This window comes from Streptomyces sp. NPDC006602, from assembly GCF_042870385.1.
In the GTDB taxonomy this organism is placed as follows: domain Bacteria; phylum Actinomycetota; class Actinomycetes; order Streptomycetales; family Streptomycetaceae; genus Streptomyces.
Map to the genome: position 1 here is coordinate 309,482 of NZ_JBIAHG010000001.1, position 55,483 is coordinate 364,964.

Genomic DNA, 55,483 nt, shown 5'->3' on the forward strand with positions numbered 1-55,483 from the left:
CCCCCTCCTCGGCGCCGCCCTGCTCTACCTGCTGCCCGAGAAGCTCGTCTTCCTCCAGGACAAGTCGCTGCTCGCCTTCGGCGTCGCACTCATCCTGCTGATGCGCTTCCGCCCCGAAGGCATCATCGCCAACCGTCGCCGCCAGCTGGAGTTCCACGAAACCGGCCAACTCGACGTACCAGAACAAGTAACGCTGACCGACGAACCGGCCACCGTGACCAAGGCGGGGGCGTGACCACCATGACGACACCAGTACTCGAAGCCCGCGACGTCACCATGCGCTTCGGCGGCCTCACCGCCGTCCGCTCCGTCGACTTCACCGTCAACTCCGGCGAGATCGTCGGCCTCATCGGCCCCAACGGCGCCGGCAAGACCACCTTCTTCAACTGCCTGACGGGCCTGTACATCCCGACGGAAGGCACCGTCTCCTACAAAGGCACGGTCCTCCCGCCCAAGCCCCACCTCGTCACCCAGGCCGGCATCGCCCGCACCTTCCAGAACATCCGCCTGTTCGCCAACATGACGGTCCTGGAAAACGTCCTCGTAGGCCGCCACACCCGCACAAAAGAAGGCCTCTGGTCCGCCCTCCTGCGCGGCCCCGGCTTCAAGAAGGCGGAAAAGGCCAGCGAGGAACGGGCCATGGAACTCCTCGAGTTCATCGGCCTCGCCCACAAGCGCGACCACCTCGCGAGGAACCTCCCCTACGGCGAACAGCGCAAGCTCGAAATCGCGCGCGCCCTCGCCTCCGAGCCGGGCCTCCTCCTGCTCGACGAGCCGACCGCCGGCATGAACCCCCAGGAAACGCGGGCCACCGAAGAGCTCGTCTTCGCCATCCGCGACAAGGGCGTCGCCGTCCTCCTCATCGAGCACGACATGCGCTTCGTCTTCAACCTCTGCGACCGCGTCGCCGTCCTCGTCCAAGGCGAAAAACTCGTCGAAGGCACCTCCGAAGTCGTCCAGGCCGACGAACGCGTCATCGCCGCCTACCTCGGCGAACCCTTCGAAGGCGACCCCGGAGCAGCGGAGGCGGCCGAAGTAGCCGCGGCTGAGGCAGGAGCCGACGCGCAGAGCACCACCAGCACCAAGGGAGAAGCCCAGTGACCGCACTGCTAGAGGTCGAAGACCTCCGGGTCTCCTACGGCAAGATCGAAGCCGTCAAGGGCATCTCCTTCAGCGTCGAAGCAGGCCAGGTCGTCACCCTCATCGGCACCAACGGCGCCGGCAAGACCACCACCCTGCGCACCCTCTCCGGCCTCCTCAAGCCGACCAGCGGGAAGATCCTCTTCGACGGCAAGCCCCTCACCGGCGTCCCCGCCCACAAGATCGTCGCCCTCGGACTGGCCCACTCCCCCGAAGGCCGCCACATCTTCCCCCGCCTCACCATCGCCGAAAACCTCCAACTCGGCGCCTTCCTCAGGAAGGACAAGGAAGGCATCGACAAGGACATCCAGCGCGCCTACGACCTCTTCCCGATCCTGGGAGAGCGCCGCAGGCAGGCCGCCGGAACCCTCTCGGGCGGCGAACAGCAGATGCTGGCCATGGGCCGCGCCCTGATGTCCCGACCGAAGCTCCTGATGCTGGACGAGCCCTCCATGGGCCTGTCGCCGATCATGATGCAGAAGATCATGGCGACCATCGCCGAGCTCAAGTCCACGGGCACGACGATCCTCCTCGTCGAACAGAACGCCCAGGCCGCACTCTCCCTGGCCGACCAGGGACACGTCATGGAGGTCGGCAGCATCGTCGTCTCCGGGACAGGCCAGGACCTGCTGGTCGACGAGTCCGTACGCAAGGCATACCTCGGCGAGGACTAGAACACCCCCTCGGCTGCACGACGAGGCCCGCGCCCCTGAATCAGGGACGCGGGCCTCACTCGTGCGCTCGGAGGGGCCAGGTGTCAGCCCTTGCTGTTCTTCTTCTCGTCCGCGTCCTGAATGACCGCCTCGGCGACCTGCTGCATCGACATCCGACGGTCCATCGACGTCTTCTGGATCCACCGGAACGCGGCCGGCTCGGTCAGCCCGTACTCCGTCTGAAGGACGGACTTCGCACGGTCCACCAGCTTCCGGGTCTCCAGACGCAGAGTGAGGTCCGCGACCTCGTTCTCCAGCTCCCTCAGCTCCGTGAAGCGCGACACGGCCATCTCGATCGCCGGCACGACATCGCTCTTGCTGAACGGCTTCACGAGATACGCCATCGCACCGGCGTCCCGCGCACGCTCGACGAGGTCACGCTGCGAGAAGGCGGTGAGCATCAGCACCGGGGCGATCCGCTCCTCGGCGATCTTCTCCGCGGCGGAGATACCGTCGAGCTTCGGCATCTTCACATCAAGGATCACGAGGTCCGGCTTGTGCTCGCGGGCAAGCTCGACGGCCTGCTCGCCGTCACCGGCCTCGCCTACGACGCTGTAGCCCTCTTCCTCCAGCATCTCTTTGAGATCGAGGCGGATCAGGGCCTCGTCCTCGGCGATGACGACACGGGTCGTCAGCGGAGGCACGTGCGACTTGTCGTCGTCGGGCGCGTCTACGGGCTGGGGCGACTCGGGGGCGGTCACGGGGGCTCCTTGTTACGGGCCGGGCGTAGTGCTGCGTATGCAGCCTACCTAGAGGCGGGGACCTGCGGTGACCCGGTACACTCTCGACAGTGCCCAGCCGGGTTGGCGGAATCGGCTTACGCGGATGTCTCAAACACATCTGTCCGAAAGGACATACGGGTTCGAATCCCGTACCCGGCACCGTTGAAGCGGAGGCTCACGTTCGCGTGAACCTCCGCTTTTTGCTACATACGGCGACGATCAGTAACCCAAAGTGGCCATATGTACGACATCAGCACACGTAAGCGAGCCCTCGCGCTGGTGAGCCAGGGACGCAGCCTGAATTCCGTCAGCAAGGAGACGGGGATATCTCGGGCAGCAATCCGCTCCTGGCAAGTGCGCATCGAACCGCTGCCACGCATGCAAGTGCAGGCCAGTCCGTGCATCCGCTGTCAGTGCGCCCCGGAACCGCCCGAGAACGCAGCGGCGTACTCCTATCTCCTCGGTCTGTATCTCGGCGACGGCTGCATCAGCGCTCACCCGCGCACCGGGCACTACCTCCGCATCGCCTGTGCAGATACATGGCCCGGTCTGATGGATGCCTGTGAGGCCGCCATGCGCGCGGTCAACCCGACGGGCAACGCCTACCGCGTCCAAGCACAGGGCTACGTGTCTGTAGTCAGCTACAGCCAACACTGGCCCTGCCTCTTCCCCCAGCATGGGCCCGGCAAGAAGCATGAGCGCGCCATCAACCTCGCACCCTGGCAACAGCACATCGTTGACGCCTACCCCTGGGAGTTCATCCGCGGCCTCATCCATTCCGACGGCTGCCGCATCACCAATTGGACAACCCGGCTCGTAGCCGGTGAGCGCAAGCGTTACGAGTACCCGCGCTACTTCTTCACCAACGTCTCCGCTGACATCCGGCAACTGTGTACCGACACCCTCGACAAGCTCGGCGTCGAGTGGACTCGGTGCACACGTAACGGCATCCCGTTCAACATCTCCATCGCCCGCAAAGCCTCCGTAGCCCAAATGGACGCCCACGTAGGTCCCAAACACTGACCCCCCTACTTGTCGTCCTCCCCGATGTGATGCACCCGGACCAGGTTCGTCGACCCGGAAACCCCGGGCGGGGAGCCGGCCGTGATGACGACGATGTCGCCCTGCTCGCAGCGGCCGTACTTCAGCAGCAGCTCGTCGACCTGGTTGACCATCGCGTCCGTGGAGTCCGCGTGCGGGCCCAGGAAGGTCTCCACACCCCACGTGAGACTGAGCTGGGACCGGGTCGCCTGTTCCGGCGTGAAGGCCAGCAGTGGGATCGGTGAGCGGTAGCGCGACAGGCGGCGGACCGTGTCGCCGGACTGGGTGAAGGCGACGAGGAACTTGGCGCCCAGGAAGTCGCCCATCTCTGCCGCCGCTCGGGCTACCGCTCCGCCCTGGGTTCGTGGTTTGTTGCGTTCGGTCAGCGGCGGGAGGCCCTTGGCGAGGATGTCTTCCTCCGCCGCCTCGACGATCTTCGCCATGGTCGTGACCGTCTCGATCGGATACTTGCCGACGCTGGTCTCGCCGGACAGCATCACCGCGTCCGTGCCGTCGATGACCGCGTTGGCCACATCGCTCGCCTCCGCCCTCGTCGGGCGCGAGTTGTCGATCATCGAGTCGAGCATCTGGGTCGCGACGATGACCGGCTTGGCGTTGCGCTTCGCGAGCTTGATAGCGCGCTTCTGGACGATGGGGACCTGCTCGAGCGGCATTTCGACGCCCAGGTCGCCTCGCGCGACCATGATGCCGTCGAAGGCGGCGACGATGTCGTCGATGGCGTCGACTGCCTGGGGCTTTTCGACCTTGGCGATGACGGGGAGGCGGCGGCCTTCTTCGTCCATGATGCGGTGGACGTCGTCGATGTCGCGGCCGGTGCGGACGAAGGACAGGGCGATGACGTCGAAGCCGGTGCGCAGGGCCCAGCGGAGGTCGGCTTCGTCCTTGTCGGAGAGGGCGGGGACGGAAACCGCGACGCCCGGGAGGTTCAGCCCTTTGTGGTCGGAGATCATGCCCCCTTCGACCACGGTGGTGTGGACGCGGGGGCCGTCGATGCCGGTGACGTCGAGGCAGACTTTGCCGTCGTCGATGAGGATGCGTTCGCCGGGGGTGACGTCGGTGGCGAGGCCGCCATATGTGGTTCCGCAGGTGTTGCGGTCGCCTTCGACGCCTTCCTCCACGGTGATGGTGAAGGTGTCGCCGCGTTCGAGGAGTACGGGTCCTTCGGTGAAGTGGCCGAGGCGGATCTTCGGGCCTTGAAGGTCGGCGAGGGTGCCGACGCTGCGGCCGGTTTCGTCGGAGGCCTTTCGTACGCGGTGGTAGCGCTCCTCGTGTTCGGCGTAGGTGCCGTGGCTGAGGTTGAATCGGGCGACGTCCATTCCGGCGTCGACCAGTCCTTTGATCTGGTCGTACGTGTCCGTGGCGGGGCCCAGGGTGCAGACGATTTTTGCTCGGCGCATGTTTCGAGCCTAGAGCTTACTGGTGGGTAGGGAATTGGTGGGGCGTGACGACTGAAGGGCCTTTGGGTGAAGCCTCATTGACAAGTGTTGAATTGCGCACCGGGGTGCTCCGATGAGCATTTCGGAGTACCCCGGCGTGCTCTTATGACAATGGCTGGTTACAACTGTGGTGGGGCCATGGTGAAGCGTGCGTTGACCTGGGCCTGGACGCGTTGGCGTTGGGGTTCGAGGTCGAGGGGGGCGGCGGTGGTGTCCTCGGCTGCGTAGGCGGCGGAGCGCATGCGGCTGCCGCTCGGGGCGGCGGGGTAGGCCGGCGGGGCGCTCTCGGCGCCGATGTCGGCGAGCTCGACGAGGGCGGCCAGCGAGGTCCCGAGTGCCTCGGCGTACTCCCTGGCGCGCTGGACGGCTTCTCGTACGGCTTGTTGTCGGGCCTGGCGGTGGGCGGGTGAGTCGGGGCGGAGGGCCCACCAGGGGCCGGTGACTCGTGTGAGGTCCAGGTCGGCGAGGCGGGTGGTGAGTTCGCCGAGGGCTGTGAAGTCGGTGAGTTCGGCGGTGATGTGGACGCGGCCGTGGTAGGCGTGGATGCGTTCGCCGCGGCCTTCCTTGAGTTGTGGGGTGATGGAGAAGGCGCCGGTCTCCAGTCGTTCCACTGCGTCGCCGTAGGTTTTGATGAGGTTGAGGGCGGTGGTGTTGCGGCGGGTGAGGTCGTCGAGGGCGGCTCGGCGGTCCTTGCCGCGGGAGGCGACGGTGACGCTGATGCGGGCGATTTCGGGGTCGACTTCGAGGCGTGCTTCGCCGCGGACGGCGATGCGGGGTGCGTCGGGGGTGCCGTAGGGGACGGCGGGGCGGGGCTCCTCGGATGGTGGGGTGGTCATACGTCCCACTCTGTCAGTTCTCATCTGCTTGACGCGCCTTGCTGGTCACCAGATCGAAACCTGCGGGGTCTGTTGTCGTGCGGCATGTCCGGGTCAGAATCTACGCGCGTTGTTGACCGTTCCTCGAGGAGTAGCAGACATGCCGTTGAACCGTCGGAAGTTCCTGAAGAAGTCCGCTGTGACCGGTGCGGGTGTCGCGCTGGCCGGTTCGGTGGCGGCTCCGGCGGCGGAGGCTGCGGAGGCGAAGGAGGGCTCCAGGCCTGTGAAGCGGTATGCGCTGACGGTGATGGGTACGACCGATCTGCACGGTCACGTCTTCAACTGGGACTACTTCAAGGACGCGGAGTACGCCGACGCGAAGGGCAACGCGCAGGGTCTGGCCCGGGTGTCGACGCTGGTGAACCAGGTCCGTGAGGAGAGGGGCCGCGGGAACACGCTGTTGCTGGATGCGGGTGACACGATCCAGGGCACTCCGCTGACGTACTACTACGCGAAGGTTGATCCGATCACTGCTGTGGGTGGTCCGGTGCATCCGATGGCGGCGGCGATGAACGCGATCGGGTATGACGCGGTGGCGCTCGGCAATCACGAGTTCAACTACGGCATCGAGACGTTGCGCAAGTTCGAGGAGCAGTGTGATTTTCCGCTGCTGGGTGCGAACGCGTTGGATGCGAAGACGTTGAAGCCGGCGTTTCCGCCGTACTTCATCAAGGAGTTCCGCGTGAAGGGTGCGCCGCCGGTGAAGGTGGCGGTGCTGGGTTTGACGAATCCGGGTATCGCTATCTGGGACAAGGCGTATGTGCAGGGCAGGTTGACGTTCCCGGGGCTTGAGGAGCAGGCGGCGAAGTGGGTGCCGAAGCTTCGGTCGATGGGTGCGGATGTGGTGGTCGTGTCGGCGCATTCGGGTTCGTCGGGGACTTCTTCTTACGGTGACCAGTTGCCGTATGTCGAGAATTCGGCGGCGTTGGTGGCGCAGCAGGTGCCGGGTATCGATGCGATTCTGGTCGGGCATGCGCATGTGGAGATCCCGGAGTTGCTGGTCACGAATGAGAAGACGGGTAGGTCGGTGGTGTTGTCGGAGCCGTTGGCCTATGCGGAGCGGGTGTCTTTGTTCGACTTCGAGTTGGTTTTCGAGAAGGGTCGTTGGGCGGTCGAGTCGGTTTCGGCGTCGGTGTTGAACTCGAATGCGGTCGCGGACGATCCGAAGATCACGAAGTTGTTGAAGGCCGACCATGATGTCGTGGTGGAGTACGTCAACCAGGTGGTCGGTACGGCGACCGAGGCGCTGACGACGGTGGAGGCGCGGTACAAGGACGCGCCGATCATCGACCTGATCACGAAGGTGCAGGAGGACGTGGTCAGGGCGGCGCTGGCGGGTACGGAGTATGCGTCGGTGCCGGTGATCGCGCAGGCGTCGCCGTTCTCGCGGACGTCGGAGATTCCGGCGGGTGATGTGACGATCCGGGATCTGTCGAGTCTGTATGTGTACGACAACACGCTGGTGGCGAAGTTGATGACGGGTGCGCAGATCAGGACGTATCTGGAGTATTCGGCGGAGTACTTCGTGCAGACGGCGGCGGATGCGGTGGTCGACGTGGAGAAGTTGACGAACGCGGGTGGTCGTCCGGACTACAACTACGACTATGTGTCGGGTGTGTCGTATGAGATCGACATCGCGCAGGGGGCGGGTTCGCGGATCAGGAATCTTTCGTACAACGGTGTCGCGTTGGATGACGCGCAGCGGTTCGTGTTGGCGGTGAACAACTACCGGGCCAATGGTGGTGGTGCGTTCCCGTTTGTGGCGTCGGCGACGGAGGTGTGGGCGGAGTCGACGGAGATCCGGACGCGGATCTCGGAGTGGGTGACGGCGAAGGGTGTGCTGGATCCGAAGGACTTCGCGTCGGTGGACTGGAAGTTGACGCGGGGCGGTACGCCGGTTTTCTAGGGCTCCGGGACGCTGTGCGTTCCTGGGTCTGTTCTGGGCCTCGTGTGGTGCGGGGTCTGTGTGTGAGGGGCGGTGGGAGGTTCTCCCACCGTCCTTCGGTGTTTCTAGCGGCTTTCGGTCAGGGGGGTGAGGTCCTGCGACTGTCGGGCCGGGGGGATGTGGGGCTTGGTTTCCAGGCCGAAGGTGGTGAAGGCGGTGCGGGTCGGCTGTGGGTAGGGGTCTTTTCCGGTCAGGGAGTTGAGGATGGTGGCGCTGCGCCAGGCGGCGAGGCCGAGGTCGGGGGTGCCGACGCCGTGGGTGTGGCGTTCGGCGTTCTGTACGTAGGCCGTGCCGGTGACGGAGGGGTCGAGGGCGAGGCGGAAGTGTTCGTCGACGCGGGGGCGTTCGCGGCTGTCGTGGCGGAGGTAGGGGTCGAGGCCGGCGAGGATGCGGTCGAGGGGGCGTTCGCGGTAGCCGGTGGCGAGGACGACGGCGTCGGTGGTGAGGCGGGTGCGGGTGTTCTGCTGGGTGTGTTCGAGGTGGAGTTCGATCTTGGTGGTGCCGATGCGGCCTGCGGTGCGGACGCGGACGCCGGGGGTGAGGACGGCGTCGGGCCAGCCGCCGTGCAGGGTGCGGCGGTAGAGCTCGTCGTGGATGGCGGCGATGGTGTCGGCGTCGATGGCTTTGTGGAGTTGCCATTGGGTGGTGGCGAGGTGGTCGCGGACGTTTTCGGTGAGGGCGTGGAAGTAGCGGGTGTAGTCGGGGGTGAAGTGTTCGAGGCCGAGTTTGGAGTACTCCATGGGTGCGAAGGCCTGGGTGCGGCCGAGCCAGTGGAGTTTTTCGTGGCCTTCGGGGCGGTGGCGGAGCAGGTCGAGGAAGATTTCGGCGCCGGACTGTCCTGAGCCGATGACGGTGACGTGGTCGGCGGTGAGGAAGGTGTCGCGGTGGGCGAGGTAGTCGGCGGCGTGTACGACGGGGACGGTGGGGGCGTCGACGAGGGGCTTGAGGGGTTCCGGTACGTACGGTTCGGAGCCGATGCCGAGGACGATGTTCCTGGTGTAGGTCCGTCCGAGGGCTTCGGCTTCTCCTTCTGTGTCGAGTTGGGTGAAGTCGACTTCGAAGAGGTCGCGTTCGGGGTTCCAGCGGACGGCGTCGACCTGGTGTCCGAAGTGGAGTGCGGGGAGGTTTTCGGACACCCAGCGGCAGTAGGCGTCGTATTCGGCGCGCTGGATGTGGAAGCGCTCGGCGAAGTAGAAGGGGAAGAGTCTCTCGCGGGTCTTGAGGTAGTTGAGGAAGGTCCAGGGGCTGGTGGGGTCGGCGAGGGTCACGAGGTCGGCGAGGAAGGGGACTTGGATGGTGGCGCCTTCGATGAGGAGGCCGGGGTGCCAGTCGAAGGTGGGGCGTTGGTCGTAGAAGACGGTGTCGAGTGGGGTGAGGGGGTGGGCGAGGGCGGCGAGGGAGAGGTTGAAGGGGCCGATGCCGATGCCGACGAGGTCGCGGGGTGCGTCGGGCTCGTGGCGTGGGGGGTGCGTCATCGGGGTGTGGTTCCTTCCACGAGTGTGAGCAGCCCGGTCAGGTCGTCGGGCCGGGTGTGGGGGTTGAGGAGGGTGGCCTTGAGCCAGAGGCGGCCGTCGAGGCGGGCGCGGCCGAGGACGGCTCGGCCGTGGGTGAGGAGGTGTCGGCGTACGGCGGCGACGGCGTCGTCGGTGGCGCCCGTGGGCCGGAACAGGACGGTGCTGATGGTGGGCCGGGCGTGGAGTTCGAAGGCGGGGTGGTGGTGGACGAGGTCGGCGAAGGTGTGGGCGTGTTCGCAGACCTGGTCGACGAGGGTGGCGAGGCCGGTGCGGCCGAGGGTTTTGAGGGTGACGGCGATTTTGAGGACGTCGGGGCGGCGGGTGGTGCGCAGTGAGCGGCCGAGGAGGTCGGGCAGGCCGGCGTCGGTGTCGTCGTCGGCGTTGAGGTAGTCGGCGCGTTGGTCGAGGGTGGTGAGGTCGCGGGGGTCTTTGACGGTGAGGAGGCCGGCGGCGATGGGTTGCCAGCCGAGTTTGTGCAGGTCGAGGGTGATGGTGTCGGCGGCGTCGAGGCCGGTGAGTTTGGGGCGGTGGCGGTCGCTGAAGAGGAGGCCTCCGCCGTAGGCGGCGTCGATGTGCAGGCGGGCGTGGTGGGCGCGGCACAGGGCGGCGATCTCGGGGAGGGGGTCGATGAGTCCGGCGTCGGTGGTGCCTGCGGTGGCGGCTACGAGGACGGGACCGTGCGGGCCGGGGCCGGAGAGGGTGGTGAGGGTTTCGGCCAGGGCGGCGGGGTCGAGGGTGCCGGTGGGGGCGGGGATGACCAGGGGGGCGGGGAGGCCGAGGAGCCAGGCGGCGCGGGGCAGGGAGTGGTGGGCGTTGGCGCCGTGGACGAGGCGGATGCGGGCGCCGTGGGTTTCGCGGGCGAGGAGGAGGGCGAGTTGGTTGGATTCGGTGCCGCCGGTGGTGATGAGTGCGTCGGCGGCACCGGCTTGCTGGGCGAGTGCCCGTGTCACCAGTGCTTCCAGTTCCGATGCCGCCGGGGCCTGGTCCCAGGAGTCGAGGGACGGGTTGAGGGTGGAGACGGCGAGGTCGGCGGCGGTGGCGACGGCGAGGGGTGGGCAGTGGAGGTGGGCGGCGCAGTGGGGGTGCGCGGGGTCGGCGGAGCCTTCGGCGAGGGTGTGGACGAGGTGTCGTAGGGCGTTGGGGTCGCCGTGGTCCGGGAGTACGTCGCCGACGGCGTCGCGTACGCGGGCGGCGACCGCGGTGGGGCCGCCGGCCGGGAGTGGGCCGCGGCGGGCCCGGGTGCCGTCGCGCAGGGCGTCGAGCACGGTGTCGAGCAGGGGCCGTAGGGTGTGGGGGCCGTCGGGGCCCGAGGCGAGGCTCGGTGTGCTCATGGTGGGTCCTCCGGGCGCTGGGCAGAGGGAGTTCCAGCTTGTCCGCGAATGCGTGGTGGCGCCCGGAGAGCCCAACGATCGGAACCCGGAAGGGGGTACTGGGCGCTCCGCGGGCAGTGCCGTCGGAGCGCCGTGGCGGGGGACGTGTGGGCTCGAACTGCGGGCCGTGGGTGGCTGGTCGCGCCCACGGGGCCGAGCCGCTGATCGATCCGGTCCCGCGCCCCTGTCGGGGCGCTACACCTCCCTGACCTTCAAAGCCCGCGCCAAGTCGTCCAGCTGGTCGGCCAGCTTGCGGCGCAGTGCCGGGATCGGGTCGCCGTTGTTCAGACATTCCTCGCCGAGTCGGAGTGTCTCGGTGTCGACGGCGTGGGCCGGGAAGGCCCAGCGGCCGGCGGCCTCGGCGATGGCGGGGCCGCGGCGGGCGGCGAGGGTGACGACGTCGTGGAAGTAGCGCGGGACGTACTGCTGTAGGAGGTCGTTCTGTTCGGGTTGCCAGAAGCCCTGGGCGGTGGCGGTGAAGAGGTAGTTGGAGAGGGTGTCGTCGCTGAACATGGCCTCCCATGCCCGCTGTTTGGCGTCCTCGTCGGGCAGGGCGGCGCGGCAGCGGGTGGCGCCTTCCTGGCCGGTGGCGCTGGGGTCGCGCTGTAGTTCGGCGGTGATGGCGGCCTCGTCGGTGGCGCCGAGGACGGCGAGGCGGGCGAGGACGCGCCAGCGCAGTTCGGGGTCGAGTTCGGGGCCGCCGGGGACGGTGCCGTCGGCGAGCCAGGCGGCGATGGTGTCGGGGTGGGCGGCGACGTCGATGAAGTGGCGTACGGCGATGAGGCGCAGGCCGGGGTTGTCGCCGTCCTCGGTGCGGCGGATGAGGTCGCGGCTGAGGGCGGTGAGGGTGGCGAGGGCGGTGGGCCGCTGTTCGGGGGTGAGGTAGCGGTCGGTGACGTGTGCGGTGGCGAAGGCGAGGACGCCTTGCACGATGGCGAGGTCGGTCTCTTGTGGGAGGTGGGTGCGGGCGGCGTCGAGGTAGGCGGTGGGGGCCAGTTCGCCGTCGCGTACGGAGTCGCGCAGGGCGTTCCATACGACGGCGCGGGTGAGGGGGTCGGGCAGGCCGGAGAGGCCGGCGTTGACGCTTCGGAAGGACTGTGGGTCGAAGCGGACCTTGGCGTAGGTGAGGTCGCCGTCGTTGAGGAGGAGCAGTGCGGGGCGTTTGCCGATGGGGTGGGGGGTGGTGTGGGGGATGTCGAGGTCGAGGCGTTCGCGCAGGACGAGGTGGCGGTCCTCGTCGGTGACGTCCTGGTCGTAGAGGCCGACGGCGATGCGGTGGGGGCGGCTGCCGGTGCGGTCGATGGTGAGGGTGCAGGTGCCGTCGTCGCCGGGGGTGATGCGGGGGGTGAGGGTGTCGACTCCGGTGGTGCGCAGCCAGGTGTCGGCCCAGGCGTGGACGTCGCGGTCGGTGACGGAGGCGAGGGAGTCGACGAAGTCGGCGAGGGTGGCGTTGGCGAACTTGTGGCGGGCGAAGTGGGTGTTGATGCCGTCGAGGAAGTTTTTCTCGCCGAGCCAGAAGACGAGTTGGCGTAGTGCGGAGGCGCCCTTGGCGTAGGAGATGCCGTCGATGTTGGTGAGGGCGGAGGCGGTGTCCTCGACGGTTTCGGGGGCGACGGGGTGGGTGGAGGGGCGCTGGTCGGCGTCGTATCCCCAGGGTTTGCGGGCGATGCCGAAGTCGGTCCAGGTGTCGGTGAAGCGGGTGGCTTCGGTGAGGGTCTGGTAGCCCATGTACTCGGCGAACGATTCGTTCAGCCAGAGGTCGTCCCACCATTGGAGGGTGACGAGGTCGCCGAACCACATGTGGGCCATTTCGTGGGCGATGACCATGGCGCGGGTCTGGCGTTCGGTGTCGGTGACGGCGGAGCGGTAGACGAACTCGTCGCGGAAGGTGACCAGTCCGGGGTTTTCCATGGCGCCGTAGTTGAATTCGGGGACGAATGCCTGGTCGTAGGAGTCGAAGGGGTAGGGCTCCTCGAATTTCTCGTGGTAGCGGTCGTAGCACTGCTTGGTGATCTCGAAGAGTTCGTCGGTGTCGGCGTCGAGGTGGGGGGCGAGGGAGCGGCGGCAGTGGAGGCCGAAGGGCAGGCCGCGGTGTTCGGTGCGTACGGAGTGCCAGGGGCCGGCGGTGACGGCGAGGAGGTAGGTGGGGATGCGTGGGGTGGGGGCGGCTTTCCAGAGGCCGTCGCCGGTGTGTTCGGTGATGCTGTTGGCGAGGACGGTCCAGTCTTCGGGGGCTTTGACGGTGAGGTCGAAGACGGCTTTGAGGTCGGGTTGGTCGAAGGCGGGGAAGACGCGTTTGCAGTCGTCCATGGCGAGTTGGGTGTAGAGGTAGGTTTCGCCGTCGCTGGGGTCGGTGAAGCGGTGCATGCCTTCGCCGGTGCGGGAGTAGCGCATGGCCGCGTCGACGCGCAGTTCGTGCTCGCCGGGGGTGAGGTTTTTCAGGGGGAGGCGGTTTTCGTCGAGGGTTTCGGGGTCGAGGGGTTGTCCGTCGAGGGTGACGGAGCGCAGTTCGGCCGGCTGGACCTCGAGGAAGGTGTCCGTGGCGTCCTGGTCCGCGCGGACGGTGAACGTGATGACGGTGCGGGAGTCGAAGGTCTCGTCGCCGGTGGTCAGATCGAGGTCGATCGTGTAGCGGTGGACGTCGAGGAGCTTGGCTCGGGTCTGCGCTTCGTCGCGCGTCAGTACGGACATGCAGGACATGCTGCCTGATGCCGCTGACCTGGCACAGGGGCGGATCGGTACGCGGCCTATGTCCGGTCCTGTTCGAGCTCCTCGGTGTGCGCCCCTTGTCCGCGCTGGGTGGGGACGCGGGTGTCCGGGTGAGGCAGGGCGGGGCGTGGGGGGTGTTCTTCGGCTTCGGCGTGGTCCTTGACGAGGGCGCGTAGTTCGCGGACCTCGTGTTCGAGGGCGAGGTGGCGTTGGTGGGCGTCGAAGAGGTAGCGGACCTTGGTGCGCAGGGCCCAGGGGTCGATGGGTTTGAGGACGAGGTCGGCGACGCCGAGGCCGAAGGCGGTGGAGGTCAGTGCGTGGTCGGCGCCGAAGCCGGTGAGGAGGATGACGGGTATGTGCTGGGTCTGTTCGACGCGGCGCATGTAGCGCACCACTTCGAGGCCGCTGACGCCGGGCATGCGCACGTCGAGCAGGAGGAGGCCGACCTGGCCGCGCAGCACCTGTTTGAGGGCCTCGTCGCCGCTGGTGGCGCGGCCCAGCCGGTAGCCCAGCGGGGCCAGGGCGCTCTCCAGGGCGTACAGCGTGTCTTCGTGGTCGTCGACGATGAGGATCCTGGCATCCGACGGCATGGCCCGACGTCCCTCCCTCGTGGACAGACCAGCGTATGTCCGAGGAGCTGACGGGGTGTGCTCGTCAGCTGACAAGGAGTGCACAGCGCAGCATGCCCCTCGCGGGGCCGTGTGTCACGTCCTCGGAGGCGTCGGGCGAGGTCAATTCGCCGGTTGCGTGGATCCGTTGACGGTGTCCTCGGCGATGCGCTCGTGGTGTCTGATCACTTCGGCGATGATGAAGTTCAGGAACTTCTCGGCGAAGGCCGGGTCGAGTTTGGCGTTCTCGGCGAGGGTGCGCAGGCGTTCGATCTGCCGGGCTTCGCGGGCCGCGTCGGCGGGCGGCAGTTGGTGTCTGGCCTTGAGGTGGCCGACCTGCTGGGTGCATTTGAAGCGTTCGGCGAGCATGTGGACGACGGCCGCGTCGATGTTGTCGATGCTGTCGCGGAGCCGGGCGAGTTCCTCGCGGACGGCGGGGTCGACGTCGCCGGTTCCGTTGTTGCTGGTGGTCATGGGGGTCCACATTACGGGGCGGTCGGGCTCTCGATCATGGGTGGATCGTCCGGATCCGGTACCTGGTTGCTCCAGCCGCCGGGAACCACTCGGCTCTCCTGGGCGCGGAAGCGGACGGGGGCCATGCCGACGCGGCGGGTGAACAGGCGGGAGAAGTAGGCGGGGTCGTCGTAGCCGACGCGGCGGGCGACGGCGGCGACGGTCAGTTCGGTGGCGGCGAGGAGTTCCTTGGCGCGGCCGAGGCGGATGCCGAGGAGGTAGTCCTTGGGGCTGCAGCCGGCGCCGCGGCGGACGGCGGTGCGCAGTTCGGCGGTGGTCATGCCGTGCCGGGCGGCGTGGTCTGCGACGGACAGCGGTTTGAAGGCGTCGCGGGCGAGGGCCTTGAGGACGGGGTCGCCGTCGGGGGCGAGGTCGGCGCGGGCGCGGCGCAGGGCGACGAGGAGTTCGTGGACGGCGGCGCCGGTCTCCACTTCGAGGAGGGGGTTGTCGCGGCGGGCGGCGCGGGCGATGCGTGCGATGACGGCGCGCGGGCCGGTGGCGTCGGAGAGAGGGACGACGGGGCGGTCGGGTTCGATGTAGCCGAGTTCGGTGTACGTGGCGGTGGCGGGTCCGGTGAAGCCGACGAAGCCCTCGTCCCAGCCGGGGCCGGGGTCGGGCGCGTAGTGGTGGGGGATGCCGGGGGTGAGCCACAGCAGGGCGGGGGCGGTGACGGTGGTGCGGCTGCCGTCGGGGGCCAGGTACCAGCCGCTGCCGGTGCTGATGACGACGGCGACGTGGCTGTCGAGGGTGCGCGGGCCGACGGTGGGCAGGGCGCCGTGCTGGAGGCCGACGCCGAGGCAGACGAGGCCGAGCCGGTGGTGGGCGGGGGCGGGCGTGAAGAACCGCATACAGGTGTGGTACATCCGCGGCCCTCCGGCGGTCGTACGTGTGTCCGAGCAGCACCGATCTTTGTCCATGGACGTGATCGACGCCAGGGGGCTGGTTGTTCACCTCGGACGGCCCGGAGGACCACACGCTCTCCGGCGGTTCGATCCCCGGGGTGCTCGCCACGGTGAACTTTCGGCTTCGACCTGGGGCGTTACTGTCGGCGGGGCCGCAGCGGTCGCTGTACGTGCCGGGACCGGTACTGCGGGAGGGCACCAACGACGTATGGCTGCTGGAGTTCGAACAGGTGGCGCGGACGCGGCGCGCGCTCCGGCCCGTAGCGGCCGATCCGACCAGCGAAAATCCACCCGCGTCGCCGTAGAGTGGAAGCGGGTTCACGGCCTCTTGGGGGTACGGGCGTGGCGAACGACGGACCGGTCGAGCACGGGTATCCGCATCTGGAGACGGTGCGGGCCGCCGTCACCACGCTGTACAGGCGACTGTCGTACGACACCATCCAGACGTTCTCGACCAGCGTGGCCCCTGTCGACGTGGCGTTCTGCGACACCGACGACCTGTATCTCGGGGCACAGCGGGTGGCGCGCGAGCTGGTGCGGCACTACCGGCTGCCGGACGCCCGGATGGTGGTGAGCTTCCGGGAGATGAAGCATGCGGCGAACGTCGAACTCACCGCCGGGCCCGAGTACTTCGTCGAGCTGAACGACCGTTTCCGCACCCATCGCCGGGACATCGGCGCGGCCCTCGCGCATGAGGTGATGCACGTCTATCTGCACCGCCTGGACCTGACCTTCCCCGGCACCCGGGAGAACGAGATCCTCACCGACACCGCGGCGACCTACCTCGGTGCGGGCTGGCTGCTCCTCGACGCGTACCGGGAGGACGGGGCGTCCTCCCAGAAGCTCGGCTATCTCACCCCGGAGGAGTTCGGTTACGTCCTCGCCAAACGCGCCCTGGTCTTCGGCGAGGACCCGTCGGTGTGGTTCACCAGCCCGCAGGCCTACACGGCGTACGTCAAGGGCATGGCCCGGGCCCGCCAGGACGAACAGCAGCCCCCGCTGACGGCGGCCGGCTGGGCGGGGCGACGCCGATACGCCCGCGACCGGCGGCACGCGCCCGCGCCCGCGCCCGCGCCCGGTCCCCAGCCGGGTGTGCACTACGCCTTCTCTCCCGACAGCGGCGGCCGCCTGCGCGTCTCCTTCCCCTGCCCGACCTGCCACCAGCGGATCAGAGTTCCGGTACGGGGGAGGATGCGGGCGCGGTGTTCGTTGTGCAGGACGGTGCTGGAGTGCGACACCTAGCTGACCGAGCGCGTAGCCGGCAGAGCGTCTACTCCGTCCGCAGGGCCGTCGCCGTACGCGTCCTCGCCGCCCAGCCCGCCGGAAGCAGCGCGCCCAGCAGGGCGATGGTCAGGCCGGCCAGCCCCAGCAGCACCAGCCGCGGAGTGTCGTACACGTCGAGGACCGACGGCGGCAGGTCGGTGCCCGCCGCGTGCCCCATCACCGGCAGCACGTAGGCGTGCAGCGCGAATCCCGCCGGTACGCCGACCAGTCCGCCCAGTACGCCGATCCCGGCCACCGAGGCGAGGACGAGGCCCACGGTCTGGCGTGGCGACATGCCGAGCGCCTTGCACACGCCGAGGTCGTGGACGCGCTCGCGGGTGTCGAGGACGACGGAGTTGAGCACGCCGAGGCCGGCCACACAGACCAGCATGAGGGTGAGCAGCGCGGCCATCGCGTCCAGGATGAGGATGAAGTTGTCCTGCTGCGAGGCGGAGTTCGCACTGGCGTCGCCGCCCAGGGGCTGAACGGTCGCGGCGAGTTCGCGGGCGTACTCGGTGGCGGAGACGCCCGGCTTCACCTCGACGAGGAACACACCGGGTTCGGCCGCCGGGAAGTCGGCGAGGTTCGCGTGGATCTCCAGTTCGTCGTCCGAGGTGTCGAAGGCCTCGCCGACGATGCGCAGGGTCCGCGTCCGCTCCTGGTGGGTCACCCGTATCGTGTCGCCGATCTCGGTGCCGGTCTTCTCCAGAAAGCCCGAGGGCACGACGACCTGCCCCGCACCGGTGATCCAGTGGCCGGAGATCATCTCGTAGGCGCCGGAGCGGGAGTCTCCCTCGTAGAGGACGGCCCGGACGGTGCCGGAGACCCCGCCGACGATGGCGTCCGTCTGGGTCTTGCCGTAGTACGAGGCCGTGCCGTCCTGTGCCTCGATGGCGGCACGCACGCGTGCCGGGTCGGCGGCCGAGGGCTCGGGCGTACCCGGCGCGGGGGCGGGTCCGCCGCGGCTGACCGTCGGTCCGGTGCCGGTGCCGGTGAAGACACTGACCGCCGCCCGGTTCTCGGGGTCCTGTGCCTCGCCGACCGCGTGCAGGGACGAGGTCAGGCCCACCGCGAAGGTCGCCGCGACCGTACCGAAGGCCACCGCGAGCAGCATCGCCGCCGTGCGGACCGGGTGAGCGAAGGGCGCGGCGAGACCGTAGGTCACCGCGCGCGGCAGCGGCAGCCGGCCCGCCGCCCGGTGCGCCCACTGGCCGCGTCCGGTGCGCGGCGCGCGGCCCACCGCGATGGCCTCGACGGTGCGCAGGCGCCCGGCGCGCAGTGCGGGAACCAGCGCCGCGATCCCCACGACGAGCAGCGCGGCGGCCGGTACGACGACGTCCACCCACCAGGCGACGGTCAGTGAGGCGGTGCCGTACACCTGCTCGGTGTCGTCCAGGAGCGGTACGGCGAGCAGGTTGCCGAGGACGACGCCCAGGGCGATGCCGGCGCCTGCCGGGATGAGTGCCTGGGCGACGTAGGCGCGCACGACCTGGCGCGGGGTGAAGCCGATGGCCTTGAGGATGCCGATCCTTCGCAGGCTGGTGCCGACCGCGCCGCTGACCACACTGCCGACGATGATCAGCGACATCGCGATGCCGAGCACACCGAACGCGATGAGGAACGGGATGGTGGGTGCCGCGCCCGCGTCGGCGGCACGCTTGGTGTCCAGGTAGGACTGGGTGCCCAGGAGTGCACCGGCGGGCACGGCGGCGGTGAGCTTCTTGCGGGCGGCGGCGATCTGACCGCCCGTGTCCGCGGAGTCGAAGCGGTAGAGCATCTGGCTGGTGACCGGGGTGTCCTTCGAGGCAAGTGCCGTGACTTGTGCGGGGGTTGCCCAGGCGTCCGCGGTCCTGGCCGCCGACGTCGCGATGCCGACGACGGTCAGGGTCGGGGCGTCGGCGGCGTCCGAAGTCCTCAGGGTGGTGCCGAGCTTGAAGGCGGGGCCGGCGACCTGCGGGGTGAGCACGATCTCGCCCGGCTTCGTCGGCCAGTGGCCCAAGGACAGGTCGAGATCGTCCACGTCGGCGTGCGGGGTGGAGCGCCCGGCCAGGGTGAGGGGCGGCTGCAGGTGGCCGCCGCCCTCGTCCACCGCGCGGATCGTCGTGACGGGGTACGGTCCCGCGGTGGCCGTGACGCCGTCGAGCCGGCCGGTGGACTCCAGCTGTGCCGTGCTCGCCTTCGCCGGGTCGTAGTCCGCGGTGAGGTGGGCGCCGTCCTGCCGGGCGAAGGCCTTGTCGAAGGGGGCGTCCGCGGCGACCATCAGCGATCCGGCGACCACGGCCGAGGCCACGGCCATCATCACGGCCACCGCGATCACCACGGTCTGCACCCGTCGCCGGCCCACCCCCGAGCGGACGACCCGGCCGAGCGCGCCGGTACCGAAGCCGCTCATCGAACCGCCTCCGCGTGTGTGTCGAGGGCGAGATGACCGTCCACGAGGTGGATCGTGCGGCTCGCGCAGGCCGCCGCCAACGGCAGGTCGTGGGTGACCAGCACGATGGTCTGGCCGCCGCGGTGCAGATCGACCAGCAGGTCCCGTACGTCCTGGCCGGACGCGGTGTCGAGCGCGCCGGTCGGCTCGTCCGCGAGCAGCAGTGCGGGCCGGTTGACCAGGGCGCGGGCGACCGCGACCCGTTGGCGTTCGCCGCCGGAGAGCCGGCCGGGGTAGGCGCGGGCGTGCTGCTGGATGCCGAGCAGCTCCATGAGCTCGCCGGCGCGGGCCGCGGCCTGGCGTCGCGCGGTGCCGGTCAGCTGGGCGGGGAGCTGGATGTTGTCGGTGACGGTCAGGTCGTCGAGCAGGTTGAAGAACTGGAAGACCATGCCGATCCGTTCCCGGCGGAACCGGGCCAGCGCGTGCTCGCTCAACCGGTCGATCCGCCGCCCGGCGACGGTCACCGTGCCCTCCGTCGGCCGGTCCAGGCCGGCGACGAGGTTCAGCAGCGTGGATTTGCCGCTGCCGGAGGGCCCCGTGACGGCGAGGGCCTCGCCCTGCGCGACGGCGAGGTCGAGCGGTCCGAGGGCGGGCGCGCCGGCGCTGTCGTAGCGCTTGGCCACGCCCGCAAGTTCGATCACGTGAGTCGTTGGGGCCAGGGGAGACGTTGGGGCCAGGGAGGTCATGGGAGTCGTCCGTCCTTACGGTCGCTCGTGCCCGGTCGGGTCCCGGCGAAGGTGTCGGGTCCCGGCGAACCTAGGGGCGGGGCCTCGTCGGGCGCGTCGGCCGCGGCACCGACATGCGGACCTCCCCGCGGAGGACCCGCCGCGGGGTCATCCCTGCGAAGTACGCCTGCGGGACGGTGTCCCGGTCGTCCTGGTCGTCCAGGCGGACGCGGCCGCGGCGGACGGGCCACACAATGAGCCGATGGAGACGGAGGAGCGGCCCGGATGGCGCCGGCAACTGCGGGACGCGCTGCGGCCGGAGGCGAAGGGAGCCCCGCTGTCACGGCGGGCGGTGCGCGCCGACGTGGTGCTGGCGGTCGCCTTGACCGTGGTCGCGTTGATCGTGGCCGCGCGGTATCCCGGTGACGGGCCGGCGTTCGTCGTGCCGAGGGACGAGTACGGGGTGCCCATCCCTCCCTACCCCCCGGCACCGGGTGTGCGGGTGGCGGAGGACCAGATCTCCGCGCCGCCCTGGCCCCTCGTGCTGCTGTCGGCGCTGCCGCTCGCGGCCCGGCGCCGGTATCCGCTGGCCGCGTTCGCGGTCGTGCTGGCCGCGGCACTGGGCATCGGGGACCGTGCCACCTGGATCACTGTGCTGACCTGTGTCATCGGCGCCTACAGCGCGGTGAAGCACAGTCGCCACCGGACACTGGCGCCGGCCTGTCTGGTCGTCGCCGCGGTGCCGGCCGGCCTGGCGTTCCGGCAGACGGATCCGATCCTGCCGGGGTGGTCGAGTCCCGTGGTCGTGCTGCTGGCCGCCGGGGTGCTGGCGGGGACGGTCCGCTTCTGGCAGCGACGCCTCGCGGCCGGCCGGGACCGGTTCGCCGAGTTGCAGCAGGCGCAGGAGGAGAGCATGCGCCGGGCCGTGGAGGAGGAACGGGCGCGGATCGCCGCCGAGTTGCACGACGTCGTGACCCACAATGTGAGCGTGATGGTCATCCAGGCGGGGGCGGCCCGCAAAGTGATGGACGCGGCACCGGAGCGGTCGAAGCAGGCACTGCTGGCGGTGGAGGCCGGAGGCAGGGCCGCGATGGCGGAACTACGCCATGTGATGGGCCTGTTGGCGGCCCCGAACACCGGTCGCGCCGACAGCCCCGCCGACGGCCTGGAACCACAGCCCGGCCTCGGACAGCTCGACGCGCTGATCGAACGGGTGCGCACCGCCGGCACCCCGGTCGGCGTCGCCGTGTCGCTGCCGCCGGAGCCGCTGTCGCCCGGGGTGGATCTGGCCGCGTACCGCGTGGTGCAAGAGGCGCTGACCAACACGATCAAACACGCGCCCGGCGCAGACGCCTGCGTGACGATCGGCTACGCCGACCACTGGCTGGAGATCGAGGTCAGCGACACCGGCGCCGTCCGGGACTCCTCGGCCGAGGACGGCAACGGCCGCGGACTGATCGGGCTGCGCGAACGCCTCGCGGTCTACGGCGGTGAGCTGACGGCCGGTCCCACCCTCGCCGGCGGCTATCGGATCAGGGCCCGAGTCCCCTGGCGGGCGGCGTGAACCGGCCGCCGGCGCTGCGCGCGGTCATCGCCGACGACCAGGCCCTGGTACGGACCGGTTTCGGGATGATCCTGGCCGCGGACGGCATCGAGGTGACGGCCGAGGCGGCCGACGGGGCGGAGGCGGTCGCCGCGGTCCGGCGCACCCGGCCCGACGTGGTCCTCATGGACATCCGGATGCCACGCATGGACGGCATCGAGGCCACCCGGCGGATCCTCGCCGACAGCGATCCGGCCGGCCTGCGCGTCATCATCCTGACCACGTACGACCTCGACCACTACGTGTACGCCGCGCTCACCGCCGGAGCCAGCGGCTTCCTGCTCAAGGACGTCACGCCCGAGCATCTGGTGGCCGCCGTACGCCTCGTGCGGTCCGGCGACGCCCTGCTCGCGCCCGCCATCACCCGCCGCCTCATCGAGCGCTTCGCCCACCGCGAGGAGCCCCGTCCGGCCGCCCTCCACCGCGACCTGTCCGGCCTCACCCCGCGCGAACTGGAGGTACTGCGGCTCCTCGCGACCGGCCTGAGCAACGCCGAACTCGCGGACCGCCTGTTCCTCAGCCCCACCACGGTCAAGACCCACATCGGCCGCATCCTCTCCAAGCTGGAGCTCCGCGACCGCGTCCAGGCCGTGGTCCTCGCGTACGAGACGGGGCTGGTGGCGCCGGGGGATCCGACGGGGGACGGCTGACGCGACCGCCCCGTCCCGAGCCCCGGCCGCCCTGCTCCGAACCCCGGGGCCCTACCCCGCCCCGTACACCGCCCCCGGAACCTCGGCCTCCGCCAGCAGCTTCAGCGTGACGTCCCCCGCCTCGGCCGGTGTCCACCGGGCACCCTTGTCGGCGCTCGGTCCCGGTCGCCAGCCCTCCATGACGGTGATCCGGCCGCCCTCGGCCTCGAAGACCCGTCCGGTGACGCCCGCGCTCACGGCCGAGCCGAGCCACACCACCAGGGGCGACACGTTCTCCGGCGCCATCGCGTCGAAGCCCCCGGCGGGCGCGGCCATCGTCCGGGCGAAGGTCTCCTGTGTCATCCGGGTCCGGGCGGCCGGCGCGATCGCGTTGACCTGGACCCCGTACCGCCCCATCTCGGCCGCCGCGACCAGCGTCAACGCGACGATCCCGGCCTTGGCGGCGCTGTAGTTCCCCTGCCCGACCGACCCCAACAGGCCCGCGCCGCTACTGGTGTTGACGACCCGCGCCACCGGCGTCCGCCCCGCCTTCGCCTCCGCCCGCCAGTACGCCGCCGCATGCCTGAGCGGCAGGAAGTGCCCCTTGAGGTGGACGCGTACGACCGCGTCCCAGTCGTCCTCGTCGAGGTTGACGAGCATCCGGTCGCGCAGGAACCCGGCGTTGTTGACGAGGGTGTCGAGACGGCCGTACGTCTCCAGGGCGTTGCGTACGAGGGAGGCGGCGCCCCCGGTCGTGGCGATGTCGCCGCCGTGGGCCACGGCCTCGCCGCCCGCGGCGCGGATCTCGTCGGCGACTCGGCGGGCCGGGCCGTCGGCGCCCGGCGTGCCGTCGAGGCCGACGCCGAGGTCGTTGACGACGAGCCGGGCGCCCTCGGCGGCGAAGGCGAGCGCGTGCGCGCGACCGAGCCCGCGGCCGGCGCCCGTGACGATCACGACGCGTCCCTCGCACAGCGGCCGTGCACTCATCTCAGCTCTCCTTGTCTCCGTGTCGACGGTTGTCGGCGGTTGCGGCGTCGAGGAAGGCGGGCCGCTCCCCGCCCCCGTGGACGAGCAGCGAGGCCCCACTGATGTACGCGGCGGCGTCGGACGCGAGGAAGACCGCGGCCGCGCCGACGTCGGACGGCTCGGCCAGTCGCCCCGCGGGGACGGTGCGGGCGACGGCGGCGATGCCGTCGGGGCCGCCGTAGTGGAGGTGGGACAGCTCGGTGCGGACCATGCCGACGACCACGGTGTTCACGCGTACCTCCGGCGCCCACTCGACGGCCATCGAGCGGGCCAGATGTTCCAGCCCGGCCTTGGCCGCCCCGTAGGCGGCGGTACCGGGCGAGGGGCGGCTGCCGCTGACGCTGCCGATCATCACGATGGAGCCCTCGGCACGCCTCAGGTGGTCGTACGCGGCGAGGGACACGGTGAGCGGTGCGAGGAGATTCAACTCGACGACTTTGACGTGCCGTTCGGCCTCGGCCTCGGCGAGCGGCCGGTAGGGGGCGCCGCCCGCGTTGTTGACCAGGACGTCGAGGCGGGGCAGCTCGGCGAAGAACCGCCGCAGGGACTCGGCGTCCCGTACGTCCAGCGGCACGAACTCGGTCTTGGGCACCGGGACTTCCGGCGGCCGGCGCGCACCGACCACGACCTCGGCGCCCGCCTCCGCCAAGGCCCGCGCGATGCCTGCGCCGACGCCGCGGGTACCGCCGGTGACGACCGCGACCTTCCCGTTCAGCTCCATTCGCCGCTACCCTTCACCTAACAAACGTTTGGTGGAAAGGTAGCTGATGCGCCCATGGGTGTCTCCACCTCGTCCCCGGAAAAGGGGCCCGAAAAAACTGGCATAGCCGTCGTCACGGTCGACTTCCCGCCGGTGAACGCCCTGCCGGTGCGGGGCTGGTTCGCGCTGGCCGACGCCGTGCGCGCGGCCGGCCGGGACGCCGGGGTCCGGTGCGTGGTGCTGGCCGCCGAGGGGCACGGTTTCAACGCGGGCGTGGACATCAAGGAGATACAGGCCCAGGGGCAGCAGGCGCTGATCGGCGCCAACCGCGGCTGCTTCGAGGCCTTCGCCGCGGTGTACGAGTGCGAGGTGCCGGTCGTCGCGGCCGTGCAGGGCTTCTGTTTGGGCGGCGGGATCGGCCTGGTGGGGAACGCGGACGCGATCGTGGCGAGCGAGGACGCGACCTTCGGCCTGCCCGAGCTGGACCGCGGCGCGCTCGGCGCGGCCACCCACCTGGCCCGGCTGGTCCCGCAGCACCTGATGCGCGCCCTGTACTACACCTCGCGCACCGCGACCGCGGCCGAGCTGCACGCGCACGGCTCGGTGTGGCGGGTCGTGCCGCGCGCCGAACTGCGCGCGGCCGCACTGGAGTTGGCCCGCGAGATCGCCGCCAAGGACGGGCAGCTCATCCGGCTGGCCAAGGCCGCCATCAACGGCATCGACCCCGTCGACGTCCGCCGCAGCTACCGCTTCGAGCAGGGCTTCACCTTCGAGGCCGACCTCGGCGGGGTCGCGGGCCGCGTTCGCGACACCTTCGGCAAGGAGGCCGCCCGGTGAGCGACAAGACCATGTCGGCCGAGGAAGCCGTCGGTCGCCTGGAGAGCGGGATGACGCTCGGCATCGGCGGCTGGGGCTCGCGCCGCAAACCGATGGCGCTGGTGCGAGCGCTGCTGCGGACCCAGATCACCGATCTCACCGTCGTCGCGTACGGCGGCCCGGACATCGGCCTGCTGGCCGCCGCCGGACGGATCCGCAGGCTCGTCACCGCCTTCGTGACCCTCGACTCGATCCCCCTCGAACCGAACTACCGCGCGGCACGCGAGCGTGGCGCCTTCGAACTGATGGAGGTCGACGAGGCGATGTTCATGTGGGGGTTGCACGCGGCCGCCAACCGCCTGCCGTTCCTGCCGGTGCGGGCCGGTCTCGGCTCGGACGTGATGCGGGTCAACCCGGGCCTCAGGACGGTCACTTCGCCGTACGAGGACGCGGAGACGTTCGTGGCCATGCCCGCGCTGCGCCTGGACGCGGCCCTCGTCCACCTGAACCGCGCGGACCGGCTGGGCAACGGCCGGTACCTGGGCCCGGACCCCTACTTCGACGACCTGTTCTGCGAGGCGGCGGACGCGGCGTACGTGTCGTGCGAGCAGCTCGTCGACAACATCGGCACCGCCGAGCCGACCAAGGAGGCAGCACCGCAGACGCTGCTGCTCAAGCGGTCCAGCGTGACGGGCGTGATCGAGGCGCCGAACGGCGCCCACTTCACCTCGTGCGCCCCCGATTACGGCCGGGACGAGGCCTTCCAGAAGCTGTACGCCACCACGCCGTACGCCGAGTTCGCCGGGCGGTTCCTCGGCGGGGACGAGCAGCACTACCAACGCGCCGTGGGGGACTGGCGGAAGGAGCGGGACCAGTGACCGTCACCCGTGCCGAGTACTGCGTGATCGCCTGCGCCGAGGCCTGGCGGGACAACGGCGAGATACTCGCGAGCCCCATGGGCCTGATCCCGGCCGTGGGCGCCCGCCTCGCCAAGCGCACCTTCTCCCCCGACCTGCTGCTCACCGACGGCGAGGCGATGCTCGTCGGTGTCGACGGCACGGTGGAGGGCTGGCTGCCCTACCGGCAGCATCTGACCATGGTCACCGGTGGGCGCCGGCACGTGATGATGGGCGCGAGCCAGATCGACCGCTTCGGCAACCAGAACATCTCGTGCATCGGCGACTGGGCCGAACCGAAGCGACAACTGCTGGGCGTGCGCGGCGCCCCGGTCAATACCCTGAACAACCCGACCAGTTACTGGGTCCCCAAGCACTCGTCGCGGGTCTTCGTCGAGAAGGTCGACATGGTGTGCGGGGTGGGCTACGACCGTGCCGCCGCCGCGGGCCCGAGCGCCGCCCGCTTCCACCGCATCCCCCGCGTGGTCACCGACCTCGGCGTCTTCGACTTCGCCACGCCGGACCACGCGATGCGTCTCGCCGCCCTCCATCCGCAGGTCACCGTCGAGCAGGTGCGGGAGGCGACGGGCTTCGAGCTGTACGTCCCGGACGAGGTGCCATACACCCGCGAGCCGGCCCCGCGGGAACTGGAGTTGATCCGTGAGGTCATCGACCCGCAAGGGGCCAGGTATCGCGAGGTCGGGGACTGATGGAGACCGCGCTGACGAGGCTCGTCGGGGTCCGCCACCCCATCGTGCAGACCGGCATGGGCTGGGTGGCCGGCCCGCGCCTGGTCTCCGCGGCGGCCGACGCGGGCGCGCTGGGCATCCTGGCCTCCGCGACCATGACGCTCGACCGGCTGCGGGACGCCGTACGGGAGGTCAAGTCCCGTACTCACGAGCCGTTCGGGGTGAATCTGCGCGCGGACGCCGGAGATGCGGGCGAGCGGGTGCGGATCATCGTCGACGAGGGCGTACGGGTCGCGTCCTTCGCCCTCGCACCCTCCCCCGGGCTGATCGCCGAGCTCAAGGAGGCCGGCGTCGTGGTCATCCCCTCCGTGGGTGCCCGGCGGCACGCCGAGAAGGTCGCGGCGTGGGGCGCGGACGCGGTGATCGTGCAGGGCGGCGAGGGCGGCGGGCACACCGGCGAGGTGGCGACGACGGTGCTGCTGCCGCAGGTGGTGGACGCGGTGCGGATACCGGTCGTGGCGGCGGGCGGCTTCTTCGACGGGCGGGGTCTGGTCGCGGCGCTGGCGTACGGGGCGGCGGGCGTCGCCATGGGCACGCGCTTCCTGCTCACCTCGGACTCGACCGTGCCCGACGCGGTGAAGGCGCGGTATCTGGCGGCGACGGTGCGGGACGTGACGGTGACACGGGCGGTCGACGGCCTGCCGCACCGCATGCTCCGTACGGAACTGGTCGAGGCCCTGGAGCACGCCGGCCGCACCAGGACCCTGCTCCAGGCCGTGAGAAGAGCGGCGGGCTTCCGCAAGCTGTCCGGGCTGACCTGGCGCCGACTGGTCCGCGACGGCCTCGCCATGAAGCACGGCAAGGACCTGACCTGGAGCCAGGTCCTGCTCGCCGCGAACACCCCGATGCTGCTGAAGTCGGCGATGGTGGACGGCCGTACGGACCTCGGTGTGATGGCCTCCGGGCAGGTCGCCGGGGTGATCGACGACCTGCCGTCGTGCGCGGAGCTGGTGGAGCGGATCATGAAGGAGGCGGAGGAGGTACGCGAACGGCTCACAGCCTCTTGGTGATCACGAGCGGCTCACAGCCTCGCGATGTCGTCGAGCGGCCTACAGCCTCTCGATGACCGTGACATTCGCCTGCCCGCCGCCCTCGCACATCGTCTGGAGTCCGAACCGGCCGCCGGTGCGTTCCAGTTCGTGCAGCAGGGTCGTCATCAGCTTGACGCCCGTCGCGCCCAGCGGATGCCCGAGGGCGATCGCACCGCCGTTGACGTTCACCTTGTCGGGGTCCGCGCCGGTCTCCTTCAGCCAGGCCAGGACGACCGGGGCGAAGGCCTCGTTGATCTCGACGAGGTCGATGTCGTCGAGGGTGAGGCCGGTCTTCTTCAGGGCGTGGGCGGTGGCCGGTATGGGCGCGGTCAGCATACGGATGGGGTCCTCGCCGCGTACGGAGAGATGGTGCACGCGCGCGCGTGGGCGCAGCCCGTGCTCGTGCACCGCCCGCTCCGAGGCCAGCAGCATGGCCGCCGCCCCGTCGGAGACCTGCGAGGAGCAGGCCGCGGTGACGGTGCCGCCGTCGATGACGGGCTTCAGCGCGGCCATCTTCTCCAGGGAGGTGTCCCGGCGCGGGCCCTCGTCGACGGCGGCCTGGCCGTACGCCACGATCTCCCGCTCGAAGCGGCCCTCGTCGATGGCCCGCAGTGCCCGCCGGTGCGACCGCAGCGCGAACTCCTCCTGGTCCTGCCTGCTGATGCCCCACTTGGCGGCGATCATCTCGGCGCCGACGAACTGGTTCACCGCCCGGTCCCCGTACCGCGCCCGCCAGCCCTCGCTGCCCGCGAAGGGCCCCTGCGTGAACCCGAGGGGCTCGGCGGCCTGCCGGGTCGCGAAGGCGATCGGGATCTGCGACATGTTCTGCACGCCACCGGCGACGACCAGGTCCTGCGTCCCGGACAGCACGGCCTGCGCGGCGAAGTGCACGGCCTGCTGCGAGGAGCCGCACTGCCGGTCCACCGTCACGCCCGGCACCTCCTCGGGCAGCCCGGCCGCCAGCCAGCAGGTCCGCGCGATGTCCCCGGCCTGCGGCCCCACGGTGTCGAGGCAGCCGAAGACGACGTCCTCGACGGCCGCCGGGTCGACACCGGCTCGGGCGACCAGCTCCTTCAGCACATGCGCGCCCAGGTCGGCCGGATGGACCCCGCTCAGTCCTCCCCCGCGCCGCCCCACGGGCGTACGGACCGCTTCGACGATGTAGGCCTCGGCCATGGCGACTCCCCAGACTCCCCATTGAGTTACGTGCGTACGGCGATCCCGTCCAGCACCATCGACAGGTACTGCCGGGCGATCTCCTCCGGGCTGTGCTGTCCACCGGGCCGGTACCAGGACGCGGCGACCCACACGGTGTCGCGCACGAACCGGTAGGTGAGCCGGACGTCGAGGTCGGCCCGGAACACCTCGGCGGCGACCCCGCGCTCCAGCGTGGACAGCCATGCCTTCTCGAACCTGCGCTGCGACTCGGCGAGGAACGCGAACCGCTCCTGTGCGACGAGTTGCTTGCTCTCCTTCTGGTAGATGGCGACGGCCGCGCGGTGCCGGTCGATCTCCCGGAACGACTCGGTGACCAGGGCTTCGAGGGTCTCGCGCGGCCCGAGTTCGCCGCCGAGGACGGTGTCGTAGCCGCCCCAGAGCTCGTCGAGGAAGGTCCGCAGGATCTCCTCCAGCATCGATTCCTTGGAGTCGAAGTGGTAGTAGAGGCTGCCCGCGAGCATGCCCGCGTGGTCCGCGATCTTGCGGACGGTGGTGGCGTTGTAGCCCTGCTCGGCGAAGACCTCGGCTGCGGTGTCGAGGAGTTCGCGGCGGCGGTCGCGAGCGGCGGCGGTCGCGGGGGGCTCTGTGGCGGTCACCTGGGGGCTCTTCTTCGTAGGCACGGATCCATTGTCGGCTGCTCAGGTCTCAGGGGTGTCGGCTGCTCACGGAGACGACCTCTCCGGTCATGTACGAGGAGTAGTCCGACGCCAGGAACACGATCACGTTGGCCACCTCCCACGGTTCGGCGTACCGCCCGAAGGCCTCACGCGCGGTCAGCTCCTCCAGCAGCTGAGCCGAGGTCACCTTCGCCAGGTGCGGGTGCATGGCGAGGCTCGGTGACACGGCGTTGACCCGCACCCCGTACTCGGCCGCCTCCATCGCCGCGCACCGGGTCAGCGCCATCACGCCCGCCTTCGCGGCGGCGTAGTGCGCCTGTCCGGCCTGGGCACGCCAGCCGACGACGGAGGCGTTGTTGACGATCACACCGGCTCCGGTCGGCTTCATCGACCGGAGGGCGGCCCGGGTGCACCGGAAGGTGCCGTTCAAGGTCACGTCGAGCACCCGCGACCACTGCTCGTCCGTCATCTCGACGAGGGGCGAAGTCCCACCGAGCCCCGCGTTGTTGACCACGACGTCCAGCCGTCCGTGCTCCTGTACGGCGGCGTCGAACAGTGCCCGCACCTGTGCCTCGTCGGTGACATCACAAGGGACGGCTGCCACCGCCCCCGGAAACTCCCGGCTCAGCTCGGCCTCGTGCTCCTTCAGCCGGCGCGCGTGGGCGTCGCTGATCAGCACGCGCGCGCCCTCCTCCAGGAAGCGGCGCGCGGTCGCCCCGCCGATCCCCGCGCCCGCCGCCGCCGTGATGACGGCCGTGCGCCCGCCGAGCAGGCCGTGACCGGGAACGTAAGCCGGAGCCTCGACGTTCTTCATGACAGCACGCTAACCTACCAAACACTTGTTAGGGAAGGAGAGTGATGGTGGACCTGGCCCACTCTGCCGCCGACGAGGCGCTCCGCACCGAGGCCCGGACCTGGCTGCACGCGAATGTGCCGACCTCCCCCCTCCCCTCCCTGGAGACGGAGGAGGGCTTCGCGGCGCACCGCGCGTGGGAGGCCGAACTCGCCGCGGACCGCTGGTCGGTGGTGAACTGGCCGACGGCCTACGGCGGCCGGGACGCGGGCCTGATCGGGTGGCTGCTCTTCGAGGAGGAGTACTACGCGGCGGGCGCTCCGGGAAGGGTCGGCCAGAACGGCATCAGCCTCCTCGCCCCGACCCTCTTCGACCACGGCACCGAGCAGCAACGCGCGCGCGTGCTCCCGCCCATGGCCCGCGGCGAGGTGATCTGGGCGCAGGCCTGGTCGGAGCCGGAGGCGGGTTCGGACCTGGCGTCCCTGAGATCGAGGGCGGTCCGTACGGACGGCGGCTGGCTGTTGAGCGGCCAGAAGACCTGGTCGTCACGGGCGGCCTTCGCGGACCGCGCGTTCGGCCTGTTCCGCAGCGACCCGGACACCCCGAAGCCGCACCAGGGCCTCACCTGCCTGATGTTCGACCTGCGCGCCCCGGGCGTCACGGTCCGCCCGATCGGCCGCCTCGACGGAAAGCCGGCCTTCGCGGAGCTCTTCCTGGACGAGGTGTTCGTGCCCGACGAGGACGTGATCGGCGAGCCCGGGCAGGGCTGGCGGGTCGCCATGTCGACAGCGGGCAACGAACGCGGCCTGACCCTGCGCTCCCCCGGCCGCTTCCTCGCGAGCGCCGCCCGGCTGTCCGAGCTCTGGCAGGCACAGGGCCGCCCGGCCGGCACGAGCGACCGCGTGGCCGACGCCCTCATCGGCGCCCGCGCCTACCAGCTCTTCACCTACGCCGCCGCCTCCCGCTTCCTCGACGGCGAGTCGATCGGCCCCGAGTCCAGTCTCAACAAGGTCTTCTGGTCCGAGTACGACATCGCGCTGCACGAGACGGCGCTCGATCTCCTCGGCCTGGAGGGCGAGTCGGCCGACACGGACTGGTGTGAGGGCTACGTCTTCTCCCTCGCCGGCCCGATCTACGCCGGCACCAACGAGATCCAGCGCGACATCATCGCCGAGCGCCTGCTGGGCCTGCCGAAGGGACGCCGCTGATGCGCTTCCTCCTGGACACCGAACAGCGCGCGTTCGCCGACGCGCTGGAAGCGATGCTGACGGCCGCGGACACGCCTTCGGTGATACGGGACCGAAGCCGGGGCGAACACACGAGCGGCCGTGCGCTGTGGCGCCGGATCGCGGAGGCGGGCGTGTTCGCGCTGGCGGTACCGGAGGCGTACGAGGGGGTGGGCCCCCGGCCCGTGGAACTCGCCGTCGCCTTCGTGGAGTTGGGGCGGCACGCGGTGCCGGGGCCCTTGGTGGAGACGGTCGCGGCGGCCGCGCTGCTCGCCGGGCTGGACGACGCGGGGCCGGCCAAGCGCCTGCTGCCCGCGCTGGCTTCGGGCGAGTCGACGGCGACGCTGGCGGTGGGGCCGTACGCGCTGGACGCGGACATCGCCGACCTACGGCTGGCGGTGTCCGGTGCGACCGAGCTGCGCCTGACGCCCCCTGTGCCCGGCGCCCCGCGGCCCTGCCTCGACCCCGCCCGTCGGCTCTTCCCTCCACCGGCCGGAGGGGAACTCCTCGCCACCGGCCCACAGGTCACCACTGCCACCGCCCTGGCTCTCACCTGGGCCCGCCTCGCCACCGCCGCCCAGGCCCTCGGCGTCGGACTCACTCTCCTCGACAAAACCGTCGCCTACGTCAGGCAGCGCATCCAATTCGGTGTCCCCACAGGCTCGTTCCAGGCCGTCAAACACCAGCTGGCCGACGCGAAGATCGCGCTGGAGTTCGCACGCCCCCTGCTCTTCGGCGCCGCCCTGACGATGACGGACCAAGACGTCGCCGCCGCGAAGGTCATGGCCTGCGAGGCGGCGTACACCACCGCTCGTACGGCCCTCCAACTGCACGGCGCGATCGGCTACACGGCGGAGTACGACCTGTCCCTCTGGCTCACCAAGGCGCGCGCCCTGCGCACCGCCTGGGGCAGCCCCGACGAGTGCCGGGCAACCGTCCTCCTCAGTGAGGGTGATCGCCGCTCGTGAGTTTCAGTGGTGGTGATCGCCGCTCGTGAGCTCCCGGTACTCCTCGACCGTCGGCTTCGGGATCCGCGTGTCGGGCCCGAACATCGCCTTGGCCAGTCGCGCCCGCACCCGCTGGGAGACCTTCACCGGCCGCCGTACACCGCCCGCGTCGACGAGCCGCCCGATCTCGTACGGCGGCTCCTGCTCGTGCTGGGTGAGCGTGTGCAGGTGTGCCTGCGAGAGGGGTTCGTGGACCTCGACGAACTCGCCGTGCGGGAGCCGTTTGATGGTGCCGGACTCCCTGCCGTGCAGCACCTTGTCCCGGTCGCGGCGCTGCAGCCCGAGACAGATCCGCTTCGTCACCATGTAGGCGAGGACCGGCATCACGAAGACGGCGATGCGCACGAACCAGGTGATCACGTTGATGGACAGGTGCAGATGCGTGGCCACGATGTCGTTGCCGCCGCCGATCAGCAGCACCGCGTACAGGCTCAGCCAGGCGGCCCCGAGGCCGGTGCGCACGGGTGCGTTCCGCGGCCGGTCCAGGATGTGGTGCTCGCGTCTGTCGCCGGTGATCCATGCCTCGATGAACGGGTACAGCCCGATGGCGAGCAGGATCAGCGGGAAGAGCGAGAAGGGGATGAAGACGCCCGGCTCCAGGGTGTGGCCCCAGAAGTTGATCTCCCATCCCGGCATCACCCGGATCAGCCCCTCGGAGAAGCCCAGGTACCAGTCGGGTTGGGCGCCGGTGGTCACCAGGTCCGGGCGGTACGGCCCGAAGGCCCACACCGGGTTGATGCTGGCGATGCCGCCCATGATGGCGAGGGCGCCGAAGACGAGGAAGAAGAAGCCGCCCGCCTTCGCCATGTAGACCGGCAGGAAGGGCATGCCGACAATGGATTTGTTGTCGCGGCCGGGCCCCGGGTACTGCGTGTGCTTGTGGTAAAAGATCAGGATCAGATGGGCGACCACCAGGCCGAGCATGATCCCGGGCAGCAGCAGGATGTGGACCGGGTACAGCCGCGCGATGAAGTCCTCCCCGGGGAACTGCCCGCCGAAGAGGAAGAACGCCAGGTACGTTCCCACGATCGGTACGGACAGGATCGCGCCGTGTGCGAAGCGCAGACCGGTGCCGGACAGCAGGTCGTCGGGGAGCGAGTAGCCGGTCAGGCCGGTGACGATGCCGAGGAACAGCAGGGTCCAGCCGAACACCCAGTTGACCTCGCGCGGCTTGCGGAAGGCGCCGGTGAAGAACACCCGCATCATGTGCACCAGCATGCCGGTGACGAAGACCAGCGCGGCCCAGTGGTGGATCTGCCGGATGAGCAGCCCGCCGCGCACGTCGAAGCTGATGTCGAGCGTGGACTCGTAGGCCCTGGTCATCAGGACGCCGTTGAGCGGTTCGTAGGAGCCGTTGTAGACGACCTCGGTGGTGCTCGGATCGAAGAACAGGGTGAGGTAGACACCGGTGAGGATCAGGACGAGGAAGCTGTAGAGGCAGACCTCGCCCAGCATGAACGACCAGTGGTCCGGGAACACCTTGCGCATGTTGGCCTTGGCCAGCGCGAAGAGTCCGAGCCGCCCGTCCGCCCAGGTGGCGAGCTTCTCGCCCTTGGCGGGGGGCTCCCTGCGGGAGCGGACGGAACGCGTCGTCTCGTCCGCCGGTCGTACGCCGTCCATACGTCGTCGCCTCCCCGTCGGATCCAATCCAGATTGACACGACGGTCACCCCTGGGCCAACGGTGCGAGCGGACGAGTGAGCAGGAAATGTCACCGCACATGCGGCGGCGCCTGCCCATGTCCGGTCGGGGACTGGGGCAGGCGCCGTCTCGTGTTCCGTACGCCTTTGTACGGGACGCTTTTTTATGTGGCCGTCAGACCATCAGCGAGCGGTCGGTCGGCCGGATCGGGGCGTGCAGCTCGCTGTCACCGGTCAGGAAGCGGTCGACGCCGCGCGCGGCCGAGCGGCCCTCGGCGATCGCCCACACGATGAGCGACTGGCCGCGGCCGGCGTCACCGGCGACGTAGACGCCCGGCACGTTGGTCTGGAAGTCGGCGTCGCGGGCGATGTTGCCGCGCTCGTCGAGCTCCAGGCCGAACTGGTCGACCAGGCCGTTCTCGCGGTCGGTGCCGGTGAAGCCCATGGCGAGGGTGACCAGCTGGGCGGGGATCGTGCGCTCCGTGCCCGGCTTCTGGGTCAGCTTGCCCTCGACGAACTCGACCTCGGTGAGGTGCAGCCACTGGACGTTGCCGTCCTCGTCGCCCTCGAAGTGGGTGGTGGAGACGGAGTAGACCCGCTCGCCGCCCTCCTCGTGCGCGGAGGTGACCTTGTAGAGCATCGGGAAGGTCGGCCACGGCTGGGAGACCGGGTTCCGGTCCTCATTCGGGCGGGGCATGATCTCCAGCTGCGTGACGGAGGCCGCGCCCTGGCGGTGGGCGGTGCCCACGCAGTCGGCGCCGGTGTCACCGCCGCCGATCACGACCACGTGCTTGCCCTCGGCCGAGATCGGGGGCGCCACGAAGTCGCCCTCCTGCACCTTGTTGGCCAGGGGCAGGTACTCCATGGCCTGGTAGATGCCCTTGAGCTCGCGGCCCGGGACCGGCAGGTCACGCGCGGTCGTCGCACCGGCGGCGATCACGATCGCGTCGTACCGCTTCTTCAGGTCGGTCGCCTTGAGGTCGCGGCCGATCTCGATGCCCGTACGGAAGCGGGTGCCCTCCGCGCGCATCTGCTCGATACGGCGGTTGATGTGCCGCTTCTCCATCTTGAACTCGGGGATGCCGTACCGCAGGAGCCCTCCGATGCGGTCCGCGCGCTCGTAGACGGCGACGGTGTGGCCGGCCCGGGTGAGCTGCTGGGCGGCGGCCAGGCCCGCGGGGCCCGAGCCGATGACCGCGACCGTCTTGCCGGACAGGCGGTCAGGGGCCTGCGGGGCGACGTCACCGGTCTCCCACGCCTTGTCGATGATCGAGACCTCGACGTTCTTGATGGTCACCGGCGGCTGGTTGATGCCCAGCACACACGCCGACTCGCAGGGAGCGGGGCACAGGCGGCCCGTGAACTCCGGGAAGTTGTTCGTGGCGTGCAGCCGCTCGGAGGCGTTCGCCCAGTCCTCGCGGTAGGCGTAGTCGTTCCACTCGGGGATCAGGTTCCCCAGCGGACAGCCGTTGTGACAGAACGGGATGCCGCAGTCCATGCACCGGCTGGCCTGCTTGCTGATGATCGGCAGCAGGGAGCCGGGAACGTAGACCTCGTTCCAGTCCTTCAGACGTTCCTCGACGGGGCGGGACCTGGCGACCTCGCGCCCGTGGTTCAAAAAGCCCTTCGGGTCAGCCATTGATCGCCGCCTCCATCATCTTCTCGGTGATCTCGGTCTCGGTGAGACCCGCTCGCTCGGCGGCGTCCTTGGCGGCGAGCACTGCCTTGTACGTGCTGGGGATGATCTTGCTGAAGCGCTCCAAGGAGGCGTCCCAGTCGGCGAGCAGCTTCTCGGCGACCGTCGAGCCGGTCTCCTCGGCGTGGCGGCGCACCACGTCGTGCAGCCATTGCTTGTCGTCATCGGAGAGGGCCTCGATGGCGCCCACGTTGCCGATGTTGACGTTGTCGCGGTTCAGGTCGATGACGTACGCGACACCGCCGGACATGCCGGCCGCGAAGTTGCGTCCCGTCTCGCCGAGGACCACCGCGTGACCGCCGGTCATGTACTCGCAGCCGTGGTCGCCCACGCCCTCGGAGACGACCGTCGCGCCGGAGTTGCGGACGCAGAACCGCTCGCCCGTCCGGCCGCGCAGGAACAGCTCGCCGCTGGTCGCGCCGTACGCGATGGTGTTGCCCGCGATCGTCGAGAACTCGGCGAGGTGGTCGGCGCCCCGGTCGGGACGGACGATCACCCGGCCGCCGGAGAGGCCCTTGCCGACGTAGTCGTTGGCGTCGCCTTCGAGGCGCAGTGTGACACCGCGCGGCAGGAAGGCGCCGAAGGACTGGCCGGCGCTGCCGGTGAAGGTGATGTCGATGGTGTCGTCGGGCAGGCCCGCGCCACCGAACTTCTTCGTCACCTCGTGGCCGAGCATGGTGCCGACCGTGCGGTTGATGTTGCGGATGGCGACCTGGGCGCGCACCGGCTGGGCGTCGGTCGCGGAGTCCGCGGCCAGGGCGTCGCCGGCGAGCTTGATCAGCTCGTTGTCGAGCGCCTTCTCCAGGCCGTGGTCCTGCGCGATGACCTGGTGGAGCGGGGTGCCCTCGGGCAGCTGGGGCACGTAGAAGAGCGGAGTCAGGTCCAGGCCCTGCGCCTTCCAGTGGTTGACGGCCCGCTCGACGTCGAGGGTCTCGGCGTGGCCGACGGCCTCCTCGATGGTGCGGAAGCCCAGCTCGGCGAGGATCTCGCGAACCTCCTCGGCGATGAACCGGAAGAAGTTCACGATGTACTCGGCCTTGCCGGTGAACCGGTCGCGCAGGACCGGGTTCTGGGTGGCGATGCCGACCGGGCAGGTGTCCAGGTGGCAGACGCGCATCATGACGCAGCCGGAGACGACGAGCGGCGCGGTCGCGAAACCGAACTCCTCGGCGCCGAGCAGCGCGGCGATGACGACGTCACGGCCGGTCTTCAGCTGACCGTCGGTCTGCACGACGATGCGGTCGCGCAGGCCGTTGAGCAGCAGCGTCTGCTGGGTCTCGGCGAGACCGAGCTCCCAGGGGCCGCCCGCGTGCTTGAGCGAGGTGAGCGGGGAGGCACCCGTACCGCCGTCGTGGCCGGAGATGAGCACCACGTCCGCGTGCGCCTTCGACACACCGGCGGCGACCGTGCCGACGCCGACCTCCGAGACCAGCTTCACGTGAATCCGCGCCTGCGGGTTCGCGTTCTTCAGGTCGTGGATCAGCTGGGCCAGGTCCTCGATGGAGTAGATGTCGTGGTGCGGCGGCGGGGAGATCAGACCGACACCCGGAGTCGAGTGCCGGGTCTTGGCGACCCACGGGTAGACCTTGTGGCCGGGCAGCTGACCGCCCTCGCCGGGCTTGGCACCCTGGGCCATCTTGATCTGGATGTCGTCGGCGTTGACCAGGTACTCCGACGTCACGCCGAAGCGGCCGGAGGCGACCTGCTTGATCGACGAGCGGCGGGCCGGGTCGTACAGGCGGTCCGCGTCCTCGCCGCCCTCACCGGTGTTGGACTTGCCGCCCAGCTGGTTCATGGCGATGGCGAGCGTCTCGTGGGCTTCCTTGGAGATGGAGCCGTACGACATGGCGCCCGTCGAGAAGCGCTTGACGATCTCGCCGACCGGCTCGACCTCGTCGATGGAGATCGGCTGCCGGTCGGACTTGAAGCCGAACAGGCCGCGCAGCGTCATCAGGCGCTCGGACTGCTCGTTCACGCGCTCGGTGTACTTCTTGAAGATGTCGTAGCGGCCGCTGCGCGTGGAGTGCTGGAGGCGGAAGACCGTCTCCGGGTCGAACAGGTGCGGCTCACCCTCGCGGCGCCACTGGTACTCACCGCCTATGTCGAGGGCGCGGTGCGCGGGCGCGATGCCGCTCGCCGGGTACGCCTTCGCGTGGCGGGCGGCGACCTCCTTGGCGATGACGTCGAGGCCGACGCCGCCGATCTTGGTGGCCGTACCGCGGAAGTACTTCTTGACGAACTCCTCGTCCAGGCCGACCGCTTCGAAGACCTGGGCGCCGCGGTAGGAGGCGACGGTCGAGATACCCATCTTCGACATGACCTTCAGGACGCCCTTGCCGAGGGCGTAGATCAGGTTGCGGATGGCCTGCTCGGGCTCGATGGCCTGCAGGAAGGTGCCCGCGCGGACCAGGTCCTCGACGGACTCCATGGCCAGGTACGGGTTCACGGCCGCGGCGCCGAAGCCGATGAGCAGGGCGGCGTGGTGGACCTCGCGGACGTCGCCGGCCTCGACCAGCAGGCCCACCTGGGTGCGCTGCTTGGTGCCGATGAGGTGGTGGTGGACGGCTGCGGTGAGCAGCAGCGACGGGATCGGCGCGTGCTCGGCGTCGGAGTGGCGGTCCGACAGGACGATCAGCCGGGCGCCGTTCTCTATGGCGGCGTCGGCCTCGGCGCAGATCTCCTCGAGGCGCGCGGCGAGGGCCTCACCGCCGCCGGAGACCCGGTACAGACCGGACAGGGTCGCGGCCTTCATGCCCGGCATGTCGCCGTCGGCGTTGATGTGGATGAGCTTGGCCAGCTCGTCGTTGTCGATGACCGGGAAGGGCAGGACGACGCTGCGGCAGGAGGCGGCGTTCGGGTCGAGCAGGTTGCCGGCCGGGCCCAGCGACGAGCGCAGGGAGGTGACGAGTTCCTCGCGGATCGCGTCCAGCGGCGGGTTGGTGACCTGGGCGAACAGCTGGGTGAAGTAGTCGAAGAGCAGGCGCGGACGCTCGCTCAGCGCGGCGATCGGCGAGTCCGTGCCCATCGAACCGATCGGCTCGGCACCTGCCTTGGCCATCGGCGCGAGGAGGACGCGCAGCTCCTCCTCGGTGTAGCCGAAGGTCTGCTGACGGCGGGTGACAGAGGCGTGCGTGTGCACGATGTGCTCGCGCTCGGGCAGGTCGGACAGCTCGATCTCGCCGGCTTCGAGCCACTCGGCGTAGGGCGCCTCGGTGGCGAGCTGCGCCTTGATCTCGTCGTCCTCGATGATGCGGTGCTCGACGGTGTCGACGAGGAACATCTTGCCGGGCTGCAGGCGGCCCTTGCGGACGACCCTGGAGGGCTCGATGTCGAGGACGCCGACCTCGGAGCCGAGGACGACGAGGCCGTCGTCGGTGACCCAGTAGCGGCCGGGGCGCAGTCCGTTGCGGTCCAGGACCGCGCCGACCTGCTTGCCGTCGGTGAAGGTGACACAGGCCGGGCCGTCCCAGGGCTCCATCATGTTGGAGTGGAACTGGTAGAAGGCGCGCCGGGCCGGGTCCATGGAGTCGTGGTTCTCCCACGCCTCCGGGATCATCATCAGCACGGAGTGCGGCAGTGAACGGCCGCCCAGGTGCAGGAGTTCGAGCACCTCGTCGAAGGAGGCCGAGTCGGAGGCGTCGGGCGTACAGATCGGGAAGACCCGGTCCAGGCCCTTGTCGCCGAACAGGTCGGAGACCAGCTGCGATTCGCGGGCGACCATCCAGTTGCGGTTGCCCTTGACGGTGTTGATCTCACCGTTGTGCGCGACGAAGCGGTACGGGTGCGCGAGCGGCCAGCTCGGGAAGGTGTTCGTCGAGAAGCGGGAGTGGACGAGCGCGATGGCCGAGGCGAAGCGGCGGTCGGACAGGTCCGGGAAGAAGGGCTCCAGCTGGCCGGTGGTCAGCATGCCCTTGTAGACGATGGTCCGCGCGGACAGCGACGGGAAGTACACGTCGACCTCGCGCTCGGCGCGCTTGCGCAGCACGAACGCCTTGCGGTCGAGGGTGATGTCCTCCGAGACGCCGTCGGCGACGAAGATCTGCCGGAAGACGGGCATCGTCGACCGGGCGGTGGCGCCGAGCAGTTCGGGGGCGACCGGCACCTCGCGCCAGCCGAGGACCGTCAGGCCCTCCTCGGCGGCGATCGTCTCGATCCGCGAGACGGCGTCCTCGAGCCCGTCCTCGGGCAGGAAGGCGGTGCCGACCGCGTACGCACCGGCCGCGGGCAGCTCGAAGGCGGCCACCTCACGGAAGAAGGCGTCCGGCACCTGGGACAGGATGCCCGCGCCGTCGCCCGAGTCGGGCTCGGAGCCGGTGGCACCGCGGTGCTCCAGGTTGCGCAGAACCGTGAGCGCCTGCTCGACCAGCGCGTGGCTCGCCTCGCCGGTGAGGGTGGCCACGAAGCCGACGCCACAGGCGTCGTGCTCGTTGCGGGGGTCGTACATACCCTGCGCAGCAGGGCGAGCATCCATGAAGGACCAGTTCTGGCCATTCGTGGAGTGCTGGGACGGCTGGCGCGGCGTACGCATCGGCTCTCCCGTCGTCGTCAAGTGGCATATGCAGATTGCCGAGGGACGACGTTGGCCCTCTGCGTGAGTGCAAAATTTCGTGCAGGTTACATGATGGAGCGGTTCTCGGGAACCGGATACTCCGTTCCAACATGCGGACGCCACGGGGGCGGCGGGGGTACCGCGCACGTGGCTGGAAGTATGTGGGACCGAACAGGACAGATCGGTGTCCGTCGGCCCAGTGGCGGAGCAGGCGTCGTCGCCCACCCCGCGAGTGCGCCGCAGGCTCCCTTGCCCGCAGCGCTTACGGCTCATGCCCGGTGGTTAAGCATTCGAAACCAGCGAGTAACGGCTACTTATGCGGCCCAACGCATAACCTGCAGCCGATCTATCCTACGGCCGTTCCGAACAAACCGCCCAGGGCGTACGTCACACCCGCCGCCGCGCCCCCCAGAGCGAGCTGTCGCAGCCCGCTGAACCACCAGCTCCGAGCCGTCACCTTGGCCACAATCGCGCCGCACGCGAAGAGCCCGAAGAACGCGAGCAGCACGGCAGGCCACAGATCGGCGGCACCGAGCAGATAGGGCAGCACGGGGAGCAGGGCGCCCAGCGCGAACGACCCGAACGACGACACGGCGGCGACCAGCGGCGACGGCAGGTCACCGGGGTCGATGCCGAGTTCCTCACGGGCGTGTATCTCCAGCGCCTGCTCGGGGTCGCGGGACAGCTGCCGGGCCACTTCACGGGCCAGCTCCGGTTCGACCCCCCGCCCTTCGTACAGGGCCGCGAGCTCCGCCTCCTCGTCCTTCGGGTGCTTTCTCAGCTCCCGGCGCTCCACGTCCAGCTCGGCCTCGACGAGTTCGCGCTGCGAGGCGACGGAGGTGTACTCGCCGGCCGCCATGGAGAAGGCGCCGGCGGCGAGTCCCGCAAGCCCGGTGATGACGATGGTCTGATGGCCGACCGATCCGCCCGCGACACCGGTCATCAGGGCGAGATTGGAGACCAGGCCGTCCATCGCACCGAAGACGGCAGGCCGCAGCCAGCCGCCGTTCACATCGCGGTGCGTGTGGTTGTCGCGGTGCGCCTCGTGCAGTGACGCCTCGGTCTCGATGATGGCCATCCGGTCCCCCAGGGAGCTTCATTGGACTGCTTCCAATTCTCGACAACATGGACACTACGCGCTCGAATTCCCGCCCGCCAGCAAGGAAAGGCTGGGCTAACCTGCGGCTTTACCCTCGGACGCTCATTCGATCGGGGTGCCGCACAACTGTCGACCGGGTGACGCCGAGCTCCCCGATGCTCTGGCGGACCGCTCCGGTGGGACACATCCGCAAAGGGCTCCGCCCCCTGCGCGCAGCCCCCGGAGGAGAGGCCGCGTATGGCATCGATCGCCTGCATTCCCTCGGTCCCGGCGCCCCAGAACGCCGCCGAACTCCGTGAGCGGGCCCGCGGCGCCCTGCTCGGCCTGGCCGTGGGAGACGCTCTCGGGGCCCCGGCGGAGAACATGAAGCCCTCCGAGATCCGCGCCCGCTGGGGCCGTATCACCGGCTATGTCGCGGACCACCCGTCGGGCACGGACGACACCGAGTACGCGATCTTCTCGGGCCTCCTGCTGGCCCGGCACGGCTCGGCCCTCACCCCGGCCCACGTCGAGGCGGCCTGGCACCAGTGGATCGCGGACCGCCACGAGGGCCCCTTCCGGGGCGCCGGCTTCAGCGAACGCGGCACGCTGGAGAACCTGCGCCGCGGCCTCGCGGCCCCCATCTCCGCCCAGCACCGCCACGCCTGGAGCGACGGCCTGGCCATGCGGGCGGCCCCCTTCGGCGTCTTCGCGTCCGGCCGCCCCGCCGAAGCCGCCCGCCTGGTGGCCATCGACGGCTCGGTGAGCCACGACGGCGAGGGCATCTACGGCGGCCAGGCGGTGGCGGCGGGCGTGGCGGCGGCGATGGCAGGGGCCCCCGCCATCGCCGTGGTCGCCTCCGCCCTGGCGGTCGTCCCCGACGACTCCTGGACGGCCCGCTCGCTGCGCCGTGCGGTGGCGGTGGCCCACCGCGGCGAACGCGCGGTCCGCTCGGCGGTCGTCATCGGCGGCTACCCCTGGACCGACCTCGCCCCCGAGGCGGTCGCCCTCGCCTTCGGCGCCTACGCGGCCGCCGACGGCGACTTCGTCCAGGCGGTCCTGACAGCCGTCAACATGGGCCGCGACGCCGACACCACGGCGGCGGTGGCCGGGGCCCTGGCCGGCGCGACGCAGGGCGCCTCGTCGATCCCGGCCGACTGGGCATCGGCGATCGGCCCGGCACGCGGCAGCTGCCTGCCGTCCATGGCGGGCCACCACATCCTGGACGTGGCGGAGCTGCTGACGCCGGGCGAGGACGGGCGATGGGGAGCGGGGGGCTTCGTACCGGATGCGATCCCGGCACCGGACGAGTCCCCCGCCGAGGCGGAGGTGGCCTCATGACGCCCCCCGCCCCATGGGACGAGACAACGTCCCTCACAACAGAGCTGATCCCACCCACGCCCACCGACGACGAGGACCCCCCACAGACTCCACCCGGGACCACCGACGACGAGGACCCCCCACACGAGCCACCCACACCCGCCAACGGCGAGCCCACCCCACACGGACCACCCGAGGCCGCCAACGGCGAGGACGCCCCACAGGGGCCACCGGCACCCGACAACGAAAGCCGCACGGGTGGTGCGGGTGGGAACACAAAGGCCGAAGGCGAAGCCGAGGCCGTACACAAGCTCCGCCGAACCGAGGGCCTCCTCCTCGGCCTCGCCGCAGGCGACGCCGCCGGCTGGCCCGCCGCCCGCCACCGAGCCGCCCGCATGCCCGACTGGACCCGCCGCCTCACCCGCGAACTCGACACCTTCGCCGAACAGAACGCGACGACAACCCTCCCCGTCCCCATCGCTCTGAACCAACCCCCCGAACCCCTCCGCCTGGGCCCCTCCGACGACGCCGAGTGGGCGGTGTTCGCGGCGGAGGCCGTCCTCCGCGCAGGCGACGACACCGTCCTCGGCGACCTGAGCCGAGAACGCCGCACCCGCGCCGCCATCGACCTCACCTGGAACGCCCTGGCCAGCGAGGTCGCCGCCGCGGCGGACCGCGCCCCCGAGATCGAGTCCGCGGTGCTCCCCCTCCGCGCCCGCATCTCCGTCCGCGCCGGCCTCGGCAACCTAGCCACCGGCCTCCGACCGCCCGCCACCGGCCACGACAACCCGCACTACTTCGACGACGCCGCCTGCGTACGGGCCTGCGTCCTCGCCGTGGCCCACCCCGGCGACCCCCGACGCGCCGCGGAACTCGCCGAGTTCGACGCCCGCTACACCCAGGACGGCGACGGAGTGCACGGCGCCCGCGCGATGGCGGCGGCACTCTCCCTCGCCCTGGCCGGAGCCGGCGTACAGGCATGCGTCACCGCCGCACTCGCGGAACTCCCCGAGTCCACCGAGATCGGCCGCAACGCCCGCCACGCCCTCAAACTCGCCCAGGACGCCGAGAGCGCTTTCGCTTTGGTCCCCCTGCTGGAACACCAGATCGTCGACCACGTCTACAGCTACGGCATCGCCGCCGCCGAGACGGTCCCGGTCGCCCTGGCCCTCGCGGTCGCGGCGGACGGCCGGATCGCGGAAGCGGTACCGGCAGCGGCCTGCCTCTCCCGCGTCGCCGACTCCGCCCCCGCCCTCGCGGGCGCCCTCACCGGCGCCCTGGGCGGCGGCGCGTCCATCCCCGCCTCCTGGCGCGACACCTGTCGCACCCTCTCCGGATGCGTACTCCCCCGCCTCACCGACACCGACCTGGTGGAACTCGCCGAACTCCTGGAAGCCGCACAACCGGCCCCACCGGAGGGATGATTCGGGGCATGACACCCAAAGGAGCAAAAACCGGCCACGCTTCGAGTCTGGACGAACGCATCACCGGCGCCCTCGTCGGCGCGGCCGTCGGCGACGCGCTGGGCGGCCCCGTCGAGGGGTACTCCCCCGAGCAGATCCTGCAGCGCCACGCCGGCCGCGTCCACGGCATCGTCGGCCCCTGGAACGGCGACGCCTGGCGCACGGCCCGCCCCATCGCGCCGTACCACAAGGGCGACGGTCACGTCACCGACGACACCTTGATGACCCACGCGCTGGTACGGGTGTACGCGCGGGTCCGCGACCACCTCGACGCGTACGCGATCGCCGACCACCTGGTCCCGGACCTGATGACGAACCCGCGCTGGATCCCGGAGCTGGAGACGGAGGCCCTCCCGCTGCAGCGCGTCTTCCTCGCGGAGAAGTGGCTGGTGGCCCGCCTCCACTACGGCCACGTCGACCCCCGCGAGGCCGGCGTCGGCAACATCGTCAACTGCGGCGCCGCGATGTACATGGCCCCGGTCGGCCTGGTCAACGCGGCCAACCCGGCGGGCGCGTACGCCGAGGCGCTGGACATCGCGGGCGCCCACCAGTCGTCGTACGGCCGTGAGGCGGCGGCCGTCCTCGCGGCGGCGGTCGCGGCGGCGAGCGCCCCCGGCGCGACTGCGGACTCGGTGGTCTCCGCCTGCCTCTCCCTGGCGAAGGACGGCACCCGGAAGGCGATCGAGCAGGTCTGTGAAACGGCCTCCCGGCATACGGACTTCGAGTCGGCCCTGACCCCTCTCCGGAAGGCGGTGGCCCCGTACGACACGGTCGGCCCCGACTACCGACAGCCCTCCCTCGGCTCCCGCCGCCCCTCCCGCCTGCACGCCATCGAGGAACTCCCCATCGCCCTGGGCATGCTGCTGGTCTCGCGCGGCGACTACCGCCACGCGGTCCTGGGCGCGGTGAACTACGGGCGCGACTGCGACTCCATCGCGACGATGGCGGGCGCGATGGCAGGCGCCCTCGGCTCGCAGGTCCCGGAGGACTGGGCGAAGCAGGTCTCCGAGGCCAGCCGCCTGGACCTGTGGGAACCGGCGACCACCCTCACAGCCGTCACCAGGGAGATCTTCGAACGGGACGTGACCCGCCGCCGAGCCCACGAGGCGGCCCTCACCGAACTCGGAGCCTGACATGCTCCGCCTCACCTGGGTCCAGCCCGAGGACCTGATCGGCCACGAACTCCACCAGGCGACCCAGGACGGCCGCGAGCCCTCCGCGATCGCCGCGAGATGGAGAGCAGCGGGCGGCACGACAACCCCCCTACGAGCGGGCGCATCCCCAGAACCGGCATCGAGATACCTGCGCCAGCTCGCAGAGGACTTGCTGGACGAACTCTCGGACCTGCCCAGCAGGTTGGCCGACTTTGAGCCCACGAACCTCGCAAAGATCAAGGCCATCTGCCCGACTTGGCCCACACAACCCACAGGCAGCCGCCCCACCGGACCCACGCAGCCTGCCGGCAGCCGCCCCACCACACCCACACAGCCTGCGGGCAGCCGTGCCGCTGGGGCGGCACGGGTGGGCGCAGGCGGCACCCCGCAAGCGCCGGGGAGCGATCCCACCCCCACAGCACCACTCACAGCACCCCCCTCCCAGGCCCGCCTGGAAGCCGCCTGGCTCGGCCGAGCCGTCGGGTGTCTTCTCGGCAAACCGGTGGAGAAGCTCCCCCTCGAAGCCATCCGCGAGCTGGCCAGGTCCACCGGCAACTGGCCCCTGCACACCTACTTCACAGCCCGAGGAGTCCCCCCGGAACTCCTCACCCAACACCCCTGGAACCGCCGCTCGGCAAGCACCTCCCTCGCCGAGAACATCGACGGCATGCCGGAGGACGACGACCTCAACTACCCCCTCCTCAACCTCCTCCTGCTCCAACGCCACGGCAAAGCCTTCACCACCACGGACGTGGCAACCCTCTGGCTGGGGGAACTCCCGGCCGGCCGCACCTTCACCGCCGAACGCATCGCTTACCGCAACCTCCTCACCGGCCTGGAACCCCCGCACACCGCCCGCCACCGCAACCCCTTCCGCGAATGGATCGGCGCCCTGATCCGAGCGGACGTGCACGGCTGGACCAACCCCGGCGACCCCGCGGCCGCCGCGCAACAGGCGCACCGCGACGCGACCCTCACCCACACCGCCAACGGCGTCTACGCGGCGATGTTCACGGCGGCCACCATCGCGCAGGCGGCAACCGGCACATCCGACATCCACACCGCCCTCCGCACCGGCCTCACGGTGATCCCCCCGGCCTCCCGCCTGGCACAGGCCATCACCCACGCCATCCAACTGGCCGAGACACACACCGACTTCGACACGGTCGTCGACGAACTCCACACCACCCACGCCCAGACCCACCACTGGGTCCACGCCGTCCCCAACACCGCCCTGATCGCCGCCGCCCTCACCCACGCGAACGGCGACTTCACCGGTTCCATCTGCCGCGCCGTCTCGGGAGGCTGGGACACCGACTCCAACGGCGCCACGACCGGCAGCATCGCCGCCCTCCTCGCCGGCTCCCCCGCCGCCCTCCCGGACCGCTGGACGACCCCGCTGAAGAACCGGCTCGCCACCAGCATCGGCGACTTCGACGGCACCGGCTTCGACTCGCTCGCCCACCTCACCCACGCCCTCACCCACCTGGAGGCACCACGCCCATGACCCACATCGCCGTGCTCGGCAGCACGAACATGGACCTGGTCGCGTACGTCGCGAAGGCCCCGCAGCGCGGAGAGACCGTGACGGGCCGGGAGTTCCGTACGATCCCCGGCGGCAAGGGCGCCAACCAGGCGATCGCCGCGGCCCGCGCGGGCGCCACCGTCTCGATGATCGGCGCCGTCGGCAACGACTCCTTCGGCGCCCGTCTGCGCTCCACACTGGAACTCTCCGGCGTCGTGACCGACCACCTGCGCACCACCGAGGGCCCCTCCGGCACCGCGCACATCGTCGTGGACGACGAGGGAGGCAACGCGATCGTCGTGATCCCCGGCGCCAACGGCACCGTCGACCACCTCGCTCCCGGCGACGAGGGCCTCATCGCCTCCGCCGACGCCCTGCTCCTCCAGCTGGAGATCCCCCTGGCCGCGGTCCTCGCGGGCGCGCGGACGGCCCGCGACCACGGAGTCCGTACGGTCCTCACTCCCGCCCCCGCCCAGCCGCTGTCGCCCGAACTCCTTGCCGCCGTCGATCTGTTGGTGCCCAACGAGCACGAGGCAGCCTCCCTCACCGGCCGCACCGACCCGCACGGCGCGGCCGCGGCCCTGCTGGAACAGGTCCCGGAGGTGGTCGTCACCCTGGGCGCGGCCGGCAGCCTCTACGCGGCCCGCGGCACCGAGCCGTTCACCGTCCCGGCACCGCAGGTCACCGCCGTGGACTCGACCGGCGCGGGCGACACCTTCGTCGGCACCCTGACAGTGGCCCTCGGTGAGGGCCGACCGGTGCGCGAAGCCCTGGAATGGGCGGCCACGGCTGCCGCACTCTCCGTGCAGCGGACGGGCGCCTCGGCGTCGATGCCGTACCGCTCCGAGATCGAAGCGCGGTACTCGGCATGACCCAGACCCCCCTCGCCGGCCTGCGCGTCCTCGACCTCGCCACGCTCTTCGCCGGCCCCCTCGCCGCCACCATGCTCGGCGACTTCGGCGCGGAGGTCATCAAGGTCGAGCATCCGGCCAAGCCCGACCCGTCCCGAGGCCACGGCCCGTCGAAGAACGGCGTGGGCCTGTGGTGGAAGCTGCTCGGCCGCAACAAGCGCACGATCATGCTGGATCTGTCCAAGCCGGCCGGCCGCACCACCCTTCTCCGCCTCGCCGAGACTGCCGACGTCGTCATCGAGAACTTCCGCCCCGGCACCCTGGAGAGATGGGACCTCGGCTGGGAGGAACTGTCGGCCGCCAACCCCCGCCTGGTCCTCACCCGCGTCACCGGCTTCGGCCAGTTCGGCCCCTACGCCCATCGCCCCGGCTTCGGCACCCTCGCCGAGGCGATGAGCGGCTTCGCCGCGATCACCGGAGAACCGGACGCACCCCCGACTCTCCCGCCGTTCGGCCTGGCCGACTCCATCGCGGGCCTGGCCACGGCCTACGCCGTCATGACCGCGCTCGCCGCCCGCGACCGCACCGGCGAGGGCCAGGTCGTCGACCTGGCCCTCATCGAACCGATCCTGACGGCGCTGGGACCGCAACCGACCTGGTACGACCAGCTGGGCTACGTGCAGGAACGCACCGGCAACCGGTCCGCCAACAACGCCCCGCGCAACACCTACCGCACCGCGGACGGCACCTGGGTCGCCGTCTCCACCTCCGCCCAGTCGATCGCCGAACGCGTGATGCACCTGGTCGGCCGCCCGGAGCTGATCGACGAGCCGTGGTTCGCCACCGGCGCCGAGCGGGCGGCCCACTCCGACGTCCTCGACGAGGCGGTCGGCACCTGGATCGCCGAACGCACCCGCACCGAGGTCCTCGCCGCCTTCGAGAAGGCGGAGGCGGCCATCGCCCCGATCCAGGACGTACGGGACGTGATGGCCGACCCGCAGTACCAGGCCCTCGACACCGTCACCACGGTCGACGACCCCGAGCTGGGCCCCCTGCGCATGCAGAACGTCCTCTTCCGCCTCTCCGCCACCCCCGGCGCGATCCGTTGGACGGGCCGCCCGCACGGCGCGGACACGGTGGCGGTCCTGGCCGAACTGGGCCTGACACCGGCGGAGTTGGAGGCCCTGCGCGAGGAGGGCACGGTATGACCCCCCTCACCTGGCTCTACGTCCCCGGCGACCGCCCGCACATCGTCGCCAAGGCCCTGACCGCCGGCGCCGACGTCGTCGTGATCGACCTGGAGGACGCGGTCGCCCCCGACCGCAAGGCGTACGCCCGCGCGGCCACCGCCGAACGCCTCTCCGAGCCGCAGCCGGTACCGGTGCACGTCCGCGTGAACGCCCCGGACGGCCCACTCGCGGCGGCGGACCTGACGGCGGTGGCGTCCCTTCCCGGCGTCTCCGGCATCCGCCTCCCCAAGGTGATCTCCCCCGAGCAGGTCATCCGCGTCGCCGAAGAGACAGGCCCCGCCGACAAAGGCGCGCCCCCGCTCCACGCCCTCCTGGAAACGGCCCTCGGCATCGAACGCGCCCACGCCATCGCCTCCGCACACCCGGCCCTGCGAAGCATCGCCCTCGGCGAGACCGACCTCCGCGCCGATCTGGGCCTACGCGACGACACGGGCCTCGACTGGTCCCGCTCCCGCGTGATCGTCGCCGCCCGCGCGGCCGGCCTCGCTCCGCCACCCCAGTCCGTCCACCCCGACATCCGCGACCTGAACGCCCTCGCCGCCTCCTGCGCCCACGGCCGCGCCCTCGGCTTCCTCGGCCGCTCCGCCATCCACCCCCTGCAGCTCCCGGTCATCGAACGCGCGTACCTCCCCACGGCCCAGGAGATCGAGGAAGCGGAAACGATCGTGAAGGCGGCGACAACCGAGCAGGGCGCCCAGGCCCTGCCGGACGGCAGTTTCATCGACGCGGCAGTAGTGGAGACAGCCCGACGCACACTGTCACTGGCCCGCCGAAACTAGCTCTTCCCCCCACGCGATGAGGGCGCCCGGGAAGATCCCGGGCGCCCTCATCGACGTACTACCGACCGTCAGGTCTTCTTCCCCGAACCGGCCTCGTCCTTGACGTCCGCCTTGGCCTCGTCGTCGGCCTCCGCATCAGTCTCGGTCTCACCGCCGGAGGCATCGGCACCGTCACCGTCGGTCTCACCGCCGGAGGCGTCGGCACCGTCACCGTCGGTTCCGTGGTCGGAGGCACCCGGCTCGACCACCGTCTCCCGGCCCGGCCGCTTCTTCGCCGACACCACGAAGTAGACCACCGCGAGCACGAACACGACCATCGCGGTCCAGTTGTTCAGGCGCAGGCCCAGGATGTGGTGGGCGTCGTCGACGCGCAGGTACTCGATCCAGAACCGGCCCACGCAGTACGAGGCGACGTACAGCGCGAACGCCCGCCCGTGGCCCAGCTTGAAGCGGCGGTCGGCCCAGATGACGAGGAGGGCGACGCCGATGCACCACAGCGACTCGTACAGGAACGTGGGCTGGTAGTAGCCGGGCACCCGGCCGTCCGTGGACGACGTGATGTGCAGGGCCCAGGGGAGGTCGGTCTCCTTGCCGTACAGCTCCTGGTTGAACCAGTTGCCCCAGCGGCCGATCGCCTGCGCGAGGGCGATACCGGGGGCGAGGGCGTCGGCCCACGCGGGCAGCGGGATGCCCCGGCGCCGGCAACCGATCCACGCGCCGACCGCGCCGAGCGCGATCGCGCCCCAGATGCCGAGGCCGCCCTCCCAGATCTTGAAGGCGTCCACCCAGTCGCGGCCCTCGCTGAAGTACAGCTCGTAGTCCGTGATCACGTGGTAGAGCCGGCCGCCGACCAGACCGAACGGCACGGCCCAGACGGCGATGTCGGCCACCGTGCCGGCCCGCCCGCCCCGGGCGAGCCAGCGCTTGTTGCCGAGCCAGACGGCTACGAAGACGCCGATGATGATGCAGAACGCGTAGCCGCGCAGCGGAATGGGGCCGAGATGCAGCACCCCGCGTGACGGGCTGGGAATGTAGGCAAGTTCCATGGCAGGGTCGACGCTACCGTGCCGGACCGGGCCCACGGCAGGCAGCCCGGCTACGGGTCCATAACGGGCGGGTGTGAAAGCTCCTCACCCGCTGGTCACGCCTTGTCCGCCTCCCGCACCAGCTGCTTCAGCTTCGCCGGGGTCATGGTCTGGTCCTGGTAGATGTTCTTGCCGTTCAGGATCACGGTGGGAGTGCCGCTGAAGCCGCCGTTGCGGAAGGCCGCGGCGGACTTCTCGACCCAGCTGTTGTGGGTGCCCTTCTCGACACACGTACGGAACGCGGTCGTGTCGAGACCATCGACCTTGCCGGCCAGCTCCACGAGCTTGCCGTTCTCGGCGAAGGCGTCGTCGGTCTCCTGGGGCTGGTTGTCGTACAGCACGTCGTGGTAAGCCGTGAACTTGCCGACGTCCTGGGCGCAGGCGGCGGCGTTGGCCGCGTTGCGGGAGCCGGTGCCGCCCATGTTGCCGTCGATGATCGTCGCCAGGTGGTAGTTCACCTTCAGCTGCCCGGCGGCGGCCAGCTCATGGATCGCCGGCCGGTACGCCGTCTCGAAGGCCTTGCAGGCCGGACAGCGGAAGTCCTCCCAGACCGTGAGCGTCGACCCAGCGCTCTCCTTGCCGACCGGGATGGCGAGGCTGTCCTTGCCCTTCGCCCCCGAGGGCACTACGACCGGGCCCGCGGATTCGCTGTCGTCGTCCTTGTCCGCGTTCGCCGCGAGGACGCCGATCACCGCCGCGAGACCCAGGACGCAGACCACGCTCGCGCCCACGATCAGCACCCGGCGCCGCTTCTCCGCGGACTTCTGTTTCTCGCGCTCTTCCGCCAGCCGCTCCCGGGCGGTGCGCTTTCCCTCTCGATTCTTCTCGCTCACATCCCGCAGAACGAACCGGGGAGGCGCACCGCGCCTCCCCGGTCCCAGGTCCACCCGTTCGAGTGACCCGTACGAAATGTCCCGCCTTGTTACGCCTTTCCGCGCACGCCCTTCGCGAGCTCACCGGCGAGCGCCCGGACCGCCTCGACCCCGGCGGCGTCGTCCGGCGCGTCCAGCATCCGCTTGACGAAGGCCGAGCCGACGATCACGCCGTCGGCGAAGCCGGCGACCTCGGCGGCCTGAGCTGCGTCCGAGACGCCGAGACCGACGCAGACCGGCAGGTCCGTGCCGGTGGCCCGGGTGCGCTGCACCAGGTCCTGGGCCTGCGCGCCGACCGACGCGCGGGTGCCGGTGACGCCCATCAGCGAGGCGGCGTAGACGAAGCCGCTGCCCGCCGCGGTGATCTTGGCGAGCCGTTCGTCCTTGCTGCTGGGCGCCACGACGAAGACGGTCGCGAGACCGTGCTTCTCCGCGTGCTCCCTCCACAGCGCCGACTCCTGCACGGGCAGGTCGGGCAGGATGCACCCGGCGCCGCCCGCCTCGGCGAGCTCGGCGGTGAACCGCTCGACGCCGTAGCGGTCGATCGGGTTCCAGTACGTCATCACCAGCACCGGCTTGCCGGTCGCCTCGTACGCCTCGCGGACCGTCCGCATGACGTCCGCGATCTTGACGCCGCCGCGCAGGGCGATGTCGTCGGCGGTCTGGATGACCGGGCCGTCGAGGACCGGGTCGCTGTGCGGCAGGCCCACCTCGACGATGTCCGCGCCGCCGTCGAAGACGGCCTTGATCGCCTCGATGCCGCCGTCCACGGTCGGGAACCCGGCCGGGAGGTAGGCGATGAGCGCGGAACGCCCCTCCGCCCTGGCGGCGGCGAGGGTGTCGGCCAGCAGTCGGATGTTGCCGCTCACTTGGCGTCCCCCTCGATCTCGGCGGTGTCGGCGTCCTGGTCGGCGGCGACCTGGGCGTCGGTGTCGTACAGGTCGAAGTAGCGGGCGGCCGTGTCCATGTCCTTGTCGCCGCGGCCGGACAGGTTGATCACGATCAGCCCGTCCTTGCCCAGCTCCTTGCCGACCTCCAGCGCGCCGGCCAGCGCGTGGGCGCTCTCGATGGCCGGGATGATGCCCTCGGTGCGTGACAGCAGGCGCAGTGCCTGCATGGCCGCGTCGTCGGTGACCGCGCGGTACTCGCCGCGGCCGCTGTCCTTGAGGTACGAGTGCTCGGGGCCGATGCCGGGGTAGTCCAGGCCGGCCGAGATCGAGTACGGCTCGGTGATCTGGCCCTCCTCGTCCTGGAGGACGTACGACCGCGAGCCGTGCAGGATGCCGGGCTCGCCGGCCGTCAGGGTGGCCGCGTGCTCGCCGGTCTCCACGCCGTGCCCGGCGGGCTCGCAGCCGATGAGGCGTACGCCCGTGTCCGGGATGAAGGCGTGGAAGAGGCCGATGGCGTTGGAGCCGCCGCCGACACAGGCGATGGCCGCGTCGGGGAGACGACCCGCGCGCTCCAGGATCTGGCGGCGGGCCTCGACGCCGATCACCCGGTGGAAGTCGCGCACCATGGCCGGGAAGGGGTGCGGTCCGGCCACGGTTCCGAACAGGTAGTGGGTGTGGTCGACGTTGGCGACCCAGTCGCGGAACGCCTCGTTGATCGCGTCCTTCAGGGTGCGGCTGCCGGACTTCACGGCGATGACCTCGGCGCCGAGCATGCGCATGCGGGCCACGTTGAGGGCCTGGCGCTTGGTGTCGATCTCGCCCATGTAGATGGTGCACTCGAGCCCGAACAGCGCGCAGGCGGTGGCGGTCGCGACACCGTGCTGACCGGCGCCGGTCTCCGCGATGACGCGGGTCTTGCCCATCCGCTTGGTGAGCAGCGCCTGGCCGAGCACGTTGTTGATCTTGTGCGAGCCGGTGTGGTTGAGGTCCTCGCGCTTGAGGAACACCCGGGCGCCACCGGCGTGCTCGGCGAACCGCGGCACCTCGGTGAGGGAACTGGGCCGGCCGGTGTAGTGGACGAGGAGGTCGTCGAGTTCGCGCGCGAACTCCGGGTCCCCCTTCGCCTTCTCGTACTCGACGGCGACCTCGTCCACGGCGGCGACCAGGGCCTCCGGGATGAACTTGCCGCCGAACGCGCCGAAGTAGCCTTCGGCGCTGGGGATGTGACCCTCGGGGTCGGGGATGAAGAACTCGCTGGGCATGCGGAAACCTCACGGTGAGTGTGGGAAAGACACCTATTCGCCGTGGGGGCGGGGTTGTCGGGCGACTGCAGGCCGTCCGTGGCTTGTCGCGCAGTTCCCCGCGCCCCTGACGGGGCGCTGCCATCGCATGCCGTTCACCTGGCCCGGCTCGTCACCGATGACGTACCGCACCCGACGCCCGTGCACTCTGCGTGCGGGCGCGCGGCAACCACGGGGGCGGCAGCCGCGCGCCAGGCGGGCGTACCGGTCCGGGGTCGTCGGGGTGATCGGGAGCGTCATCGGGGTCAGCTTACCGAACCGTCAGTTGCGGCCGTGCCGGAGGGCCGGGTGCTCGCCCGCTGCCACCAGGTCGGCGACCGCTGTCTTGGGGTCCTTGCCGGTCACCAGGGACTCGCCCACCAGGACCGCGTCGGCGCCGGCGTTGGCGTACGCGATGAGGTCGTGCGGGCCGCGGATGCCGGACTCGGCGATCTTGACGAGGTTGTCCGGGATCTCCGGCGCCAGCCGCTCGAAGGTCGTGCGGTCGACCTCCAGTGTCTTCAGGTTGCGCGCGTTGACGCCGATCACCTTGGCGCCCGCGTCCACCGCGCGCTCGACCTCGTCCTCGTCGTGCACCTCGACGAGCGGGGTGAGCCCGATGGACTCGGCGCGCTCGATGAGGGACTCGAGGGCCGGCTGGTCCAGCGCGGCCACGATGAGCAGGACGAGGTCGGCCCCGTAGGCGCGGGCCTCCCACAGCTGGTACGAGGTGACGATGAAGTCCTTGCGCAGTACGGGGATGTCCACCCGCGCGCGCACGGCCTCCAGGTCGGCCAGCGAGCCGCCGAAGCGGCGTTCCTCGGTCAGTACGGAGATGACGGCCGCGCCGCCCGCCTCGTAGTCCGCGGCGAGGCCGGCCGGGTCGGCGATCGCGGCCAGCGCGCCCTTGGACGGGCTGGAACGCTTGACCTCGCAGATGACCTTGACGCCGTCGCCGCGCAGGGCGGCCAGCCCGTCCTTGGCCGCGGGAGCCTTCGCCGCGCGCTCCTTGAGCTCGTCGAGGCTGACGCGCGCCTGCCGTTCCGCGAGGTCGGCACGGACTCCGTCGATGATCTCGTCGAGCACACTCACGCGAGCGGCCCCCTTCCAGACGGTTGAGGTGTTCAAGCGGTTCAGCTTCCGCCACCGGCCTGCCTCAGCGGACGAAAACCGATGGTCACCTCGATGGTATCCGCAGGAGGGCGTAGGCCTCGCATCCGGTTGACGCCGGTCCCACTACCTGGACCTTCGTGAATTGATCAAGGGTGTAGCCAGCCGCCGAACGGCAGGTTCCGGACAACCGTGAAGGCCAGCACCAATGCGCCGAGACTCCACAGCTGCACTGTCCCGAGTACGATCCGCGCCGGCCGTCCGCGCACCGCACGGACCACCCAGACGGTCCACACCACCGCGAAGGCGAAGTAGCCGACGACGGCCAGGGCGTTGTCGCCGAGCGCCGTGACGAAGTCCCCGTGGACGAAGGCGTGCGCGCTGCGCAGCCCGCCGCAGCCGGGGCAATAGATGCCGGTGAGGCGCAGGAGCGGGCAGACGGGGTAGTGGCCGGGCTGGTTGGGGTCCACGGTGCCCACGTACGCGAAGGCACCGACGACCGCCGCGAGCACTCCCGCGGGCGCGGCCAGCCGCCCGAGCACGGCCCCGGAGTCGGAAGGCTGTGTCGTCCCCGGCGTGCCCGGGGTGCCCGGCGTCCTCTGGCTGTCGGCGTTCACGCTCGCATTGTGCCCTGCGCGGGCCTCCGGACTCGCGTGAGGGGGGGGGGGGGGGGGGGGGGGGGGGGGGGGGGGCCGCCGCCCCCCCCCCCCCCCGCCGGGGCGCCCCCCCCGGCCCCCCCCCGGGCCGACCCACCACGGGCGGC

Annotated in this window: 49 protein-coding genes and 1 tRNA gene (1 of these 50 only partly in view); 23 read left to right on the top strand and 27 right to left on the bottom strand. The window is 70.6% G+C overall.

The genetic code is table 11. The features are described from left to right. The 3 genes in view from ACFYO2_RS01420 to ACFYO2_RS01430 are tightly spaced (at most 5 nt apart) and all read left to right on the top strand, a layout consistent with a single transcriptional unit that may run on beyond the window. Positions 1 to 235 carry the 3' end of a branched-chain amino acid ABC transporter permease gene (locus ACFYO2_RS01420; protein WP_388343921.1) on the top strand. It extends 1,556 nt beyond the left edge of the window, so only the last 235 of its 1,791 coding nucleotides appear in the window; its start codon lies off the left edge, out of view; its stop codon occupies positions 233 to 235. A gap of 5 nt (positions 236 to 240) precedes the next feature. Further along, entirely contained in the window at positions 241 to 1,101 is an 861-nt protein-coding gene (locus ACFYO2_RS01425; RefSeq protein ID WP_388343924.1) for an ABC transporter ATP-binding protein, read from the top strand. Beyond that, on the top strand, positions 1,098 to 1,814 hold the full coding sequence (locus ACFYO2_RS01430) for an ABC transporter ATP-binding protein (RefSeq protein WP_388342442.1): 717 nt from the start codon (positions 1,098 to 1,100) through the stop codon (positions 1,812 to 1,814). Before ACFYO2_RS01425 ends, ACFYO2_RS01430 begins: the two co-directional genes overlap by 4 nt. A gap of 83 nt (positions 1,815 to 1,897) precedes the next feature. Here ACFYO2_RS01430 and ACFYO2_RS01435 read toward each other — a convergent pair whose 3' ends face one another. After that, positions 1,898 to 2,554, bottom strand: a complete 657-nt coding sequence (locus ACFYO2_RS01435; protein WP_388342444.1) for an ANTAR domain-containing response regulator — start codon at positions 2,552 to 2,554, stop codon at positions 1,898 to 1,900. A gap of 96 nt (positions 2,555 to 2,650) precedes the next feature. Here ACFYO2_RS01435 and ACFYO2_RS01440 point away from each other — a divergent pair. Then, positions 2,651 to 2,734 (top strand) — tRNA-Leu (locus ACFYO2_RS01440). 81 nt (positions 2,735 to 2,815) lie between these two features. Continuing rightward, positions 2,816 to 3,598 carry a helix-turn-helix domain-containing protein gene (locus ACFYO2_RS01445; RefSeq protein ID WP_388342447.1) on the top strand — a complete coding sequence of 261 codons (783 nt, stop codon included), beginning with the start codon at positions 2,816 to 2,818 and terminating at the stop codon, positions 3,596 to 3,598. A gap of 5 nt (positions 3,599 to 3,603) precedes the next feature. Here the strand turns inward: ACFYO2_RS01445 and pyk are convergent, their stop codons facing one another. Then, complete coding sequence (pyk, locus tag ACFYO2_RS01450; RefSeq protein WP_388342449.1) at positions 3,604 to 5,034, bottom strand: pyruvate kinase; 1,431 nt, start codon at positions 5,032 to 5,034, stop codon at positions 3,604 to 3,606. 158 nt (positions 5,035 to 5,192) lie between these two features. Beyond that, complete coding sequence (locus ACFYO2_RS01455; protein WP_388342452.1) at positions 5,193 to 5,909, bottom strand: SIMPL domain-containing protein; 717 nt, start codon at positions 5,907 to 5,909, stop codon at positions 5,193 to 5,195. A 139-nt stretch (positions 5,910 to 6,048) separates the two neighbouring features. On the opposite strand from ACFYO2_RS01455, the gene ACFYO2_RS01460 reads away from it, so the two are divergent. Further along, entirely contained in the window at positions 6,049 to 7,854 is a 1,806-nt protein-coding gene (locus ACFYO2_RS01460) for a 5'-nucleotidase C-terminal domain-containing protein (protein WP_388342455.1), read from the top strand. A gap of 104 nt (positions 7,855 to 7,958) precedes the next feature. On the opposite strand, the gene ACFYO2_RS01465 is transcribed toward ACFYO2_RS01460, so the two are convergent. The 6 genes from ACFYO2_RS01465 to ACFYO2_RS01490 form a co-directional block, all read right to left on the bottom strand. Further along, positions 7,959 to 9,368 carry a lysine N(6)-hydroxylase/L-ornithine N(5)-oxygenase family protein gene (locus ACFYO2_RS01465; protein ID WP_388342458.1) on the bottom strand — a complete coding sequence of 470 codons (1,410 nt, stop codon included), beginning with the start codon at positions 9,366 to 9,368 and terminating at the stop codon, positions 7,959 to 7,961. Continuing rightward, positions 9,365 to 10,738, bottom strand: coding sequence for a pyridoxal phosphate-dependent decarboxylase family protein (locus tag ACFYO2_RS01470; protein ID WP_388342461.1), 1,374 nt, complete (start codon positions 10,736 to 10,738; stop codon positions 9,365 to 9,367). The genes ACFYO2_RS01465 and ACFYO2_RS01470 overlap by 4 nt, the downstream gene beginning before the upstream one ends. A 234-nt stretch (positions 10,739 to 10,972) precedes the next feature. Then, positions 10,973 to 13,468 carry an aminopeptidase N gene (gene pepN / locus ACFYO2_RS01475; RefSeq protein WP_388342464.1) on the bottom strand — a complete coding sequence of 832 codons (2,496 nt, stop codon included), beginning with the start codon at positions 13,466 to 13,468 and terminating at the stop codon, positions 10,973 to 10,975. Positions 13,469 to 13,524: 56 nt separating this feature from the next. Continuing rightward, positions 13,525 to 14,076, bottom strand: coding sequence for a two-component system response regulator (locus tag ACFYO2_RS01480; protein ID WP_388342467.1), 552 nt, complete (start codon positions 14,074 to 14,076; stop codon positions 13,525 to 13,527). 141 nt (positions 14,077 to 14,217) lie between these two features. Further along, complete coding sequence (locus ACFYO2_RS01485) at positions 14,218 to 14,568, bottom strand: chorismate mutase (RefSeq protein ID WP_388342470.1); 351 nt, start codon at positions 14,566 to 14,568, stop codon at positions 14,218 to 14,220. Positions 14,569 to 14,579: 11 nt separating this feature from the next. Continuing rightward, positions 14,580 to 15,470, bottom strand: coding sequence for a helix-turn-helix domain-containing protein (locus tag ACFYO2_RS01490; protein ID WP_388342472.1), 891 nt, complete (start codon positions 15,468 to 15,470; stop codon positions 14,580 to 14,582). Positions 15,471 to 15,550: 80 nt separating this feature from the next. On the opposite strand from ACFYO2_RS01490, the gene ACFYO2_RS01495 reads away from it, so the two are divergent. Both ACFYO2_RS01495 and ACFYO2_RS01500 read left to right on the top strand, forming a co-directional pair. Beyond that, positions 15,551 to 15,814, top strand: a complete 264-nt coding sequence (locus ACFYO2_RS01495; protein ID WP_388344019.1) for a hypothetical protein — start codon at positions 15,551 to 15,553, stop codon at positions 15,812 to 15,814. A 37-nt stretch (positions 15,815 to 15,851) separates the two neighbouring features. Further along, complete coding sequence (locus ACFYO2_RS01500; RefSeq protein ID WP_388342475.1) at positions 15,852 to 16,751, top strand: hypothetical protein; 900 nt, start codon at positions 15,852 to 15,854, stop codon at positions 16,749 to 16,751. A 28-nt stretch (positions 16,752 to 16,779) separates the two neighbouring features. Here the strand turns inward: ACFYO2_RS01500 and ACFYO2_RS01505 are convergent, their stop codons facing one another. Together ACFYO2_RS01505 and ACFYO2_RS01510 are read right to left on the bottom strand one after the other, a co-directional pair. Continuing rightward, complete coding sequence (locus ACFYO2_RS01505; RefSeq protein WP_388342476.1) at positions 16,780 to 19,164, bottom strand: FtsX-like permease family protein; 2,385 nt, start codon at positions 19,162 to 19,164, stop codon at positions 16,780 to 16,782. Further along, complete coding sequence (locus ACFYO2_RS01510; protein WP_388342478.1) at positions 19,161 to 19,889, bottom strand: ABC transporter ATP-binding protein; 729 nt, start codon at positions 19,887 to 19,889, stop codon at positions 19,161 to 19,163. The genes ACFYO2_RS01505 and ACFYO2_RS01510 overlap by 4 nt, the downstream gene beginning before the upstream one ends. Positions 19,890 to 20,130: 241 nt before the next feature. On the opposite strand from ACFYO2_RS01510, the gene ACFYO2_RS01515 reads away from it, so the two are divergent. Further along, positions 20,131 to 21,432 (top strand): sensor histidine kinase, encoded by a 1,302-nt coding sequence (locus ACFYO2_RS01515; protein ID WP_388342481.1) that lies wholly within the window; start codon positions 20,131 to 20,133, stop codon positions 21,430 to 21,432. Beyond that, positions 21,417 to 22,121, top strand: coding sequence for a response regulator (locus ACFYO2_RS01520; protein ID WP_388343927.1), 705 nt, complete (start codon positions 21,417 to 21,419; stop codon positions 22,119 to 22,121). The genes ACFYO2_RS01515 and ACFYO2_RS01520 overlap by 16 nt, the downstream gene beginning before the upstream one ends. Positions 22,122 to 22,172: 51 nt before the next feature. Here ACFYO2_RS01520 and ACFYO2_RS01525 read toward each other — a convergent pair whose 3' ends face one another. Together ACFYO2_RS01525 and ACFYO2_RS01530 are read right to left on the bottom strand one after the other, a co-directional pair. Then, on the bottom strand, positions 22,173 to 23,087 hold the full coding sequence (locus ACFYO2_RS01525) for an SDR family oxidoreductase (RefSeq protein ID WP_388342484.1): 915 nt from the start codon (positions 23,085 to 23,087) through the stop codon (positions 22,173 to 22,175). A 1-nt stretch (position 23,088) separates the two neighbouring features. After that, entirely contained in the window at positions 23,089 to 23,847 is a 759-nt protein-coding gene (locus ACFYO2_RS01530; protein WP_388342487.1) for an SDR family oxidoreductase, read from the bottom strand. A gap of 54 nt (positions 23,848 to 23,901) precedes the next feature. Between ACFYO2_RS01530 and ACFYO2_RS01535 the strand changes: the two genes are divergently transcribed. From ACFYO2_RS01535 to ACFYO2_RS01550, 4 genes are read left to right on the top strand one after another with little or no spacing between them, the layout of a single operon-like run. Next, positions 23,902 to 24,663 (top strand): enoyl-CoA hydratase family protein, encoded by a 762-nt coding sequence (locus tag ACFYO2_RS01535; RefSeq protein WP_388342489.1) that lies wholly within the window; start codon positions 23,902 to 23,904, stop codon positions 24,661 to 24,663. Continuing rightward, positions 24,660 to 25,520, top strand: a complete 861-nt coding sequence (locus ACFYO2_RS01540) for a CoA transferase subunit A (RefSeq protein WP_388342492.1) — start codon at positions 24,660 to 24,662, stop codon at positions 25,518 to 25,520. The genes ACFYO2_RS01535 and ACFYO2_RS01540 overlap by 4 nt, the downstream gene beginning before the upstream one ends. Next, positions 25,517 to 26,248, top strand: a complete 732-nt coding sequence (locus tag ACFYO2_RS01545; protein ID WP_388342494.1) for a CoA-transferase subunit beta — start codon at positions 25,517 to 25,519, stop codon at positions 26,246 to 26,248. The genes ACFYO2_RS01540 and ACFYO2_RS01545 overlap by 4 nt, the downstream gene beginning before the upstream one ends. Beyond that, positions 26,248 to 27,297, top strand: a complete 1,050-nt coding sequence (locus ACFYO2_RS01550) for an NAD(P)H-dependent flavin oxidoreductase (RefSeq protein ID WP_388342496.1) — start codon at positions 26,248 to 26,250, stop codon at positions 27,295 to 27,297. The genes ACFYO2_RS01545 and ACFYO2_RS01550 overlap by 1 nt, the downstream gene beginning before the upstream one ends. Positions 27,298 to 27,336: 39 nt before the next feature. Here the strand turns inward: ACFYO2_RS01550 and ACFYO2_RS01555 are convergent, their stop codons facing one another. From ACFYO2_RS01555 to ACFYO2_RS01565, 3 genes are read right to left on the bottom strand one after another with little or no spacing between them, the layout of a single operon-like run. After that, a complete protein-coding gene (locus tag ACFYO2_RS01555) occupies positions 27,337 to 28,494 on the bottom strand; it encodes an acetyl-CoA C-acetyltransferase (protein ID WP_388342499.1) in 1,158 nt (385 codons plus the stop codon). Positions 28,495 to 28,520: 26 nt separating this feature from the next. Next, positions 28,521 to 29,156, bottom strand: a complete 636-nt coding sequence (locus tag ACFYO2_RS01560) for a TetR/AcrR family transcriptional regulator (RefSeq protein WP_388342501.1) — start codon at positions 29,154 to 29,156, stop codon at positions 28,521 to 28,523. 25 nt (positions 29,157 to 29,181) lie between these two features. Continuing rightward, the gene (locus tag ACFYO2_RS01565; RefSeq protein ID WP_388342504.1) at positions 29,182 to 29,967 is read right to left on the bottom strand and encodes an SDR family oxidoreductase; all 786 of its coding nucleotides are present in this window, start codon (positions 29,965 to 29,967) and stop codon (positions 29,182 to 29,184) included. A 44-nt stretch (positions 29,968 to 30,011) separates the two neighbouring features. On the opposite strand from ACFYO2_RS01565, the gene ACFYO2_RS01570 reads away from it, so the two are divergent. Both ACFYO2_RS01570 and ACFYO2_RS01575 read left to right on the top strand, forming a co-directional pair. Further along, the gene (locus tag ACFYO2_RS01570) at positions 30,012 to 31,154 is read left to right on the top strand and encodes an acyl-CoA dehydrogenase family protein (protein ID WP_388342507.1); all 1,143 of its coding nucleotides are present in this window, start codon (positions 30,012 to 30,014) and stop codon (positions 31,152 to 31,154) included. Next, positions 31,154 to 32,140, top strand: coding sequence for an acyl-CoA dehydrogenase family protein (locus ACFYO2_RS01575; RefSeq protein WP_388342509.1), 987 nt, complete (start codon positions 31,154 to 31,156; stop codon positions 32,138 to 32,140). The genes ACFYO2_RS01570 and ACFYO2_RS01575 overlap by 1 nt, the downstream gene beginning before the upstream one ends. Positions 32,141 to 32,143: 3 nt before the next feature. Here the strand turns inward: ACFYO2_RS01575 and ACFYO2_RS01580 are convergent, their stop codons facing one another. The 4 genes from ACFYO2_RS01580 to ACFYO2_RS01595 form a co-directional block, all read right to left on the bottom strand. Beyond that, positions 32,144 to 33,799, bottom strand: coding sequence for a cytochrome bc complex cytochrome b subunit (locus tag ACFYO2_RS01580; RefSeq protein ID WP_388342511.1), 1,656 nt, complete (start codon positions 33,797 to 33,799; stop codon positions 32,144 to 32,146). Between the two features lie 194 nt (positions 33,800 to 33,993). After that, positions 33,994 to 35,457, bottom strand: coding sequence for a glutamate synthase subunit beta (locus ACFYO2_RS01585; protein ID WP_388342513.1), 1,464 nt, complete (start codon positions 35,455 to 35,457; stop codon positions 33,994 to 33,996). Further along, the gene (gene gltB / locus ACFYO2_RS01590; RefSeq protein ID WP_388342515.1) at positions 35,450 to 40,042 is read right to left on the bottom strand and encodes a glutamate synthase large subunit; all 4,593 of its coding nucleotides are present in this window, start codon (positions 40,040 to 40,042) and stop codon (positions 35,450 to 35,452) included. Before gltB ends, ACFYO2_RS01585 begins: the two co-directional genes overlap by 8 nt. Positions 40,043 to 40,409: 367 nt before the next feature. Further along, positions 40,410 to 41,141, bottom strand: coding sequence for a VIT1/CCC1 transporter family protein (locus ACFYO2_RS01595; protein WP_388342518.1), 732 nt, complete (start codon positions 41,139 to 41,141; stop codon positions 40,410 to 40,412). A gap of 258 nt (positions 41,142 to 41,399) precedes the next feature. On the opposite strand from ACFYO2_RS01595, the gene ACFYO2_RS01600 reads away from it, so the two are divergent. Genes ACFYO2_RS01600 through ACFYO2_RS01630 form a run of 7 tightly spaced genes read left to right on the top strand, consistent with a single transcriptional unit; the run spans position 41,400 to position 49,483 of the window. Further along, positions 41,400 to 42,482, top strand: coding sequence for an ADP-ribosylglycohydrolase family protein (locus tag ACFYO2_RS01600; RefSeq protein ID WP_388342521.1), 1,083 nt, complete (start codon positions 41,400 to 41,402; stop codon positions 42,480 to 42,482). Beyond that, positions 42,479 to 43,885: an ADP-ribosylglycohydrolase family protein gene (locus tag ACFYO2_RS01605; protein ID WP_388342523.1), complete on the top strand. Its 1,407-nt coding sequence runs from the start codon at positions 42,479 to 42,481 to the stop codon at positions 43,883 to 43,885. Before ACFYO2_RS01600 ends, ACFYO2_RS01605 begins: the two co-directional genes overlap by 4 nt. An 8-nt stretch (positions 43,886 to 43,893) precedes the next feature. Beyond that, entirely contained in the window at positions 43,894 to 45,057 is a 1,164-nt protein-coding gene (locus tag ACFYO2_RS01610; protein WP_388342526.1) for an ADP-ribosylglycohydrolase family protein, read from the top strand. 1 nt (position 45,058) lies between these two features. Beyond that, the gene (locus ACFYO2_RS01615) at positions 45,059 to 46,585 is read left to right on the top strand and encodes an ADP-ribosylglycohydrolase family protein (RefSeq protein WP_388342528.1); all 1,527 of its coding nucleotides are present in this window, start codon (positions 45,059 to 45,061) and stop codon (positions 46,583 to 46,585) included. Continuing rightward, positions 46,582 to 47,475 carry a ribokinase gene (rbsK, locus tag ACFYO2_RS01620; protein ID WP_388342530.1) on the top strand — a complete coding sequence of 298 codons (894 nt, stop codon included), beginning with the start codon at positions 46,582 to 46,584 and terminating at the stop codon, positions 47,473 to 47,475. The genes ACFYO2_RS01615 and rbsK overlap by 4 nt, the downstream gene beginning before the upstream one ends. Then, positions 47,472 to 48,662 (top strand): CaiB/BaiF CoA transferase family protein, encoded by a 1,191-nt coding sequence (locus ACFYO2_RS01625; protein WP_388342533.1) that lies wholly within the window; start codon positions 47,472 to 47,474, stop codon positions 48,660 to 48,662. Before rbsK ends, ACFYO2_RS01625 begins: the two co-directional genes overlap by 4 nt. Continuing rightward, positions 48,659 to 49,483: an HpcH/HpaI aldolase/citrate lyase family protein gene (locus tag ACFYO2_RS01630; RefSeq protein ID WP_388342535.1), complete on the top strand. Its 825-nt coding sequence runs from the start codon at positions 48,659 to 48,661 to the stop codon at positions 49,481 to 49,483. The genes ACFYO2_RS01625 and ACFYO2_RS01630 overlap by 4 nt, the downstream gene beginning before the upstream one ends. A 68-nt stretch (positions 49,484 to 49,551) precedes the next feature. On the opposite strand, the gene lgt is transcribed toward ACFYO2_RS01630, so the two are convergent. The 7 genes from lgt to ACFYO2_RS01665 form a co-directional block, all read right to left on the bottom strand. Then, positions 49,552 to 50,529 (bottom strand): prolipoprotein diacylglyceryl transferase, encoded by a 978-nt coding sequence (gene lgt, locus ACFYO2_RS01635; RefSeq protein WP_388342538.1) that lies wholly within the window; start codon positions 50,527 to 50,529, stop codon positions 49,552 to 49,554. A 95-nt stretch (positions 50,530 to 50,624) separates the two neighbouring features. Continuing rightward, a complete protein-coding gene (locus ACFYO2_RS01640; RefSeq protein WP_388342540.1) occupies positions 50,625 to 51,401 on the bottom strand; it encodes a DsbA family protein in 777 nt (258 codons plus the stop codon). A gap of 89 nt (positions 51,402 to 51,490) precedes the next feature. After that, a complete protein-coding gene (gene trpA / locus ACFYO2_RS01645; RefSeq protein WP_388342543.1) occupies positions 51,491 to 52,309 on the bottom strand; it encodes a tryptophan synthase subunit alpha in 819 nt (272 codons plus the stop codon). Continuing rightward, the gene (gene trpB, locus ACFYO2_RS01650; protein ID WP_388342544.1) at positions 52,306 to 53,592 is read right to left on the bottom strand and encodes a tryptophan synthase subunit beta; all 1,287 of its coding nucleotides are present in this window, start codon (positions 53,590 to 53,592) and stop codon (positions 52,306 to 52,308) included. The genes trpA and trpB overlap by 4 nt, the downstream gene beginning before the upstream one ends. Before the next feature lie 33 nt (positions 53,593 to 53,625). Continuing rightward, a complete protein-coding gene (trpM, locus tag ACFYO2_RS01655; RefSeq protein WP_388342547.1) occupies positions 53,626 to 53,871 on the bottom strand; it encodes a tryptophan biosynthesis modulator TrpM in 246 nt (81 codons plus the stop codon). A gap of 21 nt (positions 53,872 to 53,892) precedes the next feature. Next, positions 53,893 to 54,702 carry an indole-3-glycerol phosphate synthase TrpC gene (gene trpC, locus ACFYO2_RS01660; RefSeq protein ID WP_388342549.1) on the bottom strand — a complete coding sequence of 270 codons (810 nt, stop codon included), beginning with the start codon at positions 54,700 to 54,702 and terminating at the stop codon, positions 53,893 to 53,895. Positions 54,703 to 54,869: 167 nt separating this feature from the next. Beyond that, positions 54,870 to 55,337, bottom strand: a complete 468-nt coding sequence (locus ACFYO2_RS01665) for a DUF2752 domain-containing protein (protein ID WP_388342552.1) — start codon at positions 55,335 to 55,337, stop codon at positions 54,870 to 54,872. Between the last annotated feature and the right edge of the window lie 146 nt (positions 55,338 to 55,483).

Coding starts and splice junctions, on each gene's coding strand:
- ACFYO2_RS01425 (WP_388343924.1), top strand. CDS start 241: ATGACGACACCAGTACTCGAAGCCCGCGACGTCACCATGCGCTTCGGC.
- ACFYO2_RS01445 (WP_388342447.1), top strand. CDS start 2,816: ATGTACGACATCAGCACACGTAAGCGAGCCCTCGCGCTGGTGAGCCAG.
- pyk (WP_388342449.1), bottom strand. CDS start 5,034: ATGCGCCGAGCAAAAATCGTCTGCACCCTGGGCCCCGCCACGGACACG.
- ACFYO2_RS01455 (WP_388342452.1), bottom strand. CDS start 5,909: ATGACCACCCCACCATCCGAGGAGCCCCGCCCCGCCGTCCCCTACGGC.
- ACFYO2_RS01460 (WP_388342455.1), top strand. CDS start 6,049: ATGCCGTTGAACCGTCGGAAGTTCCTGAAGAAGTCCGCTGTGACCGGT.
- ACFYO2_RS01465 (WP_388342458.1), bottom strand. CDS start 9,368: ATGACGCACCCCCCACGCCACGAGCCCGACGCACCCCGCGACCTCGTC.
- ACFYO2_RS01470 (WP_388342461.1), bottom strand. CDS start 10,738: ATGAGCACACCGAGCCTCGCCTCGGGCCCCGACGGCCCCCACACCCTA.
- pepN (WP_388342464.1), bottom strand. CDS start 13,468: ATGTCCGTACTGACGCGCGACGAAGCGCAGACCCGAGCCAAGCTCCTC.
- ACFYO2_RS01480 (WP_388342467.1), bottom strand. CDS start 14,076: ATGCCGTCGGATGCCAGGATCCTCATCGTCGACGACCACGAAGACACG.
- ACFYO2_RS01485 (WP_388342470.1), bottom strand. CDS start 14,568: ATGACCACCAGCAACAACGGAACCGGCGACGTCGACCCCGCCGTCCGC.
- ACFYO2_RS01490 (WP_388342472.1), bottom strand. CDS start 15,470: ATGTACCACACCTGTATGCGGTTCTTCACGCCCGCCCCCGCCCACCAC.
- ACFYO2_RS01505 (WP_388342476.1), bottom strand. CDS start 19,164: ATGAGCGGCTTCGGTACCGGCGCGCTCGGCCGGGTCGTCCGCTCGGGG.
- ACFYO2_RS01510 (WP_388342478.1), bottom strand. CDS start 19,889: ATGACCTCCCTGGCCCCAACGTCTCCCCTGGCCCCAACGACTCACGTG.
- ACFYO2_RS01515 (WP_388342481.1), top strand. CDS start 20,131: ATGGAGACGGAGGAGCGGCCCGGATGGCGCCGGCAACTGCGGGACGCG.
- ACFYO2_RS01525 (WP_388342484.1), bottom strand. CDS start 23,087: ATGAGTGCACGGCCGCTGTGCGAGGGACGCGTCGTGATCGTCACGGGC.
- ACFYO2_RS01530 (WP_388342487.1), bottom strand. CDS start 23,847: ATGGAGCTGAACGGGAAGGTCGCGGTCGTCACCGGCGGTACCCGCGGC.
- ACFYO2_RS01535 (WP_388342489.1), top strand. CDS start 23,902: ATGGGTGTCTCCACCTCGTCCCCGGAAAAGGGGCCCGAAAAAACTGGC.
- ACFYO2_RS01550 (WP_388342496.1), top strand. CDS start 26,248: ATGGAGACCGCGCTGACGAGGCTCGTCGGGGTCCGCCACCCCATCGTG.
- ACFYO2_RS01555 (WP_388342499.1), bottom strand. CDS start 28,494: ATGGCCGAGGCCTACATCGTCGAAGCGGTCCGTACGCCCGTGGGGCGG.
- ACFYO2_RS01565 (WP_388342504.1), bottom strand. CDS start 29,967: ATGAAGAACGTCGAGGCTCCGGCTTACGTTCCCGGTCACGGCCTGCTC.
- ACFYO2_RS01570 (WP_388342507.1), top strand. CDS start 30,012: ATGGTGGACCTGGCCCACTCTGCCGCCGACGAGGCGCTCCGCACCGAG.
- ACFYO2_RS01575 (WP_388342509.1), top strand. CDS start 31,154: ATGCGCTTCCTCCTGGACACCGAACAGCGCGCGTTCGCCGACGCGCTG.
- ACFYO2_RS01580 (WP_388342511.1), bottom strand. CDS start 33,799: ATGGACGGCGTACGACCGGCGGACGAGACGACGCGTTCCGTCCGCTCC.
- ACFYO2_RS01585 (WP_388342513.1), bottom strand. CDS start 35,457: ATGGCTGACCCGAAGGGCTTTTTGAACCACGGGCGCGAGGTCGCCAGG.
- gltB (WP_388342515.1), bottom strand. CDS start 40,042: ATGCGTACGCCGCGCCAGCCGTCCCAGCACTCCACGAATGGCCAGAAC.
- ACFYO2_RS01595 (WP_388342518.1), bottom strand. CDS start 41,141: ATGGCCATCATCGAGACCGAGGCGTCACTGCACGAGGCGCACCGCGAC.
- ACFYO2_RS01600 (WP_388342521.1), top strand. CDS start 41,400: ATGGCATCGATCGCCTGCATTCCCTCGGTCCCGGCGCCCCAGAACGCC.
- ACFYO2_RS01605 (WP_388342523.1), top strand. CDS start 42,479: ATGACGCCCCCCGCCCCATGGGACGAGACAACGTCCCTCACAACAGAG.
- ACFYO2_RS01610 (WP_388342526.1), top strand. CDS start 43,894: ATGACACCCAAAGGAGCAAAAACCGGCCACGCTTCGAGTCTGGACGAA.
- ACFYO2_RS01615 (WP_388342528.1), top strand. CDS start 45,059: ATGCTCCGCCTCACCTGGGTCCAGCCCGAGGACCTGATCGGCCACGAA.
- rbsK (WP_388342530.1), top strand. CDS start 46,582: ATGACCCACATCGCCGTGCTCGGCAGCACGAACATGGACCTGGTCGCG.
- ACFYO2_RS01625 (WP_388342533.1), top strand. CDS start 47,472: ATGACCCAGACCCCCCTCGCCGGCCTGCGCGTCCTCGACCTCGCCACG.
- ACFYO2_RS01630 (WP_388342535.1), top strand. CDS start 48,659: ATGACCCCCCTCACCTGGCTCTACGTCCCCGGCGACCGCCCGCACATC.
- lgt (WP_388342538.1), bottom strand. CDS start 50,529: ATGGAACTTGCCTACATTCCCAGCCCGTCACGCGGGGTGCTGCATCTC.
- trpB (WP_388342544.1), bottom strand. CDS start 53,592: ATGCCCAGCGAGTTCTTCATCCCCGACCCCGAGGGTCACATCCCCAGC.
- trpM (WP_388342547.1), bottom strand. CDS start 53,871: ATGACGCTCCCGATCACCCCGACGACCCCGGACCGGTACGCCCGCCTG.